Raw genomic sequence first — 50,350 nt, 5'->3', positions numbered from 1 at the left:
CACACCCGCAACAATCCCCCCCGTCCGCTTCTCTGCCCGGCCTTTTCGGCCTGCCAGCCTTCCAGGTCACGCAGGCGGGCCTCGAAGTCTGCATCCGTCTCCTTCATCTCTTCGAGCGTCCGGCAAAGCCACCTGACATCACGGTGCGTCTCGATAATTTTCGTGTTCAGATCATCCATCATGTTCTCTTCCCTTCGTTGTATTTTTTCCCTGCACAGACTCTGGTGGCAAAGGGGGGGATAATCATTACTTATAGTAATAATTCTCTGAGTAACTGTTTCCGTCAGAAAAGGGGGGGTGAGTCAGCCCATGGCTGGCCTCCCCAATTTTCTCTCAGGTAGTCCGGGACACTCTTCATGCAGGAAACAGAAAAAATGTCCAGATTCGATTTCCGGAATTTTAACCCCCGTTGCGGCACCAGATGCCGGATGACGATCAGACAATTTTCCCGGTGCGTCCCGCTCCTTCCCCCCCCTCAAATCTATCTCATGTTTCTGTCAGCCTGCCGGATCATTTCTGCAGAATATTCCGTTGATAGGACAGATTGATATTACTCAAAGTAATAGTATAGTATGTCAGTCGAACCCCGGGAACCGGCTGGCAGGAGTGCCAAACCATGGCAGATTTTATCCAGACCACCAACACCAAAAGTGCGGTGCGGGATCTTTCCATCCCCCATCGCCGATATCACCGCCTTCGATGCCCTCGTGCAGGACATCATCGACACCAACCCCCCCTTCGGCTGTACCGCCTACACCGAGAAGGGGGGGGTAGCAATCGATCCCGTTACCCGTTCCCAGGAACGCTACGACGCAAAGATCGTCTACGAAAACCTCGAGGCCGACACGGTAGGCGACGTCTCCGTGCAGGTCGCGTCCGTCACTGCATTCGGCACCGTAGCCAGCCACGTCATGGACGACGACACGCTTGCGACCGCCATCGGCGGAACCCAGTCCCGCGACACCGGGAAGGACAGCTTCTATTGCAAGCTGAAGTGCCACGATGCGAACAGCGAAATCTACTACGTCACCCTCTCCCGTGACAGGATACGCGTCTCCTCGTATACGGACGACGCCATCTGTGCAGCGGTTGAGACCTGGGCCGACGGGAAGCCTGCGCTCGGCTGAACGATTTGGTTGACTACCAAAACAGGGGGGGCATCATCTCCACCCCCTGTTTTTGGTTCTGTTTTGGGAGATTTGGGATACCCTCAATATCTTTGGATGTTGTTTTTCATTGGCTCGTGTCCGGTCAAAAACAATGGAGAACTTGTGTAAAACTTGTATAGAACCCGCCCGTAAACCGTTACCTTTGATTACGCTTCCGGGCAAACAACCTACACTTGTGAATCATGCCGCAGATGAATACCGGGTGATCGTTACCCGGAAACCTGTTCGCAATGCCCGGATGCGGGTGATGCCCGACGGAACCGTCCGGATCACCGCACCAAAGGGGGGGTTTGACACAACAGCATTTGTTGCAGAAAAAACGGACTGGATCGCCGCCCGCCAGGCGGAAATGAACCGGATGGCCGCAGGCTGCACCACTCCGGCAGACCAGATGCTGCTCCTTGGCACCGGCTACACCGTCCGCGAGGGAGACTCCTGCCACACCGACCATCACCAGCACGTGATCATTGCCCCGAACCCTGCCGCCCTCAGGGCACATCTGACCGCAGATTTCCGAACACTCATCACCGCATCCGTCACCGCCCGTGCAGAAGAGATGGGCGTCTCTTACGGCCGCTGCAGCATCCGGATGCAAAAGACCCGCTGGGGGGGCAGCTGTTCATCTGCCGGAAACCTCAATATGAACCTCAGACTATATGCCCTGCCAATACACCTGAGGGATTACGTGGTCGTGCACGAACTTGCACACCGAAAAGAACTGAACCATTCGCCTGCATTCTGGTCCGAGGTTGCCGCATACTACCCTGCATACCGGAATGCAGAAGCAGACCTGCGCCGCTACTGGGTTGCCATTGAACGCAATCACTGGTGGAGCGCCCTACAGGAACAAAACAGAGGAGAGAGATGAGACGGCTGGTGCAATGGTGCAGCGAGATACGCAGGAATACAACCATCCGCAGTTGGCGCATATTTTATTTCGTCTTCCCGTTTGCCGTTCTGGCACTCTACCCCCCCTGCATACTCTATTTTTTCCTCCCCCCCGGAGCCATCTTCTGGACATTCCTCGCTCTGGCCCTTGCCTACTTCATCCCTCCTGCGGGAAAAGAGACCGTCATCCCCCCCTGATGGTCGTGGGCGGGATACCCTGGTGGCTTGCAGCCTTTTCCATCATGCTCTTTGATCTGATGGGGGCACTCTTCATCATCTGGAACTTCCCCCCCTGGCACTCAGGATACCGTGGTTCGGACACTGGGCAAAGCGGTTCATGACCACCGGCCGTGAGCAGTTCGACCGGCATCCTATCATCGAACACATCTCATCCGTCGGCCTCGCCTTCTTCGTGATGATCCCCTTCGAAGGTTCGGGCGGCGTGGCCGCCTCCATCATCGGGCGAATGCTGGGGGGGATGGATCACCTGAAGATCCTCATCAGTGTCGGCATCGGCTCTCTGATCTCGGCATCAGCCATCGCCCTCTCTGCCGGATTCATCATATCACTGGTGGAGTCGGGCATCATCTCCGGCATTGCCGGGGGGGCAGGGATCATCATTGTTGCGATTGTCGCGGTGTATATCTGGGCGAAACGGAGACGGAAAAACAACAAAATCGCAGCAGAAGAAAAGAATACCGAACCGTAAGAGATGAGGACAGAAATCCTCAGCAATCAGTCATATTTTCCACGGGGGGGATTTTCCCATCCGGTATACCCGCAGTAGATACAACAGTCGCCCCCCGCATTTCGGACAGAGTGTTGCCGGTTTCTTTACTTCAACAGAGCCGGTCTTGTTGCAGTACATGCAGCCTGCCCCCCCGTCACAGGCATGACAGGTCACGGTATCATATTCAGTCGTTTCAGTATGTGCATCAGCCATATATCCATCTCCTCCTCAATCCGTATTATCAGTTTCTTTCCCCCCCTCGCCGGGACAGCGGGTCTCCAGAATCCGTTTCATAATCAGACGGGAACCGGCGTATCCGGAACCCTCATAGCCATCCACCCGGACTACCTCTGCATCAATGCCCCGGTCCCGGAGGGCTGCCCGGAGTGAATCCTCGGAAAAATGCTGATTAAACCCCCCCAGCGTGATGACGGCTGGGTCAATCTCTTCGATGGGCCGGAACATATCCTCACTGTCCCCCCCAGCCGGGCATCGTCCACCACGGCAAGGGATTTGATCATGCACAGCCGCTGCTCCTCGGGCACCACCGGAGCGGTTTATGCTTCACATTCACATCACGGGCCACAATGACGTGCAGTTCGTCACCGAGCTCCCGTGATTTTTCCAGATAATAGATATGGCCGGGGTGAAGAATGTCAAACGTCCCGGTTGCAACCACCCGTCTCAATCGAACACCTCAAGTGATACCGGCGTCCCGTCGCGACGAAACGCCCGCCAGTCTGTGTCCTCATACGGCGGGCCGAAGATCAGGTGAAACCGGCCCATCCTCCCGAAGAACCGCAGGTCGGCATCAGACGGCCGGAGGACACCGTTCGGATGGGAATGGGCACTCCCCCCCGCCACATGAACATCAAGCGGCATCATCCCAAGAGAGAATCCGGCACTCTGCTCAGTGACAACGGTTCCGGGTGCCAGATCAAACTCCTCGATAATCCCGTCCGTCTCCCGCAGGACTGCCACGAATTCCTTCGGGTGCTGACTTCTCCCAACAGCCCGGAGGTATCCAGACAATCTCTTCTGATGCCGCGAATCTCCATTGCTGTCATATAGGTAGGCATAGCGCTCAAATAATGGTATCACAACGGCAGGCCATCGGCAGATATCTTGATTATGACCAGAGATAGAATGAAGAGCAGAAAGGAGATGAACAGAGGATGGTATTTAAAACACTACTCGTCGCATATGACGGTTCGGAATTCAGCCAGGAGGCACTCAGGACAGCAATCGCCAATGCACCGCTCTGGGATGCAACGCTCCATGCCATATATGTGGTGAATCCCCCCCGGTATTACGCATCCACCATCGTTGACCCGCAAATCGGTGTCGTCGAACCCCCCCGTTCAGAACACTGGATCGGGATGCTTGAGCGTGAGGCAGAGGAGATGCTTGCAGAGGCGGCAGAAATAGCCAAAGACGCAGGGGGGGTAGAGATGATTCCTCACATGGTGATCGGAGACCCGCGTGACGAGATTCTTGAAACCGCAAAAGAGATCGGTGCAGACCTCATCATCCTCGGCTCAGAGGGAAAGGGCAGAACAAAGCGGTTTCTGTTGGGCAGCGTGAGCACCTCGGTTGTCACGGAAAGCCCGATAGCGACACTCATCATCCACGCCCCCCGTAAGGAGTGAACACCGGACCGGACACTCCCCCCCGTCCGGTTCAAAACTCCGGCCGAAACAAAGCGCAAGCTCTGCCTTATAGAGCTCTTTTTCCAGATACGCCACATGGTCCATGAGAGAGACCCTGCCGTCAGAGAGAATGGCATGGAACACCCCCCCCTCCCCCCCCTTTTTTCCCGGAAGGCAGTCCCGTTGTGTTCGGCAATGATCCAGCCGTCCTCAATACCGATTCTCCGGTTGCCACCGGTGTCACATCACCGGTAAACTCCGTTTAAATTACCCGATCATGCCAAAGGCGCGTTTAAAGGTCGAAATCTAGATAAGGATAAAATTACGAGGATTAATAAGAGGAGACCGAGATGACATTCAAAACACTACTCGTCGCATACGATGGATCGGAATTTGGCCGCGAAGCACTCAGAACCGCAGTCGACAACGCACCCCTCCTGGGTGCAACGGTGCATGTCATCTATGTAGTAAAATCCCGCTCGTATACATCCGCCGCTGTTGACTCACATATCGGAGTCGTTGAACCCCGTTCAGAACAATTGCTCCAGATGTTCGAGCGTGAGGCTGAAGAGATGCTTGCCAAAGCACAAGAGATTGTCAGCGATGCCGAGGTTGAAATCGTCCCCCACACGGTCATCGGCGACCCGCGTGACGAGATTATCGAAACGGCAAAAGAGATCGGAGCGGATCTCATCATCCTGGGTTCCGCAGGGAAGGGAAGGACAAAAAGGCTCCTGCTGGGCAGTGTGAGCAACTCGGTTGTAGCAGAAAGCCCCCCCATTGCAACGCTTGTCGTTCACGCCCCTTCAGAGGAAAAATAGAACCGGGCGGGTCAGAAATCCCCGTCCTGTTCAAAACTTCGCCCGAAACGGAGCGCAAGCTCTGCTTTATAGAGCTCCTTTCCCAGATACGCCGCATGGTCCATGAGAGAGACCCTGTCATCGGAAAGAATGGCATGGAACACCTCATCCCATTTTTTTCCCCGGAAGGCAGTCCCCTGATGTTCCGCAATGATCCAGCCGTCCTCAATACCGATTCTCAGGTTGCCACGGGGGGGTCAAAGACCAGTTCTTCGGGAACGGGTAACACGTCACGGGAATGCTCACGGGGAATCGCCGGTTCATGGCGGCGGCGTTTCTCCTTGATACAGAAGAGCGAGAGTCCGAGATCCTTCGGGTAGGGCCGGTCGCCCATGAGCGCCATCATATCCGCCGCCCGCCGCATCTCCCGCACACTGCCCTGCGTCTTGTCCGAGTGTTCGCTGGTGAAGAGCACCGCGGCATGACACTCATGCGCCATCGCCGCGAGCAGGGCGTTCACTCCCACGGAGTCAGCGTCGATGAGTTCGGTGACGTTGCCCGCCCCCCCGAAAAAGAGTGGGTAGCCCACGTCCTCAAAGGAGGAGAGGGACGACACCAGACCGCTTCCTGCGGGCTGGAGCAGGGGGGGGTCTGCAATAATCCGGGAGATGCCCGCCGCCTCGGCCGCACGGATATTCTCTGCAAGGGACGCATCACCCGGCACCACCACCGCTGCCGCACCGGCAGCAGCCACCGCCGCCCCCACGAGAGGAATATTCTCCTCCTGCAGGGAGAGGATGATATCCGCCGCAGGAAGGGCCGCACGAATGAGTGCGGGATCCTGAGTATCGGCGGCAAGCGGCACCGGAAGACTCCGCAATGCGCCAAAGACTCTTTTGACATCTTCAGGGGGTGGCATCAAATCCAAAGCCGAGATCAATGATGTCGGCCCCCCCTGCCGCAAGAAACCGCTCTGCGGTGGCACGGATATCGGGCAGACGATGGGCATCCATGATCTCCGCAAGCACCTTCATCCGCGATGTCCCGCCAATGCGGCAGCCCCGGACAGAGAAGACACCGGACGCCTCTTTTTCCATCTCTTTCAGACGGTCCCGGGCCTCATCCTCGCGCATACGGGAAAGGAATTCATCGGCAGGCACGGTGCGGGAAAACTCCATCGTCAGCAGGCGCAGCATCATCCCGATGTCTGCTGCGTGCCGGGGCCCCCCCCGGTAGACGGGAATGCCGAGCGCCTCTTCTGCCGAAGCAAAGGATGCCGTGCACATCCCGGAGGTGATGACCGCATCATAGTCACCCCCCCCGCGCTATCGAAATAAGTTTCTCCGGCGTCAGGAAGGAAGCGACTTTCCCGGTAACAACGACATCGGCATCAAACCCTGCCGCCGCTCTGCGCACAACCTTCTCAGCAATCGTCCCTGTCGGAAGCACTACCCGCATACGTATCACGATTCACTTTAATTAGCCATGAATGAAAAAAGGTACTGATCTGATGCTGCAATGCGACCTGCATGTCCACACCAATTATTCCATGACGGGGGGGAGAGCAGTGTAGAGGCATGCCTGAAACGGGCGGAAGAGCGGGGGGGCCTTGATGCCATCGCCATCACCGACCATGACACCACTGACGGTGCCGTGTATGCCCTGAAATGCGATTCACCGGTGCTGGTCATTCCGGGAATCGAGATATCCACCGCTGACGGCCACCTTATAGCTCTGGGCATCACAGAGAAAATTCCTGCCGACCTCGGATTTGCCGAGAGTGTGAAACGGGCACGTGCGGCAGGGGGGGCGCTCTGCATCATCCCGCACCCCTACCACAAATGGCGTCACGGTGCCGCCCTGAAAGTGAAGAGCGCCATCGCGATGGCGGATGCGGTCGAATCGTTTAACAGCCGCTACATCACGGGTGCCGCGAACCGGAAAGCCGCCCGGAAAGCGGCACAGTCCGGGAAACCCTGTGTGGCGGGAAGTGACGCCCATAATGCACGGTATGTGGGATACGGGGGGGTGACACTCGTGGACGCACCACCCGAGATCCCGGCAATTCTTGAGGCCATCCGTGAGGGAAAGTGCAGTATCCACGGACGGATGACGCCTCTTCGCACCTATACCCGGCAGTCCATGCGGGGGGGTGCCAAGCGGAGAATTACCCGGCGGATTCATCGATGAGGCTGGCATTTCAGGTTGCCTATATCGGGACGGATTTCTACGGCTCACAGATGCAGCCCGGTCTCCGTACGGTGGAAGGAACGGTCATCGGTGCCTGCCGGGACCTCGGCCTTTTTGACGACTGGCGCAAGGCCGGGTTTGCGTTCTCCGGGAGAACCGATCGCGGTGTCCATGCACGCCGACAGATCTGTGCCTTTACCACCCCCCCCTGCCCGGAGCGTGCCATCGCACGCCTGAACCATATCCTGCCACGGGACTGCGAGTGCAGCGGATGGGCAGAGACGGACGACTCCTTTCATCCGCGATATAACGCACAGGCCCGCACCTACCGGTATTACATCTATGATGACGGGTCCACAGACCCGCACCGCATGCAGGAGGCAGCAAGCCTGCTGACGGGCACTCATAACTTCAGCCATTTCTCCCGTCTGGACGGCAAAAATCCTGAGAGAACCATTCTGTCCTCACATATTCATGCTGAAGACGGATTTTATATCTATGAGATCACGGCACCGGGATTTCTCTGGAATATGGTGCGCTGCATCGTATCGTCCATCATTGCCATGGGCAGAGATGAACTCAACGCTGATGACATGACCGCCCTGCTCAAAGCAACGCCCGGTATGCGCCACGTCACCCCCGCCCCGCCGGAAGGGCTGATTCTCTGGGATATCGACTGCGGTATCCCGTTCACCCCGCTAAAGGGTACCGGGAGCATGAGAGATGCAGCACCGGAACGTACGCGGTTCTTTGAAACAATGAAAAAAGTAAATTGGATGATGGATTAAACCGGTCGCACGGTTGCCTTGGAAGGAACAATGAGCCCGGTCATCCAGGATGACATCGGTGTTTCAGAGGTGCGGGCAGAGACCAGGAAATTCAGACGGTTCTCCACCAGACCCCCCCGATAGGTGATCGTCAGGTGGTAATCATTCTCCCGCAGGTTATCCCGTACACCTTCACCGTCATATGGGCCGGAGGGAACTCCACGGGTGTACCAATGGTGAGAATCTTACGTTCGTTTCCGATCTTCAGGGTCACTTCATTCCCTGAACCGACGGCAAGGACCGGCACATTCCCAAAGAAGACCTCAGAACTGTCCGGCAAAAGCACGTCATACGTGGCTACATACGGATATGTGTTCCCCCAGGGGGGGTTCTGGTTTCCATAGGCCGTAAAGGTAAGATACCCCCGGCCACAACCACAGCGGCGAGAACAAGCAGGACAAGCAGACCTTTAACCAGTCCAAATCCCTTGTTATGTTCCTTTTTATAAGTTTTTACCGCCTCTTCCTGGAGTTTTTGCTCATTTTTCACCCGCTCCCGCTCTTCCTCAATGATCTTCTGCCGTTCTGCCTCGGATATTCCCGTAGTATCGGGAGAAGGGGGGGCAGGGGGGGTCTCTTTCTGTGGTGCTGCCTCCTCCGGTGGTTCAACCGGCGAGGGCACATTATTCTCCTGTTCTTCAGCCATATTCTTATTTCACCCCGTTTAATCTTGTATATGAAACACCGTATTCACGGTATTTATTAATTCCTGAAATAAAACCGGATTGATGATCCTGATACCCGAATCATACGCGCCAATGGGGGGGAACTCCATTGACCGGACAACGAATCATCGCTGCCAAAGAGGGGGGGGACAACAGGCATCCGGGCCGACCCCCCCGGCCGAACCAATGAGAATGCTATTTTGTCACCGACAACTGCTCCCATGTCCGGAATCATTGCCATAACAGACAGGCTACTCCCTTCGATGTGTTTGAGACAGATACTTTTCTGAGTCCCGAATGATTTTAGGGATGCACCTGCACATTTATGTAATTTTATTATATATACTTCAGACAGTACCGGGGGGGGTCGATACCGATGGGGGGGCAATTTTCATATACGGTGATTCGCATTTTCGAAAGGGTGGGACACCTGGGGTACCGAAAAGCGTCTGCCCCCCCATTAGAATCGGTATATGAGCAGAAATTACAAAATATCTCCAAAAAAGGAAATCAGGATTCCATCAATCGGGTTCTTCTGATGCCGGATGATGCCAATGATGCGGTTCCGGAGCACACCGGGAATGGATCAATACCGGCCATCGCGGACTCTGAAGGAAACAGAGCTCAGGAATCGACTGTGTGAAACCGAACCGGGCAACGGCAACCCGGAAGAGTGAAAGAACGATATGGAATACCCGATCGGCGGAACGATTCAGGATACGCAACCATCACAGGAAGGATATGATGCCCCCCCGGGCATACAGGAGGAATGTGATTCAGGAATGAACACGATTACGGAGGAAAAACTGGACGAAGGAGATTCATTTCTGGTCCTCTCATCGGCATCCAAACTGAAAGAGAACAATATCCGCCTGGTACGGGAGGTTCAGGACCTGCACTACCAAATAATCATGATCACCTTCAATCAGCCCTCGCCGATCCTGAAACGAACCTATCTGAAAAACGACATAGACCTTGATACGATCATCTTCATTGACGCGGTCTCAAAATATGCGCTCGGCACTCTGCCCCCCCAGGACATTGACCGTGCGGTCTTCATCAATAATCCCCCCCGCAACCTCACCAACCTCAGTGTGGCAATCAGCGAGATGCTGAAAGAATTTGCAGGCACCCGAATCTGTGTGATTCTGGACAGCATCACTACGATGCTTATTTACCTGTCATCCGGAGACATATCGAAATTTACCCATTTCATGACGAGTAAACTGTCAATTCTGGGTATGTCGGGATTTTTCATTGCCGTTGAAAACGGGCTGGACCCGACACTGATGACCCATCTTTCCACTTTTACGGATGAAGTGATCGATCTCACCCCCCGGTAGTGACGACTGACGGACGGCATGCCGACCACTTTGCTGCAGGATCAAACCAATACTTCATTATTATTCATGTGAAATATTCCTACAGAGACTGGATACCATGGCCATACCTGATGAAGAGTTTTTACTCAAAACCACATCTGCGTGTGCAGGGTGCCCGTCATCCCTCATCCTGCGCTATGTGACGAAAGCTGCAGGAGCGGATACGGTGCTTGTGATCCCGGCATGCTGCACCAGCGTGATACAGGGAGTCTACCCCCCCACAACCGCAATGAATTTGCCCGTCTACAATGTCGCATTTGCTTCTGCTGCCGCTGTTGCATCAGGAATGAGTGAGGCATTCCGTGCAGAGGGACGGAAGACAAACGTGATCTGTTACGCCGGTGACGGCGGCACGATCGATATCGGCATACAGGCACTCTCCGGTGCGCTCGAACGCGGGACCGATTTCCTCTATATCTGTTATGATAACGAGGCCTACTCAAATACCGGCATGCAGCGGTCCGGAGCAACTCCGCTGGGCGCAATGACCACCACCACTCCCGGTGGCAAGAAAGATCACAAGAAAGATCTGGATGCAATCGTGGCCGCACACAACCCGGTCTACCAGGCAACCGCCTGTGCCGCCTATCCGCAGGATCTCTACAATAAGGTGGAAAAGGCACTCTCCATTCCGGGTCCGAAGTTTATGCATGTGCTCGCACCCTGTCCTCCCGGCTGGCGCTTCCCGTCGGAGAAGACCGTTGAGATGGGAAAACTTGCCGTGAAGGCAGGTCTCTGGGTGCTGTATGAACGCGAGAACGGGAAACTCACCATCACCGGTGCCTCAAAGGCGGCGATGAAGAAACGGATCCCGGTCGAGGACTATCTCTCCGTGCAGGGACGGTTCAGGAAGATCACCCCTGAGGAAACGACAGAGGTCCAGAAGACCGTTGATGACATGATTGCCCGTCTCCAGCGGGAGGTTGATGGTATATGCTGACATTCGGAACAGGCAACAAAGCGGTGGCAATGGCGGTCAGGGATGCAAAACCGGTGGTTGTTGCAGCCTACCCCATTACCCCGCAGACAGAAATTGTCGAAGAGATTGCAAACTTTGTAACGGACGGCTCACTTGCCGCACGCTACATTCCGGTTGAATCCGAACATTCATCCATGGCAGCCTGTATCGGTGCTGCTGCGACCGGCGTACGGACGTTCACCGCGACCAGTTCCCACGGACTGGTCTACATGTGCGAGATGCTGCATATGACCGCAGGTGCGAGACTCCCGATTGTCATGGCAAATGCAAACCGTGCCATCGGGCCGGGGGGGTGGAACATCGGTGCGGAGCATTCCGACTCCATATCGATGCGTGACACCGGCTGGCTGCAGGTCTATGTCTCAACCGTACAGGAAGCCTATGACGCCACGATAATGGCGTTCCGGATTGCAGAGCATACCAATGTCCTTCTTCCGGTGATGATCAACCTTGACGGGTTCCTGCTGACGCATATCACCCAGACGTTTGAGACCGTCGAACCGGGGGGGACTTCATCCCGCCGACGGCAACCCCCCCATGCCATTGATATCAATAACCCCCCCGGCGGCTACGGCACGCTGACACCCGGAGATACCCATTTCAAGTTCCGCTACGATATCGAACGCGGCATGCAGGCATCCATTCCAATCATTGAAGAGACCGAGGCTGAGTTTGCACGCCGCTTCGGGCGCGAGTACCACCTCTATGAGGAGTATCGCACGGAGGATGCAGACGTGGTCATCATCGCGATGGGCACGCTGGGCAAGGAGATGGAAGTCGCCGTTGATATTCTTCGAAACGAAGGGATTGCGGCAGGCGCGGTTCGCATGCGCTGGTTCCGCCCGTTCATTACCCCCCCTGACCTTGACGGAAAAGACGTGGTCGTCATTGACCGTGATTATTCATTCGGATATGGCGGGGTTGTTGCCCTTGAACTCCAGGCCAAATGCAACTGCAATCCGTTCAGTGTGATCGCAGGTCTGGGCGGACAGGAAGTGACCTTTGATGATATTGCAGAGTTTGTCCGGATACGAAAGCCGGGAACAGAACACTGGTTCGGGGGGGTGGATGACTGATGTTTGAAATACGCCTGCACTCACGCGGCGGACAGGGCGGAGTAACCGCAGCAAAACTGATTGCCTACGCGGCATTCCTGGACGGAAAACATGCCACCGCAACACCGCTCTACGGTGCCGAGCGCCGGGGGGGTGCGCCGGTGGTCTCGTTCATCCGCATCGATGACGAACCCATCCGCACCTATTCACAGATACGCAATCCCGACCTTGTCATCGTCCTTGATGAATCCATCATGGAACTGGTTGATGTGCTGCACGGCATCAAACCGGACGGGGAAGTGCTGATAAACAGCCAGGCAGGGACCGAGGTGGAGGGGGCACCGGACCTATCCGGTCGACCTGACCGGGATTACCCTCTCCCTTGATCTGGTGCTTGCCGGAAACCCAATTCTCAACACCCCCCCTCTTATCGGTGCCATATCGAAACTGGGCGTGATATCACGGGAGTCTGCAAAGCAGGTAATCTCGGAGACTTTCAGGGACGAACGAAATGTTGAAGCGGCACTGCGTGCCTATGAGGAGCTGAAGATATGAGTGCAAAACTGGCAATCTCCCGTCCGGGGGAAGGTGCGGCAGGAAAGACCGGTACATGGCGGACCTTCCGGCCAATCATTGATGAAGAGAAATGCAATAAATGTGGTCTCTGCCGTCTTTACTGTCCGGATGCGGCAATCAGTGTCGATCTCGAAATTGATCTGGACTACTGCAAAGGCTGCGGGATATGCGCCGAAGAGTGCCCTAAAAAGGCCCTCAAAATGATCCGGGAAGAAGACTGAAAAACTTTTAGTCCCTTTTTTTCCCTATTTTCCCGTGTTCAGGAACGAACATATTTTTATAGTGCAACACGGTATTAGCGAGTGATTACCATGATATCCCGCTCCGTAGTATTTCTCATCGGTATCGTCTGTATCATTGGATGGATGACGGGACCGGTTCTTGCAGATGACACCGCAGTGCTTCCGGGTGAACCGGATGCAACGATTCTCCCGGCACCAATACCCACCCATCTGCCGGGGGGGGAGGGAATCTCCTATTACGATGTCTATACCAATGTCGACGGGGGGGCTTCCATCTCCTTTGACAAGGAATTCCAGGGAGTGACGGCAGGAGGACTTCTGACCGTTCCGGTGCATACCACGCAACGCCGTATTCGGTGGTCTCCGCGGCAAAGACCGGGTATCATACAACACAACGGACCCTGCCGCCGGTCCCGCCGGAAGGGGAGCACACGTCCGTCTACCTGACTCTAAACCCGGTTCAGCCGGTGACCGGATCGCTCTATGTCTCCTCATCGCCATCGGGTGCGGCAGTATACGTAAACAGTGTCTACTACGGCACCACGCCGCAGACGGTCACCGGCCTTGCCCCCCCGGTAACAGTCTGGTTCAGCTGACACATACCGGGTACGAACCGTGGTCACAGACAGCAGGGGGGGTCACCGCAGGACAGACAAATACGGTCACGGCGGTGCTCGTGCAGAAACAGGAACTGGGCACCCTCTCGGTGAGTTCAAACCCCTCCGGTGCTGCCATCTATCTGGATCAGATCTATTATGGCACGACCCCGAAAACCATCGGCGGGGGGGTATCGGCGGGCCTGCATGATCTTGAACTGACGAAGGCCGGATACGAGGATTCGGTGATGCGGGTGAGAATCTATACCGACCAGGTGACAACGGTATCAAAGAGCCTGAAGAAGATCCCATCTCCTTCCACCGGCTCGATTCAGGTGACATCAAACCCTGCCTATGCATCCATCTCGGTAAACGGCATCTACCATGGGGGGGAGACCACACCCGGAACCCCTCTCGTCATCAGTGGCCTTACACCCGGAAGATATTCCGTACAGGCCACCCTGACCGGCTATAGCGACGCGGTGACATCGGCCACAGTCAATGCAGGTGCTGCCACACCAGTATCATTCTCGCTTTCACCAGTGACTCCTGACATCACCACCGCATCCCTGAAAGTGACATCCGCTCCTTCGGGGGGGCAACGGTCTATGTGGATAATATCCTGGCCGGGGTCAGCCCCCTTACCATACCCGGCATATCACCCGGTGTACATGAGGTGAAAGTGACCCTTACCGGATACCATGATCACACCGCATCGGGTGACCTCGCCGCAGGGGGGGAAACCGCCTCGCTTGACATCACTCTCGACCCTGCACCCATACCCGAACAGTCCCCCCCGGCAGGCATTTCTGCAGGCATACTCTCCCTAATCTGCTGCAGCATAGTTTTTTTCTGCAGGTCGGGAAAGAAAAAACCATAATCTTCCCAACGATTTTTCATCAGGCACCATACCGGGATGGTCAACAGATATAAATAAGGATCATGGCATTGATTTCATTGATTACGATGCCATCCTCCCGCACATACCTGTTTCTGACAATCCTGATATGTCTCTGCTGCACCGTCCCGGTAATGGGAGAAGAAGATCCGGAAGTGATATCCTACTATGACATCTATGCGGACGTGAACGGAGCCGCCGTCTTCTTTGACAATGAATACATGGGAGATATTTCTAAAGGAAAACTGACCGTGCAGGTAGTCTCTGCAAAGAGCAGGCCGTATCGCCGGGTCACAGTCCATATGGATGGCTACCGGAACGCTACAACCGCTCTCCCCCAGAACAGCCGGAGAACTGCAGCACGTCTCCCTCATTTTAACCCTGGTTCCATTAGCAGAGAATACCGGAAGTCTTCGGGTATCGTCATCCCCATCGGGAGCCGAACTCTTTGTTGACGGAGATGAACACGGTATCACCCCACAGACGATAACCGGTGTCACTCCCGGCACACACCGGATACGGCTTATCTCTCCGGGGCATGAGACATGGTCGGAAAGTGTTGTCATTTCAGCAGATGATACCTGTGAAATGGATGTCACCCTGAAGAAAGAAGGTACATTCGGATCCCTGTCGGTGGACTCAGATCCAACAGGTGCGGATGTCTACCTTGACAGTCAGCACTATGGGAAAACACCGCTGACAGCAGACAACATCTCCACCGGTCCGCATACAATTGAGATAAAAAAGAACGGCTACACGGACATCATCAGACACGTCACGATAACAGAGATTAAGACGACACCGGTAACGGTGTCCCTCAAATCTGCAGGAGAACAGAATATGCCGGGTACGCTCTCCTTCAGATCATCGCCGGTAGGGGGGCGGCGGTATACATCGATTCAGTGAACCGGGGGGGTATAACGCCTGTTACCGTAACCAACCTGACCCCGGATGTACACCAGATAAAGCTGACAGATACCGGCCATCGGGACTATCTCGGGTCGGTTGTGCTCTCATCCGGAGAGACACGGACACTCGAGATAACAATGCAGCCCCTGCCTGCCTCTGAGCATTCATCCGTTTCTCTCATCCCTCTCATTTTGTCATTGATGATAGCCACGCTGTTTGTCACCGGCAGGTGCCGCAGGCAGCAAAAATAAAAGGATCAAATCTTTTTTGGCCCGTCACGCTCGGGGGGGATGTATTCCACATCAAACCGGAAGAAGTGGGTATAGTCACAGTTCTCACAGTGCGTGGAAAAGTTCCTGCACCCGATGATCAGACGGTGGGGGGGACCGTGACATGACAGTTTTTACAGGTGGCATCAGCCAGCAGATCCCAGATATCATAGCACTCAACGGGAGTGAATTCACCGGGTGCTGCCGGTTCTTCAAACCGCGGTACAAATATCCGTGTCGCACCGCAATTTGAACAGACAACCTCTGAGCGTGAGGAAGAGGCCGTGATCTCCTGATCAACCATTTTCCCACAGTTGTAGCAGGTGGTCGGGTAGCACATCCGGATGAAATCCTCTGTCATATGCGGAAATATACGGGCACGCCATAAATACCTTCCGGGTATGCCGGTAGATGAAACGGATGCAGAAATGACCGGATAACAGAGACAAAAAAAGAGAATGCAGGGAGTGATCCTGAGATCACTCCCTCTTGTTCATTACGGGTTCTCCCCCCCATGATAACGGGGGGGATGAACAGAGCATTACCGGCGGATGACCACCAGTGCTGCTACACATCCGAGGACTGCCACAATGATCCCGAAGCCGGGAGTGGTTGTGGGAACGGGTGTGTCTGTCGTGGTTGGGGGGCACCGGGGTCACCGGTGCTGTGGTCTCGGTTGGTGTTACAACCTGCGTTGGTTCGGTTGGCACCGAGGTCACAACAGGAGTCACATCAGGTCTGATGGTCTGAACCGCAGTTGGCTCCGCGGTCGGGGGGGTTGTTCCGCTGCTTAAATCACCGGAGTCACCATCGGATACCGGTAATGAAACTCTGATGTAGTCAAGCTTGATCTCTGTCATGCTGCCCGCGTCGTTGTACGCGGTCAGGCTGACGGTGTGTCCGCCGATCAGGTGGAACGTAAATTCGGGGTTTGCCTCGGTTGAGGTAAAGACGGTTCCCGAGTCCTCGAACTCCCAGAGCACGTGCGTCCAGTTGCCGGTGATTGTCTCATTGAACTGGACGGTCAGGGGGGGGAACGCCCGGAGACGGTATTTGCCGTGAAGTCAGGGATAGGCACCGGAGGCTGGGTCACATTGATTGAGACCGGGCCGAAGGTGTCGCTGCCACCGTCATTGGTGACCGTCAGGGAGGCATTCCAGACACCAACGGTGGTGTAGGTGTATACCGGGTTTGCCAGTGCTGAGGTGCCGCCGTCGCCGAAGGTCCATGCATAGGTATCAACTACACCGGTGGAGGCATCGGTGAAAGTGACTGCAAGGGGGGGTGCGTCGCCGGTTGTTACATCGGTGGTGAACCCTGCGACCGGTGATGCATTCATGACGTGGACGATACGCTGCTTGGTCTCGACATCATATCCAACGGCGTTATCGGTGACATTCAGGGAGACATCATACCAGCCAGGGGGGGTGACAAAGCTGATTGCACCAGGTGCCTGCACTGCGGAAGATCCGGCTGCGCCGAAGTCCCAGGCCCAACTGCTGAGAACCGCACTGCCGTCTGCAATGGATGCATCGGTGAAGGTGACCGTTACCGGGCTGTATCCTTCTGTAACAGCAGGCATGCCGGGCCAGGTGAAGTCAGCGGTCGGTGCATTGACAACTTCGATGTAGTCTGTCTTGGTCGTGGTGTTCGTCTTTGCCGGTACCTGGTCATCACCTACGGTAAGAGTGACCGAGTAGGTACCTGCTGCGGGGGGGTAGAGATAGGCAGGGTTCTGCACAGCGGATGTTCCGCCGTCACCAAATACCCAGTTCCATGTCGTCACGTTGAAGTCAGCAGATGTGGAAAGGTCGGTGAACTGCACGGGACCGTTCATCACGCTGACAAGGGTGGGTGTACCGCTGAAGTCTGCCACCGGGGGGGCAGGCCCTGCGACCATGATATTGGTCGGTGCGGAGGTGTTGGATGCCGGGACGATTGCGTCATCCGTCACAGTCAGAACGACATTGTAACTGCCCGAGGCCGGGTAGGTGTAGGTCGGATTCTGAAGGACTGATGTGCCCACGCCATCGCCGAAGTCCCAGGCCCAGCTGGCAATGCTTGCACCGGCAAATGCCTGTGAGGTGTCGGTGAAGGTGACGGTCAGGGGGGGTTTCTCACCGGTCGTCACATTGGCCGTGAACGATGCAGCGGGTGCAGGTCCGGTGACCGTGATATAGTTATTTTTCGTCATCGTGTCCGATCCGCCAGCGTTGGTGACCGTCAGGCTGACATTGTAGATGCCGGAAAGGGTGTACACATAGGACGGACTCTGCTCGGTTGAGGTGCCGACTCCATCTCCAAAGTCCCAGGCCCAGGCGGTGATGTTGTATCCTGTGGAATCATCATGGAATACAACAGGATTGTTTGCCTCAACAGAGAGCGGATCGGCGCTGAATAACGCCACCGGTGCGTCCTGCACAGAGACGGTCACGGTGTCCTGGAAGGAGGTTGAACCGCCGCTGTTCGTTGCCGTGAGGTTCACGGTGTAGGTGCCCGCAACTGCATAGGCGTGTACCGGGTCTGCGATGGTTGCCGTTGCACCGTCACCAAAGTCCCAGAGGTAGGTATCAACAGTACCGGTGGATGTATCGGTGAAAGTGACGGGATTACCAGCCTGCGGAGCTGCAGGGGCGAAGGTGAAGTTTGCCACCGGTGGGTCTGAGCGCACGGTGATGTAATCCGTCATTACTACAGCATCGGATCCGGCTTCATTGGTTGCCGTCAGGCTGACGTTGTAGGTGCCGGATGTAGTGTAGGTATAGACCGGGTTCTGATCGGTTGAGGTGCCGACTCCATCCCCCCCAAAGTCCCAGGCCCAGCTGTCGATGAGTCCGACAGGGTGGATGTATCGGTGAAGGTGACTGCCTCGTTCTTGTTGATTACGATTGGATCACCGGTGAAGGCTGCAACGGGTGCGGGCAGCTCATAGGTGACAGTGATGGTGTATAATTCAGGGATATAAATACTGCCGACTTTCTGGGATGGTCCGTGTGTGACTGAACCAGCCTGCATGAGATTATAACTCTCAGCCGGATTCGTGTCGTTGACCATCACAATCGTCTTTATTGTCGGAAGAAGAGCGGCGGTTGCCGGATCCCATGTAATCGTGTGGGTTGCATTACTGAAGACCTCGAGATTAAACGTTGTCGAATCGTGGGTGGCGTCAGCTTTGCATTCCGGACATCCTTAAATTTCTTAGTACTCCCGGATATGGAAAAATACCCATCAAATACATATACGGGGGGGGCGGGAGGTATGTTTTCCAGATCAAATCCGTCAACGCCATCCGTTGCTAACAAATTACACCCAAACGAAGTGTCTGCTAAAAATGCATCAGACGTAAGAGTGTAACTCCAGTTTTTTCCTCTGCTGCCACCGGCACCGCAAGGAGCGCCAGTACGACCAGAAGCATTACTAATTGTTTTCTCATTCAAAACCTCTCCACTTCACTATAAGTGAGCGTCAGCTATAAAAGATTTAGTGGTGTTATTTTAATTTAAATCTATTGTTTCTTTAAATAGCTTACCAGAAATATACCTGCCCCCCCTGCAAACAGAATCGCTGCCGAAATCGGAGACTGGGTGGGCGTGGGTGTGGTATTTGCGGGTACTGCCACCGTCATCCCCGGTTCACCGTTTCCGGTGGACACCGGAATTGCTGTGGCTGTTGCAGTCGCTGCATTGATTTTTGGTGTCTGCACCGCAGTTTTCACCGGTGTCGGGGGGGCACCGGCGTATCCCTTGGAATTTGGGTTGGTGCTGCGGTTTCCACGGTGGGCGGATGATAGGTGATACCACTTGGATTCACCGATTCACTGCCGGCTCCTGTCGCCGTGATCGTAAGATAATGGATACCGGGCTCAAGAGAGAGACTCTGCTGTGCACCCATATCCACCGCCTGTCGGGAGACGAGGTCACTGCCAACCACGCTCACCGGCGTAAGACTGAGGGATACCGGGGGGGCTTGTCCCAGGTAACCGAGGAGTTCTCATCAGACTGTACATACAGATGCCATCCTGCCTCGGGCCGGACATCGACATAGAGTTCTTTAAAAATTCCGTCGGTGACAAAATAGGCAAACTTCGTCATCCCGATTGCCGGAGGGGGGGCACCGGGTCGTCCACACCATTGTCCGCCTGTGCCGTAGTATTTGGTTCTATTCCATACTCCAGATCAAAGGTGGTCTGATCTGTTGTGACATCAATACCGGAAGTCCATGCACCAGCCGGAGCTGCTGTCGCCAGAAGCACCCCCCCGCACAGAATACCGATGATCTTATACATACGATGCATATTTTTCTCTCCTCATTACTCTTTTTTCGGTAGGGAGTAATGGTGTTTTCCCCCCCTATTTACGGTTCACGACATACGGTTCCCCCCCCAAGAGAACCATCCGGAGATGCCTTTTTGCTTTATAAATCCCTAAAAAGAGCTCTGGTCTCCATCCGGTTTTTTTGTCACCCACCGCTTAACGGTGCCAGACAAGGCTGCGGTTTATGATATCCATTCCTTTGGACACTGCCGGAGTCAACAACCAGCATGGCCGGTGCATGATGTCTTCCCGGTCTGAATAAACAAAAAACGAGACAGGCAAAAATTCCGGAACCGGAACAATAAAAAAAGATATGATTTTTTAAAGGATGGGTATTACATCATGCCGGGCGGCATTCCGCCCATGCCACCCATGCCACCCATGCCGCCCATGGCAGCCATCTCTTCAGGTGAAGGACCGGCGCCGGCACCGGAGGATGCGATGACATCGTCGATACGCAGGATCATTACAGCAGCCTCAGCTGCGGATGCAATTGCCTGAGTCTTTACCCGCATTGGCTCGATGACACCTGCGACCAGCATGTCAGTAGGCTTTGCATCAAAGACATCAAGACCTGCGGTCTTGCGGCCTGCTTCGTGCTCTGAGCGGAGCTCAACGAGCATGTCAATGGGGGGGTCAAGACCTGCATTCTCTGCGAGAGTGCGGGGGATGATCTCCAGTGCTGCTGCAAATGCTTCGATTGCAAGCTGTGCACGGCCGCCGACGGTTGCTGCGTACTCACGGAGACGCAGGGACATCTCGACTTCAGGTGCACCGCCGCCAGCGACGAACTTCTTGTCTTCCACTGCAACGGAGACCACACGGAGTGCGTCTTCGAGTGCACGGTCGAGTTCATCGACTACGTGTTCTGTGCCACCGCGGACAATGAGAGTCACTGCCTTCGGGTTGATGCACTCGGTCACAAAGATCATCTCCTCTCCGGAGACCTTCTTCTCTTCAACGCGACCTGATGCACCGAGTTCAGACTCTTCGATTGCGTCAATGGAAGAGACAACGGATGCGCCGGTTGCACGGGAGAGCTTGGTCATGTCAGATTTCTTGACACGGCGGATTGCAAGGATGCCTGCCTTTGCAAGGTAGTGCTGTGCGATGTCGTCGATACCCTTCTGGCAGACGAGGACATTTGCACCGGAGGCAATGATCTTCTCGACGATTGCCTTGATCATCTTTTCTTCTTCATCAAGGAACATCTGGAGCTGGTCAGGGCTGGTGATGGAGATCTCTGCGTCAACTTCGGTCTTCTTGTACTCGACCGGAGCGTTGAGGAGCAGGATCTTTGCGTTCTCGACAAGCTTTGGCATGCCGGGGGGGTGAACACGCTCTTTGTCAATCACAACACCCTCGATGATCTCAGAGTCATCGATAGTGCCGCCGACCTTCTTCTCAATCTTGATGAAGTCGGTGTCAACGGTGTTGTCCTCGTCAGCGACCATCGTGACAGAGCGGACGACGAGGTCACAGAGTTTTTCCTTTGCGGCTTCTGCACCCTTGCCGGTCATTGCGGTGTCGGCGATCTTTCCGAGCATCTCAACATCGTCAGCCTTCACTTCGATTGCAATGTCCTTGATCAGTTCCTGTGCCTTGTCTGCTGCGAGACGGTATCCGTGTGCAATGACGGTGGGGGGGTGGACATCCTGCTCGAGGAGATCCTCTGCCCGCTTCAGGAGTTCACCTGCAACAACAACCGCGGTTGTTGTTCCGTCGCCGACCTCATCGTCCTGGGTCTTTGCGACTTCGACCATCATCTTTGCTGCCGGGTGCTCGATGTCCATCTCTTTCAGGATGGTCACACCATCGTTCGTGATGACGACATCACCGATAGTGTCAACAAGCATTTTGTCCATGCCTTTCGGGCCGAGGGTGGTCCGAACGGCACCTGCAACGGCTTTTGCGGCTGCGATGTTAGAGCTCTGTGCATCGCGCCCGCGGGTCCTCTGGCTGCCTTCTTTCAGAATGAAAATCGGCTGGCTCCAAGATTTGCTGCCATAGTTATTACCAAATGCGATACAAAAATAGGTTTGTAGTTCTATATAAATATTGTCAATCGTCGATCAGATGGATCAGGTCTGATCCCGACTCAAGGGACGCGAATGTGGACTCTCCGATAATCAGAGCAATACCAATTCTCTTTTGTTTATTGTAACCTTTGATCACACATACCGCACGTGAATTGGTGATATTTGAGAGATTCGCGATAAGGGCTGCACGCCGCATCACTTTCTGCGCAGGACCGTAACAGGTGAGGATAGTATCGTCACCATAGAACGCGAGACCCTCGAAGGGTGCATTCCGGGTACTGAAATACTCCACCCCTATCCGGCTGAAACCGGGAGAATGTTCCTTTGAGGGTTCCTCTGTTCCGTCCTCAAACGGATTTGAGTGAGAGAAGAGATCGATAGCCTCCACCAGTGCTGCATCAAAGATCTCTTCCATACGACAGGCAATATCAAGGGTCGTGCCCATCCCGCTTTCGTACTTCGATATGGTCCGCCGTGAGACACCCCAGAGCGGAGGCAAGATCCCCCCCCAGTGACATACGTGATTCTTCCCGCAGCGTTCGAAGAAGGCCACCATTGATATTTACGTACAGGCCGCCCGGCTGTGCATAGACAAGGGGGGTACTTCTTCGACGAACAGGTCATACAGCGTCATCGCACTGGTGGAGACAATACCGTACCTCAGGTATACCGCACCCCCCCGCTCAAGCTCGGCATCCCGGGCTTTTTCACCGACAACCAGTGGTTTTCCCTTAAGGAAGTGTGCAATCGCCGCCAGTTCATGGGCGATCTCCTCACTCATGCTGTCTATGTGCACCACTGCCTTGATGACAAGAAGTTCGTCATCCCTCCGCGCAATCAGATCAAAACTTCGCGGACGCATTCCACATCGTTCGGATACGGCATATCCTGCCATAATGAGAACACTTGTGACTCTCTGGAGTAACCGTTCATATGACATCTGGCTATAAACTGTTATAGCAGCGAACTCCATATAAAGAGTGGCTTTTATGCGTATCGGCATTGATGACACTGACTCTCCGGCAGGAATGTGCACCACATATCTCGGAGCTGTGCTTATACACCGGCTCAGAGAGTCAGGAATACGGGTAACCGGGCAGCGCCTTGTCCGCCTGAATCCTAATGTAATATATAAGACACGAGGGAACGCAGCCATCTGTATTGAGGCAGAGGGAGACGCGGACGAGGCATTCCGGATTGCATCGGCATGTATTGAAGAACTGGCGGAATTTGATGAGGAAAAGACAAACCCCGGCCTGGTAGTAGCTGAAAAAAAGCTTCCGGTCTCGTTTTATCACCAGGCGGTCACCGGATTCTGCACCATTGAAGAGGCAGAAGCCGTCTGCCATGCGGCAGGGGGGGCCCGGGTCAAAAAATGGAAGAACGGGAGGGGGGGCATCATCGGGGGGGCAACTGCGGGTATTGCAGCAGAACAGGCCGATATGACCTGGGAACTCCTGGCATACCGCGATCATACCGACAAAGGGGGGGAGCGAACCGTCGAGACAGAAAGTCTCTTTCGCGCAGAAGAGAAGACCTTCCCCCCCATACCTGGGACACCGTGGACACAGAAAACAACTGCATCGTCTGTTTTCCCCCCCATACCCCCCCCGATCCGGTCATCTTCGGCATTCGCGGAGAATCCCCGGAATGGGTGACGAAAGCTCGCGGATACGTGCGCTCCCAGAAACCGGTCATGGAGGTTATCTATCATACCAACCAGGGGACGGACGCCCACCTGCTGGAGGGAACCATCGCATCGATTGTCGATGGATGCTCATACCGCCTCACCGGAGTTGTTGCAGATACCCCCCCCGTGACCGGACGCGGGGGGGACATGTCTCGTTTCTCCTCAGCGATACCTCAGGAGAGGTACGGTGTATGGCATACGAACCGACCAAAGGATTCCGTGACATCATCCGCGGCCTTGCACCGGGTGATGAAATATTCATCTGCGGCAGTTACAAAAACGAGAGCATCAATCTGGAAAAGATCCGGATCATCTCCTGCCCGGAGATTGTCCGGCAGCGCCCGCCCCTCTGCCCCTCCTGCGGCAAGAGAATGAAGAGTGACGGTGTCGATAAAGGATGGAAATGCCGCCGGTGTAAAACACGGGCAGAGGAACCGGAGACAGTCCATGAATCCCGGACGGTATCGCCCGGCTGGTATGAAGTCCCGCCGTCTGCACGCCGCCACCTGGCAAAGCCTCTCTGCCGGGGGGGCATACCCCCTGCATAATTCTCTGCCGGTTTTTCCGGCTCGAACAAAAAAATAATTTTTAGAGAGCGTAGGCGGAGATGCCCAGCTCTTCAAGTTTTTCCGGCGTAGGTACACCGTCTTCATCCCAGCCGCGTTCTTCATAATAGACCGGCATCATCTCACCGAGATGGCTCACCGTGCCTTGGAAGGTCCTGCGGGGGGGATGGGATCGTTCAGCAACCGTGGCGGGAGGGTGTCGTCAGCCTTGGTGTAGCCTGCCTTCATGATGAAGAGGCGTTCGAGGTTATAGATCCGCTCACCAATCTTCATGACATCATCTGCGGTATAGGTGACACCGGTTGCTGCCGTGAGTTCAGCTGCAATATCGTCACCGCCAATCGCAAACGAGGTGAAAAGACAGGTACCCGAGGCAGAGAGTGCCGCCGTTAAGTCCTGGAATATCTTGAGAATATTGGGTTTCCCCCCCTCAACAGTGGCCGGGTCCATCTTTATCGGAAGACCAAGCACCTCCGGAGAAATGGTATATCCCCCCCTGACATGGCAGCCGCCACGGTTCGAGGTGGCATACTCAAGACCGATGCCCTGTATGGCACGCGGGTCGTAGGCAGGCATCTCCTGTTTCTTCACGGTCATTGAGAGTTCCGGGTGACCATAGGAATCTGCCAGCCGGTATGATCCTTCGGCAAGGGCATCCCCGAACCCGGTCCGGTATGCTGTCGCCTCGACCATCTCGACCATGGCATCCGCGTTTCCGAACCGCAGGTCAGTGCCCGTCGTTGCACGGTCGATGATTCCCTTCTCGGTGAGTTCCATTGCACAGGCGATGGTGCTGCCCATGGTAATGGTGTCAAGCCCCAGATCATTGCAGAGGAAATTTGCCTTCAGCACGGCATTGACATCAGTCACCCCACAGTCGGAGCCAAAGGCCCATGTGGTCTCATACTCGGGTCCCTCACCGGAAGATGCGAATTTTCCGTGGGCCTGTTCTACCCGTCCACAGCCAATCACACAGCCGGAACAGCCCTTGGCACTGGCGAGGTTCTCCTTTGCCTGGGTTTCACCACTGATCATCTCTGCTTCCGGATCGTATGCCTCCTGCCAGTTGCGGGTGGGAAGTCCCCCTACTTCATTGATGATATTGACGAGCACATTTGTTCCGAATGCCGGAAGACCGGCTGAGGTAACCGGGTTATCCGTAATTTTCTTTCGTCCGTCCTGAACGGATTTGATAAATCCAGCATGATCTGCTACCTTTACGCCGCCGGTACCCCCCCGGACTACAAATCCCTTGAGATTCTTTGAGCCCATCACCGCACCGATACCAGTCCGCCCGGCGGCACGGTGCTTATCATTGATTATGGCCGCAAACAGGACAAGGTTCTCTCCTGCAGGGCCGATACAGCTGACCTTTGCATCAGGGTCGGTCTCTGCGAGCAGAATATCAGTCGTGTCAGGGACATTTTTGCCCCCCCAGAGGTGTGCGGCATCCCGGATCTCGACACTGCCATTGTAGGCATAGACATAGACCGGTTTTTCTGCCTTTCCTTCGAATATGACCATGTCATATCCGGCATACTTGACCTCCGGGCCAAAGTATCCGCCTGAGTTGGATGCGGCAAGGGTATTGTTCAGTGGCCCCTTCGCGATGATGTCATGACGTCCTGTGGAGACACCCATTGTGCCGGTCAGAGGTCCTGTCGCATAAATGAGCTTGTTTTCCGGTCCCAGTGCATCGATTGTCGGGTCTACTTCATCCACAAAGTACTTGCTTCCGAGACCGCGGCTTCCGATATACTGTTCTGCATCATCTGTTCTCAGAGGTTCTTTCTGTACTGTGCCTTCCGTCAGGTTGATACGGAGCACAGTGCCTGTCCAGCCATACATTATATCTTCGCCTCCCCCCCTATTGCTCCGGCAATTTTTGCTGCAAAGTCATACTTTTTCCTAATCGCTGCTGCATCTGCAGGCACATATTCAATGGCATGTGTCGGGCAATATTTCGCACATTCAGGATCCCCCCCGCCACAGAGATCACACTTCATCGGTGTCTTTGTGACCGCATTGTAGGCGATATTACCAAACGGGCAGGCCATCTCACACATCCTGCATCCGATACATTTCTCGCTGTTGATATTGACGATTCCACTCTCCGTATCCTTTACCAGTGCACTGGTCCTGCATGCGGCGACACAGGCAGCGCTGTCGCACTGGAAACAGGTCATCGGGATGGTGACTCCCATCTCAAACCTGTATACGGATATTCTTGATTTTGAAGGTCTGAACTCCCCTTCATGGGCCAGGGAACAGGCCAGTTCGCACGTTCCGCAGCTGATGCACTTCTCAGGGGTGATCATCAGCAGTTTACTGGTATTTTCCATTGGGTTTCAACTCCTGTAACGGATTCTGTTATCAGATCATTACAATCCTCAAATTACCTGACAACGTAATTAAAGTATTCATGAATGAAATCAAAAAACGGCCGAAATTCACCCGAAATCAATAATAGGATGGGAAATGATCAATAAACATTTTTTTACCCACAGGTATTGTTAAGCAAAAATATTGGTGGATGGGGGGGTACGTTTTTCCCCTTCTCACACAGGCTTTATACGACCCGCCTCATCCCGTTTCCGGCACCTTGGGCAGAGGTCGGGAACTCCTGCCCCCCCACAGGTATCCGCCTTCTCCAGCTGTTCTTCGGTCGCAAAGTATTCACCACAGTCCGGACACCGGACAAGCCTGAATTCCCGTCCCCAGATCTCACAGATATTCCCCCTCCTCGCGGACCTTAATCGCACCCGTCGGGCAGACCTCTGCACAGGAGGCACAGCCAAGACAGCCCACCGGAGGTTCATTAAACGGTGGCACAATGATTCGGTCCCATCCACGCCCGGCAAAACCGAGGCAGTTGTTCCCGAGTGCCTCACAGGCACGGACACACCGGCCGCACCGGATACAGAGATCGTCATGTTCTGCAACAAAACGTTCATCCAGCGGTTCAATGTTATACTCACGAGCAAGGCTCTGCAGTACTTCTGCCTGCGGACACCGGTTCAGGTGAAGACGAATGACCGACCGGCGGGCATCCATCACCCGTTCGGTATCGGTGAATATCTCCATCGGCCCACGGACAGGATACATGCAGCTACAGCCAGTTTCCGCTTCCCCCGTTCTTCTACCTCCACCTGACAGAGACGACAGTTGCCATCCGGAGGGAGGGCTTCATGATGGCAGAGGGTAGGAATCTCAATCCCCCAGTTCTTTTGCTGCTGCAAGGATCTTTGTGCCTTTCTCCACGGTCACCTTCTTCCCGTCAATGGTTACGTCAATCATCTCAGTCATCGGCCTTCCTCCGCTCAATCAGGATGGCATTAAATCTGCAGGCATCCACACAGGATCCACAGGTGATACAGGCTCCCTGATCCACAATGTGCACCTGCTTCTTTTCACCGGTTATGGCATCTACCGGACAGACCCGTGCACACATACCACATCCGGTGCATGTCTCCGGGTCAACTGCGACGACATAGAGGTCTGAACAGACTCCTGCCCGGCAGAACCCCCCCTCTTTCTCGTGTTCCTCATACTCCTCCATGAAGAACTCCATCGTCGAGAGCACCGGATTCGCTGCAGTCTGACCCAGACCACAGAGAGCAGTGTCGCGTACAGATTCTGCGATCTCTTTCAGAAGAGCCACGTCCCCCCCGGGTTTGGCCGTTCCCGATGTCAGGCCGTGGAGAAGCACCTGCATGGCACGCAGACCTTCCCGGCAGGGAGTACATTTGCCACAACACTCTCCCACAAGGAAATCGATGAAGTAACTGGCTACATTGACCATGCAGGTGTGGTCATCCATGACGATCAGGCCACCCGACCCCCCCATCATGGCCCCCCCTGCCTCTTTCAGATGGTCAAAGTCAACCAGAGTGTCCAGTTTGGACTCCGGCAGACACCCCCCCCGGACGGACCGCCGGACTGCACTGCCTTGAATGCACGGTTGTTCATCACCCCCCCACCACCGATGTCAAAAATGATGCGGCGCAGGGGGGGTGTTCCCAGCGGCACTTCAACAAGACCGCTGTTTTTTACCTTGCCTACAAGCGAGAAGACCTTGGTCCCGCTGTTATTCTCAATCCCGATTCCCGCATACCATGCGGCACCGTTGAGGATAATCGTGGGAATATCGGACCATGTCTCCACATTATTGAGCACGGCAGGGGGGGCATCCCAGAGCCCTTTTTCTGTGGAACGGATGTATTTCACCCGTGGCACACCCGGCATACCTTCAATGGATGCCATCAGGGCGGTTGATTCACCGCATACGAAGGCTCCGCCTCCACGGGTGATCTCAATATCGAAATCAAACCCGCTGCGAGAATATCGGTACCCAGCAGGCCAAGCGCTGTGCCTCAGCAATTGCCCGCCTGAGATTTGAGACCGCAAGAGGATACTCTTCGCGGACATAGATGTGGCCACTCCCGGATCCGACAGCCCGGGCACCAATGATCATTCCTTCAATAACGCTGTGCGGATCACCTTCCATGAGACTCCGGTTCATGAAGGCACCGGGGGTCTCCCTCATCCCCCCCGTTTGCGACGACATATTTTTGTTCGGACTCCACAATCCGGGCAGACTCCCATTTTATGCCTACGGGGAATCCACCGCCGCCGCGTCCCCCCCGCAGGCCCGATGCAATGACCTCGTCCACGATCTCTTTGGGCTTCATGGAGAGTGCTTTCACAAGACCTGCGTAGCCACCCTCACGGATGTAGTCATTGATATCCGTCGGATCGATATGCCCGGTTCTCTGGAGGACGATTCTCTGCTGGTGAGCATAGAAGGGGATTTCCTCTTCGCTTCTGCACCGTGTTTTTGTGGCTGCATCACGATAGAGCAGACGCTGCACAGCTTCCCCCCCTCTCACAATGGTCTTCTCAAAGATCTCCGGGACATCATCCGGCTTGACATGCTGATAGAAAATATTCGCCGGGTCTATCTGCACAATCGGACCGTTTTCACAAAAGCCATGACATCCGGTGGTATCAGCGGCAAAATCCACATTTATTGTCATGCCATGGTGCTCTGCTTCCGCAACAAATGCATCATAAACCGCCTGGCTTCCGCTCGCAAGGCAACCGGTTCCTGCACAGACACGGATACGTATGGGAGCACCCCGCCTCTTGGGGGGGGAGAGAATTACGATATTCTTCAAGGGCTTTCGGACTATTCAGTTTCATCTTCAAGGACCTCCTGTATGATGCCCGGCACATCTTTTACCCTGACCTTCCCAAAGACGCGATCGTTTATGGTCACCACGGGTGCAAGTGCACAGGCACCCAGACAGTTTACTGTCTGCAGGGTGAACAGACCATCTTCAGTGGTTTCTCCGTTGCTGATCCCCCCCAGTTCCTTCTCAAATGCCTTCAGTATCTCAGGCGACCCCCCCCGGATGTGACATGCCGTACCGTCACACATTTTTATTACGTTCTTTCCGAGAGGAACAAGGCTGAGTGCCTTGTAGAACGTGGCGACACTGTAAACCCGGCTTTCAGGCACATCCAGGTACGCGGCAACTGCTCGCATCACATCCACAGAGATATAATGCTCCTTCTCCTGAATATCCTGCAGAATTGCAAGCAGATAGCGAGACTCTGCGGGATAGGAGGTTATTATTGATTCAGTAAGAGATTCCGTATTTCATCACCTCATACACTCACTCTGTTGCATGATGGCTCCTCATTAATCCTCGCTTCATGTCACGCATTATTGAAATCCACCGTATTACATACAATTTTTCAAAGACCATTGCCTCACCCACACACCTTCGGTTGCGTATCAGGGGGGGACTCGATGATCAGGACAACATATAATACTTTACCTGACATCTATGGGCTCAGCCATTGTGGCGGTGATGGGAATGGACCGAACAAAAATGATTCAATGGGGAGTGATAATTGCGGCAGCATGTGCGATGTGCGCAGCCGGATGTACAGACTATGCGGATACGGGAGAAGTAACGGATGGGGTGCCCTTCCCCCCCGGATACTCGAATATGACTATAGAGGAAGCGTCAACCTTTGTGCTGAAGGCATCCACCCTGGTGGTTGACGTCTCGCCCGTATGGGCACAGGGCATATACCCGGTGCGGTGAACATGCCGCTGGCAACTCTGGAAGAGGAACTCACCTATCTTGGCAGGGACAGGGAATATCTCATATATTGTCACAGTGACACGGCGAGCATACAGGTACGGAAACCTTTGTTGCAAACGGTTTCTCACCGGTATACCGGCTGGAGGGAAACTTCGCGGGATGGACGGATGCCGGCAACCCGGTTGAGATGCGGGGGTACAGGAATGTGACCGCAGAGCAGGCAAAAAATGCGATTGATGCCACCGGGTCGCGGATCGTGATCGTTGATGTCTCTTCCGCATATCTCGAAGGCCACATTGCAGGTGCGGTGAATAAGCCGCTTGCAACCCTGGAAACAGAGCTGAAGACCATGGATAAATCCCGTCCGTATCTCATCTACTGCCACACGGACGCTGCAAGTATATCCGGTGCTCAGGCATTCGTGGATGCAGGGTTCAACCCGGTACACCGCCTCGAAGGGAATTATGCTGCATGGACTGATGCCGGATACCCGGTGGCTGTCGGGAAAGAGATCTAGCCGGAGATAGGCGAGATTTCTGTACCGGGTGAAGATAAACCGGAAATAACCCTCAATTTTTTCCGCCATCCGTTCGTTTTAATGTAGTATCCAACCAACATTGACTCTGATTATATGGACGGTGAAAAGGGGGAAGGCTGCCTGCACCAGCCCGGTCATACAGGCACGGGTCAAAGCAGGCATGACGGTGGCTGACTGGTGGAAGAACTGGGAAAGGCCGGAGCGTACAATGGCGGATATCTTGCGCGGGCGACAGATATCTGCACCGAGATGTTCACCGACGTGGATACGACGCGTTTTCTGGGTCTTGCAGGAGCAATGGTTCCCGGCGGAATGGGAGGAATTGTGGAAGACCTCATTCGGGACGGCTATGTCGATGTGCTGGTCTCAACCGGAGCCAACATGACCCATGACACCATCGAGGCCATTGGATGCCACCACTATCACGGCACCGAGATCTGTGATGATGATGAACTCTATGAAGAAGAGATAAACCGGATTTATGACATCTTCCTGCCATCGGACGCATTCATATCATTTGAGGAGTTCATGCAGGAGACGCTCGGAGAACTGACCGACGGAACCACCCTCTCAATATCCGGTCTTATGCGCCACATCGGAGAGCACCTTGACACCGGTATTCTTGCAGCAGCAGCAGAAGCAGACATTCCGGTATACTGCCCCGCCATCCAGGACTCAATGATCGGTCTGCAGTACTGGCTCTTTAACCAGATGCACAAAGTGACAATCGATGCATTCGGCGATATGAGCCAACTGATGGACACCTGTTTCACGGCGAAAAAGGCAGGCGCATTTCTTATCGGCGGCGGTGTGCCGAAGAACTATATCTTCCAGAGTATGCTCATGACCCCCCCAAAGGGCTTTGATTACGCTGTCCAGCTCACCGGTGACCGCCCTGACCTTGGCGGGCTCTCCGGGGCAACGCTGGATGAGGCAAAGTCATGGGGGGGCAAGGTGACAGGGGAAGCACACGCCCAGACGGTCTATGGGGACGCGACGATCAACCTGCCGTTGATCATCGCCGCCGTGCGGGAGAGAATCGAACATGCCTGACCTGATTCTCGCTCTGGATGTCCTCAGCCGTGAGGAGGCACTCAGTGTGGCAGAGGCCGCCGCCCCCCCCATCTGGACGCCATCAAGATCGGCTACCCGCTGGTGCTTGCAGCAGGGCTTGATATTGCAGGCCCCCCTGAGCGAATTCGGCATCCCCCTCATTGCCGACTTCAAGGTGGCCGACATTCCAAACACCAACCGGCTCATTGCAGAGCAGGTCTTTGCAGCCGGGTGCTCTGGAATCATCTGTCAGGGATTCTGCGGGAGCGACTCTGTCGCCGCCTGTGTGGAGGCCGCCGATGACGCAGGTGGCGAATGTTATGTCGTCACCGAGATGAGCCATCCCGGTGCTCTTGAATTTTTAAGCGGGAAGAATGCCGAACTTCTGGCACAGCTGGCCGTCGATGCCGGTGCTCATGGCATCATTGCACCTGCCACCCGCCCTGAACGCGTGCAGGCCCTGCGCACGATCATCGGAGATAAAAAGATTTTATCTCCGGGTGTCGGCGCACAGGGCGGCGACCCGGCAGTCATCGCCCCCCCGCTGATTGACGGCATGATCGTGGGGGGGAGAGCCATCTATACCGCAGAGGACCCGGCAGAGGCAGCACGTGCCTATGCCGCGTTCCGCCGATGATGAGTGACCGATTCTGATGCAGGCCCCCCCGTGGCCCGCAGGTGATGAACCCTATGAGTCACCTGAGGCACATTCATTTTTATACCACTTTTCTCTCCCACCGTCCCGTATCCCGGAAGAATTAAATGGACAATATTCTGCCTTCATTGCGTATCGTGGCACAAACAGGAAAATGACGCAGAAATGCCGGGAAAAGAACGCATAGCCATATCGCCACACAAATCAGAGATTTCCCGGATGGTTACATCAATCATTTTATCTGTCCGGTCGCTGAGAATATTTCCATGAACTGGACACCAGAACAACTCAGCCTGAAAAAAAATACCCCCCCACTCTTGAAGATATTCCAGTTGAAGAGCGCAGGTACAAATGCCACACCTGCCACCACGTTGTCGATGAGAATCCCTGCCCCCCCTGCTGCGGCGAGACAGAACTTGAAATCATGTGCCCGCTTGACCACTGCCACTGCAGTCACAATATCACGGAAACGATTGAATACTGTCCCCCCCTCTGCGGCAAACCCATCTGCCCGGAATGCGGCAGTCATGATGTATCCCAGGTCTCGCGTGTGACCGGCTACCTTGCAGATGTGTCCGGATGGAACCAGGGCAAACAGCAGGAACTCAAAGACCGCTCCCGCTACACCGTTGCCTGATAGTTCCGACACATATCTTTTTTCAATTCGTAGTGCTTTTCATATCAGATACAACATATACTCAGGTATGCGGTATTTTCTCAGGGACCAGGCACTATTTATCCGCGGTGCATTCACTGCAATCACGCCGGGCACGCGGGACACTGCCAAAGATAGCAGCATCACCCGGATATCGACAATCATCGCCACCCATCTGCCCCAAACCAATACACCGGAGGATACATACTTTGTTATTGGAAATCTCCTCAGGAAACATGGATATGCTCCTGACGCAGTCAGTCTGCCATCCTCCATTCCCATAGATCGACTCCGTATCTTTGCATTCGACGGCATCATGGTATTTATTCTCGCAGGACTGGCTGAACCAGGAGGACGCCCCCCCGACCCGGTTACCATCATGGTCTGTTGCCGGGAACCCCCCCTCCCCCCGAATCAGATCTCAGGGCACTTCTGGGGGGGACCACTGAAGAGGCAATACACCGGGCATTCATCTCAGGCGGTTACCCTGCCCCCCCGAACCTGGAACAAATTTGGTTCTCATCTGTTGCGAAGAAACGGAAGAATCACCCGATGTTCATGAACGTCTGACACGGGCACAGGCACTGGTGTCTGAGACAATCGCGTATGGCCTCCCCCGAGACATGGACTGCCACTGAAACACCATTCCACAGGAAACCAGCATTCTATATTCACAGTTCTATCGGTGGTGATCGCTGGTCACAATGGAATCCTGACGGATGCCCCCCCTATTACCCCCCCTGCCATCCGTCCTGCGAAGGCCAGCGCTGTGATTTCTGCTACTGTCCTCTCTACCCCCCCTGCGGCGAAGAATCACTGGGAAAATGGTTGGAACGGGAAAACGGCGGAAATATATGGTCCTGTGAAGACTGCACACTTGTGCATGAACCGGCTGTTGCAGACTACCTGACCCTCCATCCGGAAGCGTCAGTCGAAGAACTGATCGATATACGCAAAAAGGGAAAAAATCAGGAATAATATTCCTTATTCTTTCATTCCCAGAGCTTCAAGCAGCTCGTCCAGGGGGGGATCCCATGACCGAGTGCTGCCTGTCTCAGAGTCTCCCCGTTTGCAAGAGCACAGCCGATACATCCCATACCAAATCTGAAAAGGACATCCACTGCTTCCGGCTTCTCTTTTAATATGTCTGCTATAGTGCTATCTGCGGTAACAACCATAGCCTGTTTGTTTGACATTCAGAGTATTTATTGATATATCTCAGCCCCCCCTGTCATCACCATTACTTTCGCTCTGCATGGGCAGGTATTAATGACCTGTCACCGATACCGGATACCAAACCAATCAGGTATTATGTATCGCATGATGAACACTAGATAATCAGAAAAAACCACGGAGATGGATAATGGATAAGATTACCGAAACAGCAGAAAGAATCTCCAGAACAATTGAAGAACGGGGGGGAGGAACGCGGGATACGGAAAAGATTGAGGCAAAACTTCGTCTCCTCATCAATGAATTTTTCCTCACGGCAGAGGATGCCGAACGTCAGGTGATAAATGAGGTGATGCGCGAACAGCAGATCCCCGTGCAGCGTGACGCAGAAGATAAAAAGCAGATCACAGAGCTTCAGGCAAATGACTGGGCCACCATTGAAGGAAAAGTGGTCATGATTGCCGCCGGGGGGGGAAACCCTGCAATCGCGCAGCGGGGGGGAATCATTGCAGATGAAACCGGTGCAGTGGAATTTGTCATCTGGGATAAAGCGCAGCTCACGCCTCTCGAAGAGAATGCATGGTACAGGATTGAATCCTGTGTTGCGGATGAATACAGGGAAAAACTCAACATCAAACTGCACTCCGGCACAACGGTTGTCCCGGTTCCGGGGGGGATGAGCAGGATTGTCAGCCAGGACTGGCACCAGATTGCAGAAAAAATGGCAGGGACATCCAAAGATACACCCGAACTGAAAACCATCGCATCACTGAAACCCGATGAATGGGCGACCATTGAAGGAAAGGTGACAAAGGTGTCAGAGGGAGGGAGTCCCGCAATCGCACAGCGGGGATCATTGCAGATGCAACGGATGCCATCGAATTTGTCATCTGGAGTAAAGCAGAGCTTTCCCCCCCTCTCGAAGAAGGAAACTGGTACCGAATAGAGTCTGCGGTTGCGGACATATATCAGGAAAAACTAAATCTGAAATTCCATTCGGGTACGAAAATAACTCCAATATCTGATACCGGAAAAGCAGTTTCACCAGCCGGAGACGAGATGGCCACGACACTGAAAACCGTTTCAGGCAATCCGGATGAAGTCAGCGAGATTGCATCCGCAAAGCCGGATGACTGGGTGACGGTAGAAGGAAAAATCGTCGCCCTCCAACCCTCACCCAGCCCTGCAATTGCACAGAAAGGCATCATTGCAGACGGAAGCGGTGCAATGGAATTTGTTATCTGGGAAAAATCAGGGGGGGCGGAACCACTTGAAGAGCACAAATGGTACCGGATTGAAAAAGCGACCATAGATGAATTCCGTGGTGCACCAAACATGAAAATTCACTCCGGCACGGTGATTTCCTCCATTACTGAAGACCGCTCATTAATGCCGGTTATCATCCCTATTGCAGACCTCGCCCCCCCGGGTGTTGCCTGTGTCCGGGTGAAGATGCTTGACAACTGGGAAGTGCGTTCTGATCGGATGTTCCAGACCGGCCTTGTCGGTGACGAAACCGGCCGGATGAAATTTGTCATCTGGAAGAACCGTGACGGGAATGCAGATGAGACCGCACTGAAAGAAGATAAGGTCTATAGCATCTATTATGCAGGTGTTGATGAGTACAACGAACGATATTCCCTCAATCTCTCCGGGGCGACAATCTTTGAGGAGGAAGGGGGCGGATATTGAAATCGGAAGTGACGCACGCAATGAAACCATCACAGGTGCAATTGTCCAGATGAGCGCAGGATCCGGTCTCATAAAACGCTGCAGAGTTGCGGGATGCAATCGGGCCCTTTCGCGTCAGAACTTCTGTCCGGTGCATGAAATGCAGCAGGAATTTCGGTACGATCTCAGGATTACCGGTGTCGTCGATGATGGCATCACGGCAAAGAATGTCATCATACAGCGGGAGGCTGTCGAGAAAGCAACCGGCCTTACCCTTGAAAAGGCAATTGAAATTGCAGAGATCTCCCCCCCGCTCGGGCCGGATGATGTCTTCATGCAATTCCATGAACGTCTGATGGGAAGATACATCTCCTGCACGGGGCCGGATATTGACGGCACCATCCTTGTCAGCGATGCTGACTCGCTGAACCTTATTACCTATGACCAGGGAGAACATGCGATGCTGATAAACCGGGCCGAAGGCCCAAAAGGAGGTGATCTCTCATGAGCACACCAAAAGAGAGCCAGCGCCGTTACCTGCGTGAACCCGCCCGGAGAGCATTCGCAGCAGAAGTGAGGGAAGTCCGTCTCACCTTCAAAGACGGGGGGGAAGATGAGAAGAGCCCGGTGTATGTCATGCTCCCCCCCAGCGGAATACGCTGTAACCGCCTCTTCTTCTGTGGTCAGGTGACACGAAAGGAACTGAAAGGAGAGGACAATACCTTTTATTCTGTGCGGGTGCAGGATCCGACCGGGATATTCTTTGTCAGTGCCGGTATATACCAGCCGGAGGCAAAACAGCAGATCTCGAGGATTGAGGAGAGTGCATGGGTAGCAGTCGTTGGAAAAGCACAGGTACGCAACACCCCCCCGATGGCGCAACCTTCGTATCAATCCGGGCAGAATCTGTCGCTGAGATTGATGAGGACACCTACCGGAAATGGGTGGACGAAACAGCGGGCCAGACGCTTGATCGCGCTGATGCCTTCGACCAGACGGAAGACAGCAAAAAGGCACACGAATTTTATGCAAACGACCCGGAAACCTACCGCCAGATGGCACTCCATGCACTCCAGCGGATAACATTCTAATACCTTTTTTTCCGCCCGTACAACATACGAAACAATAGACGAAAGAAACGGGCACCGAAAAGCAATATTTGTGTGGACCCGGATTACATCGCGCAGGGATCCAGGGTATTTTTTTAAAATATTCCTATTCATTTCCCCCCCGGTGAAACGGGTCCCTTCCATTCCCCCCCTTTCAGTTCGGGATAATCACGAAGAATTTTGCTCACGGTGCTCCGGGAAATGTTGAAGATACGGCACACTTCCCCAATGGTCTTTCCTGACCGCCGTGCCGCAAGAAGATCAGAGATCCCCTTTTCATCCAGGGCCTTTGGACGACCCCGCCTACGGCTGGAGACCGTATTACTTTTTTTTCCTGGTATTCCCTTTGAATGTCGGGCTAAAAACTGATCCAGATAACGGGAAAAGGCAATGACCGCTTCCCGCCGTTCATCGGAGTCATACCCACCGGAAATAAAATCCCCCCTTGCCCAGTAGGGGGGGAGATACCCGTTTTTCAGGATCATAGAAAGGTCACTGATGAATGCATCAGGCATTTTTAATGTGACATCCATATCATGGAATATAATATTGGAAATCCCTTTTTCTTCACAATAATCCAGCAGTTCCATAAATATCAACCGATTTGAGACCGGAATAGCAGGAGACTGATGATCATGAAAAACCCGGTAGATATCAAACCGGTATTTACAGAAATGTTCAATATCTCCCTTTTGTTTCTCAAAATCAGCGGATTTGCGACTGTTAAGATATACCACCGACGGTTGTTTCATTGCATCACATCAAAGACCGGATATGACATATTTTTCGACAACACCATATATTAATTTTTTTGCATTTAATTGACATTATTTTCCTACAATGATGCGCCCGCACCACCGCCGGATAGGTTTGCTGTATTTTCCCGTAAATGAACCAACGCACGACGTTACAACCACCATTGCAGCGACAATCGGGACAACAGCAGGAGATCCATATAGCAGTGCCAGAAGAATTGAGAATTCCCCACGGGACGCAGTATCCGTCCAGATATCGACGCCGGAGAGCACTCTGCCATGAATGGCCTTACCTATGACCAGAGCCGAGACGAGTTTGGTAATAATGGCAAGGACGATCACCGACGCAAGTATGAGAAGAGGGGGGGCAGACCGGAAAAACTGACTGATATTCCGAAAAATACAAAGAATACGACCAGAAACACCTCCCGGAACGGGCGGGCAACCACTTCGGCACGATCCGCTGCTGCAAGAGATACTGCTGAACCAAGAATGATGACAAACAGGCTGTCAGGAACGCCGGTTACTTCTGAAACCGCGACTGCCATGACAACAGCCAGAAATACCGCAAGTATTGGGAGTTCATCTTCCCGTGCAAAGAACTGTTTGAGCTGTCCCTGGAATTTCCACACACAGGCAAAGGCCGCTATCGCCACAAAAAGGATCATTCCAATGATACGGAATGGTGAGACCTCCTGTGCCGTAAACAGGATCAGCAGTGCCACAAGCATAATATCCTCAAAGACCATCAGCCAGATCACCGTATCAGATTCACGAAATCCAAGTTTTCGGTTGTCAATCAGTGATGAGAGTGCGATAGCTGAACTTGAAATATAAAATGCTCCGGCGATCACCAGGGCATCATACAGGGGCAATCCGATAATGAATGCCACCGCAAATCCGGCGGTGAAGTTGACGCAGAGATCAATGATTCCTGCAATGAGAAACGAGCCACGCCGTTTTGCCACTTCACCCGGATGGAGATGAAGACCCATCGTAAAGAGGAGAAACAGCAGGCCCATATGGGCAATCCATTCGGAGACATCGGATGTCTCGACAATGCCAAGGCCCGCAGTCCCCAAAAGCAGGCCGGTGATGATATAGAACGGAATAGGCGGAATAGCATACCGCCGGCAGATGAGTGCCACTCCCACGCATGCTGCCAACGCGATGGCGATTCCTTCCATTTACTCCATAAACTCCTGTTCAAATGTCTTGATCTGATCGGATTCACCAATGACAACCACGGCATCACCCGTTACAAACCGAAAATCAGGGCGTGGATTAACGGTATTTTTACCCCCCCACGGGAAACCGCAAGAACAGTTACTCCGGTACGGGATCGGATATCGAGATCGGTGATCGATTTCCCGGAGAGTTGTTCATGGATGATATAGGTGTGCACCACAATCCTGAGGTCTGCAAGAGCAGAGAATGCAATCTCCACCCCCCCTTCCTCTTCTGCCTCCATAATGGCTCCGGTGAGCACATTCCCCAGCCTTCGTGTCTCCATCGGATTCAGGTCTGCTGCATAACAGTCCGGACATTGTGACGGCTGGGTGTACAACTGGACTCTGCCATTTGGCATAAAGATGACAGAGATGAGATCTCCGCTCTCGGTCTCCAGTTCATATTTCGTCCCGATGCCGGGAAGCACCTGGTGAAAGAACCCCATACCTCAGAATATGGGACGAGAGCATTAATGTATACCGGTAAAGAAGTATTCAATGAAAGAAGCCGGGCCATTTCGTGCAGAGTGCACCGGAGGAAACAATCAATGAAACCACCAGCCGGAAAAAGACTGAAGACAGCAGATATCGCAGAGATGACAGGCATCCCGGAAGAAGGCATACGTGATATTGCCCGACGCCACCCGAACCGGATCCCTTCAAAGAAGATGGGCCGGATCCCTGTCTACGACGAAAAGGCGGCAGGCATATTTTCTGCAATCGCAGAAGAAGAAAGCGGAGAAGAACGGCCTCCTTCCCCCGGGTACTAAAAAGAATACGAGCCCGGCAGTGAAGGAGACGGGGGGGAAGGCTGGTGCGTCATCCCGCCTCAGCAGCATCTCAAACACACGCGAAGAGAAAGAGAAGACAGTGAGGGCCGCAACCGGGGGGGAGACCGGTTCCGGAGGGCGTGTGCCGACTCAGCTCATCAATACCGTAGCAATGCAGGGTCAGCAGTTCTCCCGGTTTGCAGACAGGATCACTACACTGGAAGATACAGTGGTTGCTGATAGGGAATCATGCAAAGAACGAATTGAACTGTTGGAACGTCAGGTCGCTGCACTTCAGGAACAGATGGAAGCGGTGGACTCCTGGATAGAGCATGTTGACCGCAGGCTGGATGCAGGAGATGCACGAACAACAGAACTTGCCAGAGAGACTCACACCTGGACAGAATATGTCCGGCATGAACTTGCATATCTCAGACTGTCCTGGTGGCAACGAAGACAGCAAAAATAATTCTTTTTTCTGAAATACGTCCGTATCCGACTCAGTAAATGTTACCTTTACATTGCCGGTGATACTGATCACTCTGGCTAAAAAATAAAAAAAAGATTATCTCTTCTTCATTGCCGCATATCCGGCAACACCGAAGACTGCACAGATGAGGGCAAGGGTGGTAAAGATACTGCCTGATGCAGGAGTCTCTTTTGCATCTGTGGGATTTTCTGTTGTGGCTGTGGGTGCAGGAGTTTCCACAACGATCTCTTTTGCACCGAGTGCAAAGAGAGCATAGCCATCATAGAGCGCGGATGATTCTGCTGTGAATGCGTTATCATCTGCGGTTGTCGGCAGAATGGTTGCCGTGCCGTCAGTCCGGTACCCGGCAATGACAACATTGTCCGCACCGCCGCTGCTCTCTACCCAGAGCAGGTGCGGTCAGGGTAACGGTTGCACTGCTGGCGGATACATCGGAGACGGTGAGCGGCATGATGAATGCCACATCACCGGCGATCTTTTCGCCAGAGAGTGCCGCCTGCTTCAGTCCGTCTTCAACCGTTGCCGGGACAGTGCCGGTAAGGGAGACGGCGAGATCAGATGCAGACGCAGGAATTCCCGGGAAGTCAATCGTGACTGCACCCTGCACGTCACCAATGCCACCGAGAGTGGCGGTTACGGGGCTTCCTTTATAAAAGACACGGGTGACTTCAGCAGTGACAAGGTTTCCGTCCTCAGTGACACCGGCAGTCTGTATATGCAGATTGCCACCGTGCATGCGGACCTGAATCTCGGTTCCGGTGACGACAATCGTTGCGTCATCGGCCTCTGCCACACGACGGTCAATTGTAACACTCTTGGTTCCGTCAGCGTCGGTGAAGATCACCGCAGAGGAGACAATGATGTTTGTGTTGGGTTGGACCGGATCTATGACAGCAGGGGTCGGAGTCGCTGACGGTTTCCAGTCAGGAGCGTCGTTGTCACCGTCAACAGGTGCTGACGAGGAGACTGCTGCCATACCGAAGAGAGAAAGTCCGTTGGGCGAGAAGGCCTCAAAGATCATCAGGCCCTCTGCATCATAGCCAACGAAGGTGGTCTCAAGCATCTCAGTGACGCCTTCCTCACCGTGGCGGATGATCTGAATTGCATCCATACCACCATGTGCAGAAACCATGCCGGGGGGGTTACTGCCATCCGGATGGTTGCATTGCTGATGTCCTCACCGTTTGCGATGCCGGATTTCTGGATATTAAGTGTGTAGGCCACATCCCGAACCCCCCCGACACCCTCTCCTGCTGCAGCAAGCTGGAAGTAGGAAAGCATCTCGGAGGAAGGGGCCTTTGTAATCATTGATTCAATTGTTGCATTTTCTCCCGGCATACCGGTCATATTGACCATAAATCCTGCAGTGACATTCCCAACGTCAGGAACCTGTCCTCTGACAGGGTCACCGGTCGCAATGACACCGGTAACACTACCGGTTGCCGCGGTTGCATTCTCTGTTACACCACTTGTTTTAATGAGCATGCTCCCCCAGCCATTTCCGGCAGGGAAGATGGCGATGTTTGATCCGTCCACATCTACATTGCCGCCGGTAAGGTTGACACAGATTATATCTCCGTCAGCCTTCACACAGGCGGGAACACCATCACATTTCTCTTCACCTACCGGCAGACTGCCGATGGGGAAGGTCAGGTCAAGTGCGACAGTCTGTGCACCCGTGAATACCGGGTGCTGGACTGCCTCAACACCGTTCACGATGAAGGTGATTGGTTCGCCACAGAGAGACCAAGTACCATTGATGACAAAGGGTGCATCAGCAGTTGCATACACATTGGTAGCGGCTGTCACACCCTCGCCCACAGCAACATCACCGATGAATGCCTGGACCGGGACGCCTGCCGCGATGTCTCCCCCCCACTCAGCGGTGACTGCGCCGGAATACTGATCTGGTGGAAGGACAAGGATGACCTTTACCACGTTCTTCACAGCTTTCACACCATCATAATGGGTAGAGACATTCGGACCAACCAGGCACAGTGGCCAGCCGGTTCCATCCTCTGGCCGCATCAGCTGGCCGTTGAGGGTGTTTGCAATGATGTAGTTGTTGTTTCTGATCGTGTTACGGCTGTCAATCACCGTCTCAAAGCCGTCTTCAGCGATGATATGGATATCATAGCCGATTTCGGCGAGCGTCTGGTTGTAGGATTTACCACGTGGGGGGGTTGGCATCGTCCACAAATCCGCAGATCAGCCAGAGTGGCATACCTGCCATTCATTACCGGACGTGTCCGTGTAGATGGCCTTGTGGTTGCCGGACATGGTACATCCCATCGCACCCTCGAAGAATCCTTTCGAGATTTCTGCAGGGATAGCACCGAGCGTGGTCAGATTCCAGGTCGGATCTGCATAGGTCGTGAGTTCAATCCGTGTCAGCATCTTGGCAGAAAGACCCGCACAGGATGGAAGACCGGAGTTGTAGTGCCAGTACTGGAACGGAATACCTTCAAACATATCCTTCTGGCCGAAGATGTGATCATCGGTTGCAAAGAACAAGCGGAATCCATCACCATAATCGGGCATCGGACCGCTTCGCCCTGAGTACCATGCAAGGACCGGTTCTCCAATGCAGTCAGCGGGTTCGTAGATGACATCATACGAGAGTTTGCTCGTCCAGCCATCTGTTGCAATAAATTTGATCTCTGTTCCGGGGGTCCATTCCACCTGCGAGGTCACAGAGTTCACGGATGGAGGTGCCCTTTATCGCTTCGGAAATCTTGAATCCACCGGGATAGGTTTCTGCCATATCCCACGGGTCATTCGGCGGGAAACAGAGACCTTCAAACTTATATTCGGTTTCACCATCGCCATAGACAGGCAGATTATCTGCCATCCAGTCCCAGGTAAATGTCACATTGGAGATTTCAGTGACACCGTCATTGGCGTACTTCACGATGGTCAGTGGCAGTGAGCCTTCCGGTTTACAGAAGTCGGTCAGTTCAATCTTCACGAGGTTGCCGACACCGTAACTTGCCTCCGGCAGGGCAGGCCCGACCAGACGCAGCGGGAAACTCTCGTTAAGAGGAGTTCCATTCAGGGTGTTTGCGACAATGAGGCCATTGTTGCGGGCAACGAGCGCGCTCGGAAGACTCTTGGAATAGCCGTCTTCTGCGGTGACGATCACCGTGTAGCCGGCAAGTGCAACGGCATCGTTGAAGCCGTCAGCGCCATGCGGCATGCGGTCATCGACCATCCGGCGAGGACCCAGAGCGGAATACCACTCCACAGTTCACCGGTCTCTTCATTTTTCCAGGTCTGCTGGTGGTGGCATTCAAGTGCATATTCAAAGAATTCCTCGGTAATGACACTGGTGATAACTCCCTTTGTCAGGAGGTTGTAGGAACCCTCGGCAGGTTCGGACGGAATCAGTTCAACCAGATCAATGGTGGTGATATTTCCAATCGCTGATCCGGTGAATTTCCCTTCGGTTTCATCCCAGACTGCCGATCCTACCAGCCGCAGGGGGGGATAGGGTGCCTCGTCACCTTCGCGGGAGAGGGGGGGTTCTCCGTTGCAGATACTTGCGATGATGTAGTCATCCGAGCGTGCCATGTCCGCACTGGCAACGTCACAGGAGAATTCGTCACCGGCGATGATACGGACGGTGTATCCGTTTGTTGCCGCAGCGTCATCGAAGGTCCAGTGGGGGGGCTTTGACTCATAGTTGTCAGAGACTGAGGCCATGACCCAGAGTGGGACACCTTCCCAGACATCACCGTTTCCGTCTGTCCAGGTGACGTTGTGCATGCAGAAGTCATTGAACTCTGCTTCTGTTACCTTATCGGAGATCAGGCCGTTGACGGCAAGTTCCCAGCCTGCGGAAGGTTCAGGGACACCGATAAGTTCGATAGTGGCAATGTTGCCAACAAGTTTGCCTGCAGAGACCTCGGAACCGGACATCCGGAGTGGCCAGCAGGTTTATCCTCATCACCAATAGTCGCGGGGATTTCAGCGCCGTTGAGGGTATTTGCCGCGAAGATATTCGCATTATCTGCAATGTCAGCGGATTCAAAGTTAATGGAATAGCCGTCTCCAGAGGTTACTTCAACAGAGTATCCCTCTGCTGCAAGAGCACGGTTGAAGGCGCCAGCACCATGGGTGTTGTCGTCATCGACGAGTCCCACAAGGAAGTAGAGGGGCATGCCGGCCCATGTGCCATCCGCATCCGTATAAGAGGCAGCGTGGCCACAGCCGACGCCTGACTCAAAGTATGCCTTGTCGACAGTGAACACACGGTTCCCATTCTTTACCGTAATTTCCCAGTCTTCACCAGGGGCAGGGCCAGTGCCGGTCTCCACCGTAATGGTGAGAATAGCAACCGCATTGTCGGTCGTCTGGTCGTCCTTGGGGGGGCCGAAGTAATACGTGATCACATCGCCATCGGAAAGGCCGTCAAAGTTCGAGATGCCGGTTTCCTCTGAGAAGTAGTTCTGATAGACACCGTTCACCTGATAGTTCCAGCCAACTCCGTCAGTCTTGCTAAAGTTGTACCAGGTATCATCTGCGAGGAGATTATTCAGAAGAGCTGTGTTTTTATCATCCTTCCAACCGGCGACATAGGTGAATCCACCGTCTGTTGCAGCGGCTTCAAGCGCACCGTGGGGGGGCGTCTGCCAGTCAATATCGTAGACATCCCCATTGGAATCCGTCCACGAGAAGGTTTCGTCAGAAAGGCTCACACTGCCGTCATATACTGTCGTGACAGCACTGCCAAAGGCGACGTCAATCGTGATGATGGCAACCGCATTGTCGGTTGTCTGGTCGTCCTTTGGCCCAAAGTAATACGTGATCACATCGCCATCGGAAAGGCCGTCGAAGTTCGAGATGCCGGTTTCGGTTGAGAAGTAGTTCTGATAGACACCGTTCACCTGATAGTTCCAGCCGACACCATCGGTCTTGCTGAAGTTGTACCAGGTATCGTCTGCGAAGAGATTATTCAGCAGAGCCGTGTTTTTATCATCCTTCCACCCGGCGACATAGGTGAATCCACCGTCTGTTGCAGCGGCTTCAAGCGCACCGTGCGGAGTCTGCCAGTCGATATCGTAGACATCCCCATTGGAATCCGTCCACGAGAAGGTCTCGTCAGAAATGGTGACACCGCCATCGTAAACGGTGACAGGTGCCACAGGTACCGGTTCATCCGTGAGGATCTCAATCTGGCTGATGATCTGCACACCCAGACCTGTTGTTGCAGGATATACACCAGAGAAATAATGCCAGTAATCTTCCGGCATTGTCTCATGCATATCCCACGTACCATAGACATGTTTTCCCTCCGGATTGGTGGAGGTGTCAGCAAAGAAAACATTGCGCATACCATCTTCATATGAACCATCATTCACCGAGTAACCGTTTATCTCCCAGGTTAGCACAATCGGGCCCTGGCGTGCAGGAGGAGAATAAACATTCTCATACGGGAAACGCTTATTGAATCCATCGGAAGCACGGAGTAAAATTTCATCTCCGGTCTCGGCACCGCCAACAAGGTTACAGAGGTCTTTAATGTCAGTACCCCCCCTGACCGCACCCATATCCTTGCCTTCCCAGTTGACTGTCTCTGTTTCGTCCCAGAGAGGATTGGGTTCAAAAGATGGGCCTGTGCGTAGTAGTGCGTTGTTCCGTCTCCCATCACGGGGGGGAGATTCTCTTCCATCCATGTGGCACTGACAGTCCTCTCATCGAGGACTGTTGTGCCGTCGTCTGCAATCTTTTGCACTGTCACTTCTGTTGTGGAAGCAGCACATGCCGGAACAGCACATACCACTGCCACCAGCAGCAGGGCAAAAAGAGGGGGGCAGATCCCTTTTGTTAATCATATCAACTAAACTCATATTTACCATTACTCCTGAAATATACCACTTTTATCAGGTGCAATAGTCTCGGCACCATTCGAATAAATAGATTTTCAAAACGCAATGGATTAACAAAACTACATTAACTAATTCCCGTTCAGGATTTTTTCCAACAAATCCGTTTTACGTATACACCGTTCCTGCAGGACAGGGGAAGCCATAGCAACTCCGGTGATCACCGGGTTTGAATGCCACCGATTTGCACGGTTTCAAAAATCCCTACCAAAACATATCGATGGAAGATTTCCGGTTGGCCCACACGACCCGGACGGTAGAACATCAGATCCAAGGGAGAGTGACACAGTGTGAGGAGCGGTCCCGGATGAGTAGGAAGGAATGTTCCTAGTGACATACAGATATATTTTTTCCTATTTTCAGAATAAATGTCTTAAAATAACTGATTAGAAATTTATAGAAACATAGCGCACGTTATTACTACATGAAGAACTCTGAAATCCTGATGAACCCGAACAGTCTTGTCCGGTTCCTCAAGAAATCTCCATCTGAATTTACCAAAGAAGATATCATTCATTTTTGTGAAGAAAATGAAATCGAGATGATCAACCTCCGCTACGTTGCAGAGGACGGCAAATTAAAGACACTGAACTTTATTATCTCCTCAAAAGATCACCTGAATACCATTCTCGCAGATGGCGAACGGGTAGACGGCAGCAATATGTTCTCCTTTATTGATGCAGGAAGCAGCGACCTGTATGTAATCCCCCCCCGCTACCGCACCGCGTTTGTGAACCCCTTTGTTGAGACCCCGACCCTTGAAATTCTCTGCTCCTTCTATGACAACGAGGGCAAACCCCCCCTGGAGAGTGCACCCGGATATGTCCTCAGCAAGGCAGATGAGGAGTTCACCCGGCAGACCGGTGCGACCTTCAAGACCTTGGGAGAACTCGAATACTACGTGATCAGTCAGAAAGAAGATCTCTACCCCCCCGGTCTTGACCAGAGGGGCTACCACGCTTCAGAACCGTTCGCAAAGTTTGAGGATCTGCGGGTTGAGGCAATGAGACTGATCGCCCAGGCAGGCGGAAAAATAAAATACGCTCATTCAGAAGTCGGCTGCTTCACCAACGGCGACAAGTACTACGAGCAGCATGAGATTGAGTTCCTCCCCACACCGGTCGAGGAAGCCGCAGAACAGCTGATCATCGCCAAGTGGATCGTACGGATGCTCGGATTCCGGTATGGTGTCGACATCAGCTTTGCACCGAAGATCACCGTCGGCAAGGCAGGAAGTGGTCTGCACTTCCACATGCTCGCGGAAAAGGACGGCAAAAACCTGATGGTTGAAAATGGCGTCCTCTCCCCCCCGATGGCACGCAAGATGATCGCAGGTATCCTTGATGCCGGCGATGCAGTCACTGCGTTCGGGAACAGTATTCCTACCTCATACCTCCGCCTCGTACCCCCCCACCAGGAAGCACCGACCAATATCTGCTGGGGCGACCGGAACCGCTCTGTCGTCGTCCGTGTGCCACTCGGCTGGATTGGCGACCAGAACATGACCCGTGACGCAAACCCTGACGATGGCAGCGTTGATGAAGTGAGACCTTCAAAGCAGACATTCGAATACCGCGTTGCCGATGGTTCCGCAGACATCTACCTGACGGTTGCCAGTCTGATTGTGTCAGCCCTCCACGGAATTAACATGCCCAATGCGCTTGAGTCCGCAGAGTCACTGTATGTTGACGCCAGCATCTTCAAGCCCGAGAATAAAGAAAAACTGGATCAGCTCAGACAGCTGCCTGCCTCATGCTGGGAATCTGCTGAAGTGCTTGCCCAGAAGCGTGCGATCTTTGAGGAGAACGAGATCTTCCCCGCAGGTATGATCGACAGCAGGATTGCAACGCTGAAGGCATTCGATGATAAAGGAATGAGCGAAAAACTCTACGGCAAGAACGACGAGATCGGTGAACTTGTAGAGTCCTACATTCACGTTGCGTAATACGAAAATACCTTCACCCTTTTTTTGAACCCACATGGAATTCCACAAAATTCATATCGGGGACAAACCAGGTCAATCCCAAAATCATACGCCAATCCCCCCCGCACCATTATGGTAATGATCGTAAAATCCCTTTTCCTGCACGGTGCACGTTCTCTGAAAAAAGGGGGGGAATGTGTGTTGCCTACTCCTCTTCTTCGACATCAATGGTGAAGTGGAATCCTGAAAACGCCCCGATATCCACTGTCGCCTCATCCGAGACAATCGCAGGACTCTGCCGAACCAGCCGGAATACAACGGCACCCTCAGGGAAGGCGGGGGGGTTCATTCTGACATCGACATCCTTCTGGATCACAAGACGGGTCGGGTCGAGGTTATTCGCGTAGTAGGTCTTGAAGGCCTCTCGATCCCCCCCCTCCGGGATGTCCACCCAGTCGGCGATCTCTGCGACCGTCGTGTCACAGGGAACCCAGCCGTAGCCTTCGATATAATACTCCGCCCAGAAATGCGTCCCCGGTGTCTCCGCAAGGATCATCTGGTAACCGCCCGGCGCCCGTGCGGGAATGCCAAGTGACCGGCAGAGCGCCGAAAAGAACATGCTCTGCGTTCCGCAGTCGCCGTGGCCGGTCGCGAGCATGTAGGACGACTCTGCAACCTTCGGTTCGATGGTGTCAAGTGATGCGTGCGGGGGGGCAAAACTGTAGGGTAGGTGTTGATGATGTAACGGTAGATGAGCTGTGCCTGGAGGTACGGGTTCGTCTCGTCGCCGACGATTGTCGCAGCGAGTTCACGGCACTCGTCTGTGACCTTGATGTTCCGGGACGAGGAGGTGTAGAGGAGATACTCCGGGTCTGTCGTGTCATATGCCCTGACCTTCACGGGGGGGTCGACCGTAAAGCGCTGCTCGTACGACGTAAAGGCGATATCAGCGTCATGAGGAGGTCGCCATCGATTGCCTCCGCCGGGATTTCGTAATAGACATATGCAATTCGCCCCTCGGTCACCGGCCCGGTGACGATATATTCCTTATACGAAAGGTTCGTGACCACAACGTCCCGCTGTGATTCGGTCTCCAGCGGAAGGGGATACCAGATGGCAAGCGTCCCCGTTTCCGGCAGGACGGACTCAGGCACCTCCAGCTTTTCGGTGCCGGTGTAGCGGATGGGGGGGTCGATGTACGGGAGGACGCCACCGTCACCGGCGGGGGGGATGCCCCCTCCGGGATCGCGTAGCGTGAGATATACCCGAAGTCCAGCATTGTTGCTGTTATCGGCCTGAGGTAGGCGACGTTTGCATAGAGGAAATTGGCAGCAACATCCCCGAAGTAGAGAACCTCCCCCCCGTCCGATTCGATCGTCTGGGCACGCCCGTCCAGCCATGCGTTCATGTCGGTCTCCGTGAGGTTGGGGACTGCGGCCTGCATCGCTGCCCCGGCGGCCGTCCGGTTGTGCGGGTACTCTATGATCGCCCGCGTTGCACGGAACATACCGTTTCGTGCGAGGAGGGCATTTGTGTCATCGCCCGAATTTGTGTAGAATTTATATGCCTCCTCATAAAGGGATGATGCTGTCCGGTAGTTGCTGTTTCCCATCGCCATCTCAGCCTGGGACAAGAGGTCGTCTGCCTCAGAAGTCGGTGTGGGGGGGTTGGTCTCCGCCTTCTCAATGGATGCCTCCTCCATGCACCCGGCACCCGCGATGACAAGCAGCATGACACAGACAACAGCGGGAACCAGTTGGGGGGGAATATCCAGGTTCATGATCGATACATTATATTCTCTGATTAATAGCACTTCGGTGTGAAATTATCATTTTTCATTCGGTTTCAAAAATGATTCAAATATGAGTGATTACAACCCTTTCGACCGTTGCAACC

Annotated in this window: 70 protein-coding genes and 12 pseudogenes; 39 read left to right on the top strand and 43 right to left on the bottom strand. The window is 53.9% G+C overall.

Annotation, left to right across the window (positions count from 1 at the left end):
• Positions 1-182, bottom strand: a 182-nt coding sequence (locus tag JCM10550_RS13615) for a hypothetical protein (RefSeq protein ID WP_157200292.1), incomplete at its 3' end; no start/stop codon positions are given.
• A 390-nt stretch (positions 183-572) separates the two neighbouring features.
• Here JCM10550_RS13615 and JCM10550_RS13605 point away from each other — a divergent pair.
• The 5 genes from JCM10550_RS13605 to JCM10550_RS13590 all read left to right on the top strand — a co-directional run bounded on the left by JCM10550_RS13605 (position 573) and on the right by JCM10550_RS13590 (position 2,766).
• Positions 573-1,127, top strand: coding sequence for a hypothetical protein (locus tag JCM10550_RS13605; RefSeq protein WP_245619229.1), 555 nt, complete (start codon positions 573-575; stop codon positions 1,125-1,127).
• Between the two features lie 217 nt (positions 1,128-1,344).
• Positions 1,345-2,037, top strand: coding sequence for a M48 family metallopeptidase (locus tag JCM10550_RS13600; RefSeq protein ID WP_062399908.1), 693 nt, complete (start codon positions 1,345-1,347; stop codon positions 2,035-2,037).
• Complete coding sequence (locus tag JCM10550_RS13595) at positions 2,034-2,255, top strand: hypothetical protein (RefSeq protein ID WP_062399906.1); 222 nt, start codon at positions 2,034-2,036, stop codon at positions 2,253-2,255. The genes JCM10550_RS13600 and JCM10550_RS13595 overlap by 4 nt, the downstream gene beginning before the upstream one ends.
• Positions 2,255-2,398 (top strand): hypothetical protein, encoded by a 144-nt coding sequence (locus JCM10550_RS19120; protein ID WP_157200290.1) that lies wholly within the window; start codon positions 2,255-2,257, stop codon positions 2,396-2,398. The genes JCM10550_RS13595 and JCM10550_RS19120 overlap by 1 nt, the downstream gene beginning before the upstream one ends.
• Positions 2,395-2,766, top strand: a complete 372-nt coding sequence (locus JCM10550_RS13590; RefSeq protein ID WP_062399903.1) for a small multi-drug export protein — start codon at positions 2,395-2,397, stop codon at positions 2,764-2,766. The genes JCM10550_RS19120 and JCM10550_RS13590 overlap by 4 nt, the downstream gene beginning before the upstream one ends.
• A gap of 30 nt (positions 2,767-2,796) precedes the next feature.
• Here JCM10550_RS13590 and JCM10550_RS13585 read toward each other — a convergent pair whose 3' ends face one another.
• The 3 genes and pseudogenes from JCM10550_RS13585 to JCM10550_RS13575 all read right to left on the bottom strand — a co-directional run bounded on the left by JCM10550_RS13585 (position 2,797) and on the right by JCM10550_RS13575 (position 3,845).
• Positions 2,797-3,000, bottom strand: coding sequence for a hypothetical protein (locus tag JCM10550_RS13585; RefSeq protein ID WP_245619227.1), 204 nt, complete (start codon positions 2,998-3,000; stop codon positions 2,797-2,799).
• Between the two features lie 15 nt (positions 3,001-3,015).
• Positions 3,016-3,475, bottom strand: a pseudogene (locus tag JCM10550_RS13580) (FAD synthase).
• A pseudogene (locus JCM10550_RS13575) lies at positions 3,472-3,845 on the bottom strand (Mov34/MPN/PAD-1 family protein). The pseudogenes JCM10550_RS13580 and JCM10550_RS13575 overlap by 4 nt, the downstream one beginning before the upstream one ends.
• Before the next feature lie 117 nt (positions 3,846-3,962).
• Here JCM10550_RS13575 and JCM10550_RS13570 point away from each other — a divergent pair.
• Positions 3,963-4,436 carry a universal stress protein gene (locus JCM10550_RS13570; RefSeq protein ID WP_062399902.1) on the top strand — a complete coding sequence of 158 codons (474 nt, stop codon included), beginning with the start codon at positions 3,963-3,965 and terminating at the stop codon, positions 4,434-4,436.
• Positions 4,437-4,557: 121 nt separating this feature from the next.
• On the opposite strand, the gene JCM10550_RS25285 is transcribed toward JCM10550_RS13570, so the two are convergent.
• On the bottom strand, positions 4,558-4,680 hold the full coding sequence (locus JCM10550_RS25285; protein WP_281175408.1) for a hypothetical protein: 123 nt from the start codon (positions 4,678-4,680) through the stop codon (positions 4,558-4,560).
• Between the two features lie 106 nt (positions 4,681-4,786).
• Here JCM10550_RS25285 and JCM10550_RS13565 point away from each other — a divergent pair, with 106 nt between their 5' ends.
• A complete protein-coding gene (locus tag JCM10550_RS13565) occupies positions 4,787-5,257 on the top strand; it encodes a universal stress protein (protein ID WP_062399900.1) in 471 nt (156 codons plus the stop codon).
• Between the two features lie 11 nt (positions 5,258-5,268).
• Here JCM10550_RS13565 and JCM10550_RS13560 read toward each other — a convergent pair.
• Positions 5,269-6,694, bottom strand: a pseudogene (locus tag JCM10550_RS13560) (dihydropteroate synthase).
• 52 nt (positions 6,695-6,746) lie between these two features.
• Here JCM10550_RS13560 and JCM10550_RS13555 point away from each other — a divergent pair.
• Positions 6,747-7,426: pseudogene (locus JCM10550_RS13555) on the top strand (PHP-associated domain-containing protein).
• On the top strand, positions 7,423-8,214 hold the full coding sequence (gene truA, locus JCM10550_RS13550; RefSeq protein WP_062399898.1) for a tRNA pseudouridine(38-40) synthase TruA: 792 nt from the start codon (positions 7,423-7,425) through the stop codon (positions 8,212-8,214). The pseudogene JCM10550_RS13555 and the gene truA overlap by 4 nt, the downstream one beginning before the upstream one ends.
• A gap of 130 nt (positions 8,215-8,344) precedes the next feature.
• Here truA and JCM10550_RS13545 read toward each other — a convergent pair whose 3' ends face one another.
• The 3 genes from JCM10550_RS13545 to JCM10550_RS19115 are packed head-to-tail and all read right to left on the bottom strand — an operon-like array spanning position 8,345 to position 9,158.
• Positions 8,345-8,539 (bottom strand): hypothetical protein, encoded by a 195-nt coding sequence (locus JCM10550_RS13545; protein WP_062399896.1) that lies wholly within the window; start codon positions 8,537-8,539, stop codon positions 8,345-8,347.
• 11 nt (positions 8,540-8,550) lie between these two features.
• Positions 8,551-8,898 (bottom strand): hypothetical protein, encoded by a 348-nt coding sequence (locus JCM10550_RS13540; RefSeq protein WP_062399894.1) that lies wholly within the window; start codon positions 8,896-8,898, stop codon positions 8,551-8,553.
• A gap of 56 nt (positions 8,899-8,954) precedes the next feature.
• On the bottom strand, positions 8,955-9,158 hold the full coding sequence (locus JCM10550_RS19115) for a hypothetical protein (RefSeq protein ID WP_157200288.1): 204 nt from the start codon (positions 9,156-9,158) through the stop codon (positions 8,955-8,957).
• A gap of 313 nt (positions 9,159-9,471) precedes the next feature.
• On the opposite strand from JCM10550_RS19115, the gene JCM10550_RS25280 reads away from it, so the two are divergent.
• The 13 genes and pseudogenes from JCM10550_RS25280 to JCM10550_RS13480 all read left to right on the top strand — a co-directional run bounded on the left by JCM10550_RS25280 (position 9,472) and on the right by JCM10550_RS13480 (position 15,805).
• Positions 9,472-9,594 (top strand): hypothetical protein, encoded by a 123-nt coding sequence (locus JCM10550_RS25280; protein ID WP_281175407.1) that lies wholly within the window; start codon positions 9,472-9,474, stop codon positions 9,592-9,594.
• A 9-nt stretch (positions 9,595-9,603) separates the two neighbouring features.
• Positions 9,604-10,260, top strand: a complete 657-nt coding sequence (locus tag JCM10550_RS13530) for a hypothetical protein (RefSeq protein ID WP_245619225.1) — start codon at positions 9,604-9,606, stop codon at positions 10,258-10,260.
• 97 nt (positions 10,261-10,357) lie between these two features.
• Positions 10,358-11,239 (top strand): thiamine pyrophosphate-dependent enzyme, encoded by an 882-nt coding sequence (locus JCM10550_RS13525; RefSeq protein ID WP_062399890.1) that lies wholly within the window; start codon positions 10,358-10,360, stop codon positions 11,237-11,239.
• Positions 11,233-12,354, top strand: coding sequence for a pyruvate ferredoxin oxidoreductase (porA, locus tag JCM10550_RS13520; RefSeq protein WP_062399888.1), 1,122 nt, complete (start codon positions 11,233-11,235; stop codon positions 12,352-12,354). The genes JCM10550_RS13525 and porA overlap by 7 nt, the downstream gene beginning before the upstream one ends.
• Positions 12,354-12,888, top strand: a pseudogene (locus JCM10550_RS13515) (2-oxoacid:acceptor oxidoreductase family protein). The gene porA and the pseudogene JCM10550_RS13515 overlap by 1 nt, the downstream one beginning before the upstream one ends.
• Positions 12,885-13,130, top strand: a complete 246-nt coding sequence (locus tag JCM10550_RS13510; RefSeq protein ID WP_062399886.1) for a 4Fe-4S binding protein — start codon at positions 12,885-12,887, stop codon at positions 13,128-13,130. The pseudogene JCM10550_RS13515 and the gene JCM10550_RS13510 overlap by 4 nt, the downstream one beginning before the upstream one ends.
• A 90-nt stretch (positions 13,131-13,220) precedes the next feature.
• Positions 13,221-13,598: a hypothetical protein gene (locus JCM10550_RS19865; protein WP_172673916.1), complete on the top strand. Its 378-nt coding sequence runs from the start codon at positions 13,221-13,223 to the stop codon at positions 13,596-13,598.
• Positions 13,599-13,618: 20 nt separating this feature from the next.
• Positions 13,619-13,747 (top strand): PEGA domain-containing protein, encoded by a 129-nt coding sequence (locus JCM10550_RS19860; protein WP_172673915.1) that lies wholly within the window; start codon positions 13,619-13,621, stop codon positions 13,745-13,747.
• Between the two features lie 80 nt (positions 13,748-13,827).
• A complete protein-coding gene (locus JCM10550_RS13500; protein ID WP_157200287.1) occupies positions 13,828-14,427 on the top strand; it encodes a PEGA domain-containing protein in 600 nt (199 codons plus the stop codon).
• Complete coding sequence (locus tag JCM10550_RS17475) at positions 14,358-14,627, top strand: PEGA domain-containing protein (RefSeq protein WP_172673914.1); 270 nt, start codon at positions 14,358-14,360, stop codon at positions 14,625-14,627. The genes JCM10550_RS13500 and JCM10550_RS17475 overlap by 70 nt, the downstream gene beginning before the upstream one ends.
• Positions 14,628-14,689: 62 nt before the next feature.
• Complete coding sequence (locus JCM10550_RS23430) at positions 14,690-15,100, top strand: hypothetical protein (protein ID WP_245619223.1); 411 nt, start codon at positions 14,690-14,692, stop codon at positions 15,098-15,100.
• Between the two features lie 133 nt (positions 15,101-15,233).
• Entirely contained in the window at positions 15,234-15,551 is a 318-nt protein-coding gene (locus JCM10550_RS23425) for a PEGA domain-containing protein (protein WP_245619221.1), read from the top strand.
• Positions 15,548-15,805: a PEGA domain-containing protein gene (locus JCM10550_RS13480; RefSeq protein ID WP_062399874.1), complete on the top strand. Its 258-nt coding sequence runs from the start codon at positions 15,548-15,550 to the stop codon at positions 15,803-15,805. Before JCM10550_RS23425 ends, JCM10550_RS13480 begins: the two co-directional genes overlap by 4 nt.
• Before the next feature lie 118 nt (positions 15,806-15,923).
• On the opposite strand, the gene JCM10550_RS13475 is transcribed toward JCM10550_RS13480, so the two are convergent.
• From JCM10550_RS13475 to JCM10550_RS13435, 10 genes and pseudogenes are all read right to left on the bottom strand, one after another.
• The gene (locus JCM10550_RS13475; protein WP_245619220.1) at positions 15,924-16,184 is read right to left on the bottom strand and encodes a hypothetical protein; all 261 of its coding nucleotides are present in this window, start codon (positions 16,182-16,184) and stop codon (positions 15,924-15,926) included.
• Positions 16,185-16,302: 118 nt separating this feature from the next.
• Positions 16,303-16,806 (bottom strand): PKD domain-containing protein, encoded by a 504-nt coding sequence (locus tag JCM10550_RS23420; protein ID WP_062399872.1) that lies wholly within the window; start codon positions 16,804-16,806, stop codon positions 16,303-16,305.
• Positions 16,807-16,847: 41 nt separating this feature from the next.
• The gene (locus tag JCM10550_RS13465) at positions 16,848-18,512 is read right to left on the bottom strand and encodes a PKD domain-containing protein (RefSeq protein WP_062399870.1); all 1,665 of its coding nucleotides are present in this window, start codon (positions 18,510-18,512) and stop codon (positions 16,848-16,850) included.
• Between the two features lie 35 nt (positions 18,513-18,547).
• Entirely contained in the window at positions 18,548-18,877 is a 330-nt protein-coding gene (locus JCM10550_RS23415) for a hypothetical protein (RefSeq protein ID WP_245619218.1), read from the bottom strand.
• Positions 18,878-19,328: 451 nt separating this feature from the next.
• Positions 19,329-19,526 (bottom strand): hypothetical protein, encoded by a 198-nt coding sequence (locus JCM10550_RS13455; RefSeq protein ID WP_157200286.1) that lies wholly within the window; start codon positions 19,524-19,526, stop codon positions 19,329-19,331.
• An 8-nt stretch (positions 19,527-19,534) separates the two neighbouring features.
• Positions 19,535-19,753 carry a hypothetical protein gene (locus JCM10550_RS13450; RefSeq protein WP_062399864.1) on the bottom strand — a complete coding sequence of 73 codons (219 nt, stop codon included), beginning with the start codon at positions 19,751-19,753 and terminating at the stop codon, positions 19,535-19,537.
• Positions 19,754-19,755: 2 nt separating this feature from the next.
• Positions 19,756-19,914, bottom strand: coding sequence for a hypothetical protein (locus tag JCM10550_RS19110; RefSeq protein ID WP_157200285.1), 159 nt, complete (start codon positions 19,912-19,914; stop codon positions 19,756-19,758).
• Positions 19,911-20,117: a hypothetical protein gene (locus tag JCM10550_RS13445; protein WP_157200284.1), complete on the bottom strand. Its 207-nt coding sequence runs from the start codon at positions 20,115-20,117 to the stop codon at positions 19,911-19,913. The genes JCM10550_RS19110 and JCM10550_RS13445 overlap by 4 nt, the downstream gene beginning before the upstream one ends.
• Positions 20,118-20,471: 354 nt before the next feature.
• Positions 20,472-22,163, bottom strand: coding sequence for a thermosome subunit alpha (thsA, locus tag JCM10550_RS13440; RefSeq protein ID WP_062399860.1), 1,692 nt, complete (start codon positions 22,161-22,163; stop codon positions 20,472-20,474).
• Positions 22,164-22,197: 34 nt separating this feature from the next.
• Positions 22,198-23,115 (bottom strand): annotated as a pseudogene (locus tag JCM10550_RS13435) (transcriptional regulator).
• Between the two features lie 49 nt (positions 23,116-23,164).
• On the opposite strand from JCM10550_RS13435, the pseudogene JCM10550_RS13430 reads away from it, so the two are divergent.
• Positions 23,165-24,413 (top strand): annotated as a pseudogene (locus JCM10550_RS13430) (tRNA(Ile)(2)-agmatinylcytidine synthase).
• A 40-nt stretch (positions 24,414-24,453) separates the two neighbouring features.
• Here the strand turns inward: JCM10550_RS13430 and JCM10550_RS13425 are convergent.
• The 10 genes and pseudogenes from JCM10550_RS13425 to JCM10550_RS13405 all read right to left on the bottom strand — a co-directional run bounded on the left by JCM10550_RS13425 (position 24,454) and on the right by JCM10550_RS13405 (position 30,066).
• Positions 24,454-26,279, bottom strand: a pseudogene (locus tag JCM10550_RS13425) (aldehyde ferredoxin oxidoreductase family protein).
• Complete coding sequence (locus JCM10550_RS13420) at positions 26,279-26,773, bottom strand: 4Fe-4S dicluster domain-containing protein (RefSeq protein ID WP_062399858.1); 495 nt, start codon at positions 26,771-26,773, stop codon at positions 26,279-26,281. Before JCM10550_RS13420 ends, JCM10550_RS13425 begins: the two are co-directional and overlap by 1 nt.
• A 216-nt stretch (positions 26,774-26,989) precedes the next feature.
• Complete coding sequence (locus tag JCM10550_RS20805) at positions 26,990-27,193, bottom strand: hypothetical protein (protein WP_218185220.1); 204 nt, start codon at positions 27,191-27,193, stop codon at positions 26,990-26,992.
• Positions 27,156-27,515, bottom strand: coding sequence for a 4Fe-4S binding protein (locus tag JCM10550_RS20800; RefSeq protein WP_218185219.1), 360 nt, complete (start codon positions 27,513-27,515; stop codon positions 27,156-27,158). The genes JCM10550_RS20805 and JCM10550_RS20800 overlap by 38 nt, the downstream gene beginning before the upstream one ends.
• Positions 27,516-27,641: 126 nt before the next feature.
• Positions 27,642-27,737: a 2Fe-2S iron-sulfur cluster-binding protein gene (locus JCM10550_RS20790; protein ID WP_218185217.1), complete on the bottom strand. Its 96-nt coding sequence runs from the start codon at positions 27,735-27,737 to the stop codon at positions 27,642-27,644.
• Positions 27,730-28,281 carry an NADH-ubiquinone oxidoreductase-F iron-sulfur binding region domain-containing protein gene (locus JCM10550_RS20785; protein ID WP_218185216.1) on the bottom strand — a complete coding sequence of 184 codons (552 nt, stop codon included), beginning with the start codon at positions 28,279-28,281 and terminating at the stop codon, positions 27,730-27,732. The genes JCM10550_RS20790 and JCM10550_RS20785 overlap by 8 nt, the downstream gene beginning before the upstream one ends.
• 17 nt (positions 28,282-28,298) lie before the next feature.
• A complete protein-coding gene (locus tag JCM10550_RS20780) occupies positions 28,299-28,811 on the bottom strand; it encodes a hypothetical protein (RefSeq protein ID WP_218185215.1) in 513 nt (170 codons plus the stop codon).
• Entirely contained in the window at positions 28,756-28,938 is a 183-nt protein-coding gene (locus JCM10550_RS25275) for a hypothetical protein (RefSeq protein WP_218185214.1), read from the bottom strand. Before JCM10550_RS25275 ends, JCM10550_RS20780 begins: the two co-directional genes overlap by 56 nt.
• Positions 28,928-29,608 (bottom strand): ferredoxin, encoded by a 681-nt coding sequence (locus JCM10550_RS20770; RefSeq protein WP_218185213.1) that lies wholly within the window; start codon positions 29,606-29,608, stop codon positions 28,928-28,930. Before JCM10550_RS20770 ends, JCM10550_RS25275 begins: the two co-directional genes overlap by 11 nt.
• A gap of 11 nt (positions 29,609-29,619) precedes the next feature.
• Positions 29,620-30,066 carry an NAD(P)H-dependent oxidoreductase subunit E gene (locus JCM10550_RS13405; RefSeq protein ID WP_281175410.1) on the bottom strand — a complete coding sequence of 149 codons (447 nt, stop codon included), beginning with the start codon at positions 30,064-30,066 and terminating at the stop codon, positions 29,620-29,622.
• Positions 30,067-30,313: 247 nt separating this feature from the next.
• On the opposite strand from JCM10550_RS13405, the gene JCM10550_RS13400 reads away from it, so the two are divergent.
• From JCM10550_RS13400 to JCM10550_RS13360, 7 genes and pseudogenes are all read left to right on the top strand, one after another.
• Entirely contained in the window at positions 30,314-30,547 is a 234-nt protein-coding gene (locus tag JCM10550_RS13400; RefSeq protein ID WP_218185212.1) for a hypothetical protein, read from the top strand.
• Between the two features lie 187 nt (positions 30,548-30,734).
• A complete protein-coding gene (locus JCM10550_RS13390) occupies positions 30,735-31,064 on the top strand; it encodes a rhodanese-like domain-containing protein (protein WP_083475521.1) in 330 nt (109 codons plus the stop codon).
• A 181-nt stretch (positions 31,065-31,245) separates the two neighbouring features.
• Positions 31,246-32,138 (top strand): annotated as a pseudogene (locus tag JCM10550_RS13385) (deoxyhypusine synthase).
• A complete protein-coding gene (gene pyrF, locus JCM10550_RS13380) occupies positions 32,131-32,775 on the top strand; it encodes an orotidine-5'-phosphate decarboxylase (RefSeq protein ID WP_083475520.1) in 645 nt (214 codons plus the stop codon). Before JCM10550_RS13385 ends, pyrF begins: the two are co-directional and overlap by 8 nt.
• Positions 32,776-33,059: 284 nt before the next feature.
• Positions 33,060-33,430: pseudogene (nrdD, locus tag JCM10550_RS17465) on the top strand (anaerobic ribonucleoside-triphosphate reductase).
• Between the two features lie 67 nt (positions 33,431-33,497).
• Positions 33,498-34,010 (top strand): hypothetical protein, encoded by a 513-nt coding sequence (locus tag JCM10550_RS13365; protein ID WP_062399843.1) that lies wholly within the window; start codon positions 33,498-33,500, stop codon positions 34,008-34,010.
• A 44-nt stretch (positions 34,011-34,054) separates the two neighbouring features.
• Complete coding sequence (locus JCM10550_RS13360; protein WP_062399841.1) at positions 34,055-34,426, top strand: cysteine-rich small domain-containing protein; 372 nt, start codon at positions 34,055-34,057, stop codon at positions 34,424-34,426.
• Positions 34,427-34,432: 6 nt separating this feature from the next.
• Here the strand turns inward: JCM10550_RS13360 and JCM10550_RS13355 are convergent.
• Positions 34,433-34,626, bottom strand: a pseudogene (locus tag JCM10550_RS13355) (DUF1858 domain-containing protein).
• A gap of 185 nt (positions 34,627-34,811) precedes the next feature.
• On the opposite strand from JCM10550_RS13355, the gene JCM10550_RS13350 reads away from it, so the two are divergent.
• From JCM10550_RS13350 to JCM10550_RS13335, 4 genes and pseudogenes are all read left to right on the top strand, one after another.
• Positions 34,812-35,567 carry a hypothetical protein gene (locus JCM10550_RS13350; protein WP_062399839.1) on the top strand — a complete coding sequence of 252 codons (756 nt, stop codon included), beginning with the start codon at positions 34,812-34,814 and terminating at the stop codon, positions 35,565-35,567.
• A 113-nt stretch (positions 35,568-35,680) separates the two neighbouring features.
• Complete coding sequence (locus JCM10550_RS13345) at positions 35,681-36,313, top strand: hypothetical protein (RefSeq protein ID WP_062399837.1); 633 nt, start codon at positions 35,681-35,683, stop codon at positions 36,311-36,313.
• Complete coding sequence (locus JCM10550_RS13340) at positions 36,288-36,800, top strand: hypothetical protein (protein ID WP_062399835.1); 513 nt, start codon at positions 36,288-36,290, stop codon at positions 36,798-36,800. The genes JCM10550_RS13345 and JCM10550_RS13340 overlap by 26 nt, the downstream gene beginning before the upstream one ends.
• Positions 36,797-37,383: pseudogene (locus tag JCM10550_RS13335) on the top strand (nucleic acid-binding protein). The gene JCM10550_RS13340 and the pseudogene JCM10550_RS13335 overlap by 4 nt, the downstream one beginning before the upstream one ends.
• Positions 37,384-37,511: 128 nt before the next feature.
• Here JCM10550_RS13335 and JCM10550_RS13330 read toward each other — a convergent pair.
• The 4 genes from JCM10550_RS13330 to JCM10550_RS13315 all read right to left on the bottom strand — a co-directional run bounded on the left by JCM10550_RS13330 (position 37,512) and on the right by JCM10550_RS13315 (position 39,831).
• Positions 37,512-38,153 (bottom strand): helix-turn-helix domain-containing protein, encoded by a 642-nt coding sequence (locus tag JCM10550_RS13330; protein ID WP_083475519.1) that lies wholly within the window; start codon positions 38,151-38,153, stop codon positions 37,512-37,514.
• 75 nt (positions 38,154-38,228) lie between these two features.
• Complete coding sequence (locus JCM10550_RS13325) at positions 38,229-38,498, bottom strand: hypothetical protein (RefSeq protein ID WP_062399830.1); 270 nt, start codon at positions 38,496-38,498, stop codon at positions 38,229-38,231.
• Positions 38,495-39,343, bottom strand: a complete 849-nt coding sequence (locus JCM10550_RS13320) for a cation:proton antiporter (protein ID WP_062399828.1) — start codon at positions 39,341-39,343, stop codon at positions 38,495-38,497. The genes JCM10550_RS13325 and JCM10550_RS13320 overlap by 4 nt, the downstream gene beginning before the upstream one ends.
• Positions 39,344-39,414: 71 nt before the next feature.
• Positions 39,415-39,831, bottom strand: coding sequence for a cation:proton antiporter regulatory subunit (locus tag JCM10550_RS13315; RefSeq protein ID WP_245619216.1), 417 nt, complete (start codon positions 39,829-39,831; stop codon positions 39,415-39,417).
• Between the two features lie 102 nt (positions 39,832-39,933).
• Between JCM10550_RS13315 and JCM10550_RS13310 the strand changes: the two genes are divergently transcribed.
• Positions 39,934-40,155, top strand: coding sequence for a hypothetical protein (locus tag JCM10550_RS13310; protein ID WP_062399826.1), 222 nt, complete (start codon positions 39,934-39,936; stop codon positions 40,153-40,155).
• Between the two features lie 19 nt (positions 40,156-40,174).
• Entirely contained in the window at positions 40,175-40,624 is a 450-nt protein-coding gene (locus JCM10550_RS13305; protein ID WP_062399824.1) for a hypothetical protein, read from the top strand.
• A gap of 96 nt (positions 40,625-40,720) precedes the next feature.
• Here JCM10550_RS13305 and JCM10550_RS19105 read toward each other — a convergent pair whose 3' ends face one another.
• From JCM10550_RS19105 to JCM10550_RS13275, 7 genes are all read right to left on the bottom strand, one after another.
• Positions 40,721-40,864, bottom strand: coding sequence for a hypothetical protein (locus JCM10550_RS19105; protein WP_157200283.1), 144 nt, complete (start codon positions 40,862-40,864; stop codon positions 40,721-40,723).
• Between the two features lie 112 nt (positions 40,865-40,976).
• Complete coding sequence (locus tag JCM10550_RS13300; protein ID WP_157200282.1) at positions 40,977-41,756, bottom strand: hypothetical protein; 780 nt, start codon at positions 41,754-41,756, stop codon at positions 40,977-40,979.
• A complete protein-coding gene (locus JCM10550_RS13295) occupies positions 41,666-42,835 on the bottom strand; it encodes a hypothetical protein (RefSeq protein ID WP_062399821.1) in 1,170 nt (389 codons plus the stop codon). Before JCM10550_RS13295 ends, JCM10550_RS13300 begins: the two co-directional genes overlap by 91 nt.
• Before the next feature lie 18 nt (positions 42,836-42,853).
• Positions 42,854-43,327, bottom strand: coding sequence for a hypothetical protein (locus JCM10550_RS13290; RefSeq protein ID WP_157200281.1), 474 nt, complete (start codon positions 43,325-43,327; stop codon positions 42,854-42,856).
• The gene (locus JCM10550_RS13285) at positions 43,257-43,841 is read right to left on the bottom strand and encodes a hypothetical protein (protein ID WP_062399811.1); all 585 of its coding nucleotides are present in this window, start codon (positions 43,839-43,841) and stop codon (positions 43,257-43,259) included. Before JCM10550_RS13285 ends, JCM10550_RS13290 begins: the two co-directional genes overlap by 71 nt.
• Positions 43,784-44,563: a hypothetical protein gene (locus JCM10550_RS13280; RefSeq protein WP_157200280.1), complete on the bottom strand. Its 780-nt coding sequence runs from the start codon at positions 44,561-44,563 to the stop codon at positions 43,784-43,786. The genes JCM10550_RS13285 and JCM10550_RS13280 overlap by 58 nt, the downstream gene beginning before the upstream one ends.
• Entirely contained in the window at positions 44,452-46,320 is a 1,869-nt protein-coding gene (locus JCM10550_RS13275) for a hypothetical protein (RefSeq protein ID WP_062399807.1), read from the bottom strand. The genes JCM10550_RS13280 and JCM10550_RS13275 overlap by 112 nt, the downstream gene beginning before the upstream one ends.
• On the opposite strand from JCM10550_RS13275, the gene JCM10550_RS19100 reads away from it, so the two are divergent.
• Positions 46,321-46,488, top strand: coding sequence for a hypothetical protein (locus JCM10550_RS19100; protein ID WP_157200279.1), 168 nt, complete (start codon positions 46,321-46,323; stop codon positions 46,486-46,488).
• A 466-nt stretch (positions 46,489-46,954) separates the two neighbouring features.
• Positions 46,955-48,475, top strand: a complete 1,521-nt coding sequence (locus JCM10550_RS13270; protein WP_062399805.1) for a glutamine synthetase family protein — start codon at positions 46,955-46,957, stop codon at positions 48,473-48,475.
• 184 nt (positions 48,476-48,659) lie between these two features.
• Here the strand turns inward: JCM10550_RS13270 and JCM10550_RS23410 are convergent, their stop codons facing one another.
• Positions 48,660-49,142, bottom strand: a complete 483-nt coding sequence (locus JCM10550_RS23410) for a transglutaminase-like domain-containing protein (protein ID WP_281175409.1) — start codon at positions 49,140-49,142, stop codon at positions 48,660-48,662.
• An 11-nt stretch (positions 49,143-49,153) separates the two neighbouring features.
• Here JCM10550_RS23410 and JCM10550_RS23405 point away from each other — a divergent pair, with 11 nt between their 5' ends.
• Entirely contained in the window at positions 49,154-49,450 is a 297-nt protein-coding gene (locus JCM10550_RS23405) for a hypothetical protein (protein WP_245619214.1), read from the top strand.
• A gap of 25 nt (positions 49,451-49,475) precedes the next feature.
• On the opposite strand, the gene JCM10550_RS23400 is transcribed toward JCM10550_RS23405, so the two are convergent.
• Positions 49,476-50,234: a DUF4398 domain-containing protein gene (locus JCM10550_RS23400; RefSeq protein ID WP_245619213.1), complete on the bottom strand. Its 759-nt coding sequence runs from the start codon at positions 50,232-50,234 to the stop codon at positions 49,476-49,478.
• Between the last annotated feature and the right edge of the window lie 116 nt (positions 50,235-50,350).

The organism is Methanogenium cariaci JCM 10550, from assembly GCF_001315945.1.
Lineage (GTDB): Archaea > Halobacteriota > Methanomicrobia > Methanomicrobiales > Methanomicrobiaceae > Methanogenium > Methanogenium cariaci.
This window is presented reverse-complemented; position numbering and strand designations above follow the sequence as displayed.

What these genes read in the sequence shown, in the direction of transcription:
- JCM10550_RS13320 (WP_062399828.1), bottom strand. Translation starts at nt 39,343, where the DNA reads ATGGAAGGAATCGCCATCGCGTTGGCAGCATGCGTGGGAGTGGCACTC.
- JCM10550_RS13605 (WP_245619229.1), top strand. Translation starts at nt 573, where the DNA reads ATGTCAGTCGAACCCCGGGAACCGGCTGGCAGGAGTGCCAAACCATGG.
- JCM10550_RS23425 (WP_245619221.1), top strand. Translation starts at nt 15,234, where the DNA reads ATGGATGTCACCCTGAAGAAAGAAGGTACATTCGGATCCCTGTCGGTG.
- JCM10550_RS13300 (WP_157200282.1), bottom strand. Translation starts at nt 41,756, where the DNA reads ATGGATGCAATTCAGATCATCCGCCACGGTGAGGAAGGCGTCACTGAG.
- JCM10550_RS13445 (WP_157200284.1), bottom strand. Translation starts at nt 20,117, where the DNA reads ATGCATCGTATGTATAAGATCATCGGTATTCTGTGCGGGGGGGTGCTT.
- JCM10550_RS13420 (WP_062399858.1), bottom strand. Translation starts at nt 26,773, where the DNA reads ATGGAAAATACCAGTAAACTGCTGATGATCACCCCTGAGAAGTGCATC.
- JCM10550_RS13595 (WP_062399906.1), top strand. Translation starts at nt 2,034, where the DNA reads ATGAGACGGCTGGTGCAATGGTGCAGCGAGATACGCAGGAATACAACC.
- JCM10550_RS19115 (WP_157200288.1), bottom strand. Translation starts at nt 9,158, where the DNA reads ATGGCAATGATTCCGGACATGGGAGCAGTTGTCGGTGACAAAATAGCA.
- JCM10550_RS13525 (WP_062399890.1), top strand. Translation starts at nt 10,358, where the DNA reads ATGGCCATACCTGATGAAGAGTTTTTACTCAAAACCACATCTGCGTGT.
- JCM10550_RS13280 (WP_157200280.1), bottom strand. Translation starts at nt 44,563, where the DNA reads ATGTCCGGTTCCGAGGTCTCTGCAGGCAAACTTGTTGGCAACATTGCC.
- JCM10550_RS13540 (WP_062399894.1), bottom strand. Translation starts at nt 8,898, where the DNA reads ATGGCTGAAGAACAGGAGAATAATGTGCCCTCGCCGGTTGAACCACCG.
- JCM10550_RS23405 (WP_245619214.1), top strand. Translation starts at nt 49,154, where the DNA reads ATGCGTGCGGGGGGGCAAAACTGTAGGGTAGGTGTTGATGATGTAACG.
- truA (WP_062399898.1), top strand. Translation starts at nt 7,423, where the DNA reads ATGAGGCTGGCATTTCAGGTTGCCTATATCGGGACGGATTTCTACGGC.
- JCM10550_RS19120 (WP_157200290.1), top strand. Translation starts at nt 2,255, where the DNA reads ATGGTCGTGGGCGGGATACCCTGGTGGCTTGCAGCCTTTTCCATCATG.
- JCM10550_RS13330 (WP_083475519.1), bottom strand. Translation starts at nt 38,153, where the DNA reads ATGAAACAACCGTCGGTGGTATATCTTAACAGTCGCAAATCCGCTGAT.
- JCM10550_RS13295 (WP_062399821.1), bottom strand. Translation starts at nt 42,835, where the DNA reads ATGCCAACCCCCCCACGTGGTAAATCCTACAACCAGACGCTCGCCGAA.
- JCM10550_RS13270 (WP_062399805.1), top strand. Translation starts at nt 46,955, where the DNA reads ATGAAGAACTCTGAAATCCTGATGAACCCGAACAGTCTTGTCCGGTTC.
- JCM10550_RS13350 (WP_062399839.1), top strand. Translation starts at nt 34,812, where the DNA reads ATGGATAAGATTACCGAAACAGCAGAAAGAATCTCCAGAACAATTGAA.
- JCM10550_RS13590 (WP_062399903.1), top strand. Translation starts at nt 2,395, where the DNA reads ATGACCACCGGCCGTGAGCAGTTCGACCGGCATCCTATCATCGAACAC.
- pyrF (WP_083475520.1), top strand. Translation starts at nt 32,131, where the DNA reads ATGCCTGACCTGATTCTCGCTCTGGATGTCCTCAGCCGTGAGGAGGCA.
- JCM10550_RS25280 (WP_281175407.1), top strand. Translation starts at nt 9,472, where the DNA reads ATGATGCGGTTCCGGAGCACACCGGGAATGGATCAATACCGGCCATCG.
- JCM10550_RS19865 (WP_172673916.1), top strand. Translation starts at nt 13,221, where the DNA reads ATGATATCCCGCTCCGTAGTATTTCTCATCGGTATCGTCTGTATCATT.
- JCM10550_RS13565 (WP_062399900.1), top strand. Translation starts at nt 4,787, where the DNA reads ATGACATTCAAAACACTACTCGTCGCATACGATGGATCGGAATTTGGC.
- JCM10550_RS13510 (WP_062399886.1), top strand. Translation starts at nt 12,885, where the DNA reads ATGAGTGCAAAACTGGCAATCTCCCGTCCGGGGGAAGGTGCGGCAGGA.
- JCM10550_RS20800 (WP_218185219.1), bottom strand. Translation starts at nt 27,515, where the DNA reads ATGGAGATATTCACCGATACCGAACGGGTGATGGATGCCCGCCGGTCG.
- JCM10550_RS13285 (WP_062399811.1), bottom strand. Translation starts at nt 43,841, where the DNA reads ATGCCGCATGGCGCTGACGGCTTCAACGATGCCGTTGCACTTGCCGGC.
- JCM10550_RS13570 (WP_062399902.1), top strand. Translation starts at nt 3,963, where the DNA reads ATGGTATTTAAAACACTACTCGTCGCATATGACGGTTCGGAATTCAGC.
- JCM10550_RS13475 (WP_245619220.1), bottom strand. Translation starts at nt 16,184, where the DNA reads ATGACAGAGGATTTCATCCGGATGTGCTACCCGACCACCTGCTACAAC.
- JCM10550_RS13465 (WP_062399870.1), bottom strand. Translation starts at nt 18,512, where the DNA reads ATGACGGATTACATCACCGTGCGCTCAGACCCACCGGTGGCAAACTTC.
- porA (WP_062399888.1), top strand. Translation starts at nt 11,233, where the DNA reads ATGCTGACATTCGGAACAGGCAACAAAGCGGTGGCAATGGCGGTCAGG.
- JCM10550_RS13345 (WP_062399837.1), top strand. Translation starts at nt 35,681, where the DNA reads ATGGCCACGACACTGAAAACCGTTTCAGGCAATCCGGATGAAGTCAGC.
- JCM10550_RS13310 (WP_062399826.1), top strand. Translation starts at nt 39,934, where the DNA reads ATGAAACCACCAGCCGGAAAAAGACTGAAGACAGCAGATATCGCAGAG.
- JCM10550_RS13315 (WP_245619216.1), bottom strand. Translation starts at nt 39,831, where the DNA reads ATGGGGTTCTTTCACCAGGTGCTTCCCGGCATCGGGACGAAATATGAA.
- JCM10550_RS13390 (WP_083475521.1), top strand. Translation starts at nt 30,735, where the DNA reads ATGCGGGGGTACAGGAATGTGACCGCAGAGCAGGCAAAAAATGCGATT.
- JCM10550_RS13275 (WP_062399807.1), bottom strand. Translation starts at nt 46,320, where the DNA reads ATGGATGGAAGAGAATCTCCCCCCCGTGATGGGAGACGGAACAACGCA.
- JCM10550_RS13585 (WP_245619227.1), bottom strand. Translation starts at nt 3,000, where the DNA reads ATGGCTGATGCACATACTGAAACGACTGAATATGATACCGTGACCTGT.
- JCM10550_RS23415 (WP_245619218.1), bottom strand. Translation starts at nt 18,877, where the DNA reads ATGGTCAACGACACGAATCCGGCTGAGAGTTATAATCTCATGCAGGCT.
- JCM10550_RS23430 (WP_245619223.1), top strand. Translation starts at nt 14,690, where the DNA reads ATGGCATTGATTTCATTGATTACGATGCCATCCTCCCGCACATACCTG.
- JCM10550_RS20785 (WP_218185216.1), bottom strand. Translation starts at nt 28,281, where the DNA reads ATGATGGGGGGGTCGGGTGGCCTGATCGTCATGGATGACCACACCTGC.
- JCM10550_RS13530 (WP_245619225.1), top strand. Translation starts at nt 9,604, where the DNA reads ATGGAATACCCGATCGGCGGAACGATTCAGGATACGCAACCATCACAG.
- JCM10550_RS13365 (WP_062399843.1), top strand. Translation starts at nt 33,498, where the DNA reads ATGCGGTATTTTCTCAGGGACCAGGCACTATTTATCCGCGGTGCATTC.
- JCM10550_RS13400 (WP_218185212.1), top strand. Translation starts at nt 30,314, where the DNA reads ATGGACCGAACAAAAATGATTCAATGGGGAGTGATAATTGCGGCAGCA.
- JCM10550_RS13360 (WP_062399841.1), top strand. Translation starts at nt 34,055, where the DNA reads ATGGCCTCCCCCGAGACATGGACTGCCACTGAAACACCATTCCACAGG.
- JCM10550_RS23400 (WP_245619213.1), bottom strand. Translation starts at nt 50,234, where the DNA reads ATGAACCTGGATATTCCCCCCCAACTGGTTCCCGCTGTTGTCTGTGTC.
- JCM10550_RS25275 (WP_218185214.1), bottom strand. Translation starts at nt 28,938, where the DNA reads ATGGAAGGTGATCCGCACAGCGTTATTGAAGGAATGATCATTGGTGCC.
- JCM10550_RS19110 (WP_157200285.1), bottom strand. Translation starts at nt 19,914, where the DNA reads ATGACGAAGTTTGCCTATTTTGTCACCGACGGAATTTTTAAAGAACTC.
- JCM10550_RS20790 (WP_218185217.1), bottom strand. Translation starts at nt 27,737, where the DNA reads ATGACTGAGATGATTGACGTAACCATTGACGGGAAGAAGGTGACCGTG.